This window comes from Lacticaseibacillus camelliae DSM 22697 = JCM 13995 (genome assembly GCF_001436615.1).
GTDB classification, from domain to species: Bacteria; Bacillota; Bacilli; order Lactobacillales; family Lactobacillaceae; genus Lacticaseibacillus; species Lacticaseibacillus camelliae.
Window position 1 is genome coordinate 1 of the sequence record NZ_AYZJ01000037.1, and the last position, 42,293, is coordinate 42,293.

Consider the following 42,293-nt stretch of genomic DNA (forward strand, 5'->3'; position numbering starts at 1 on the left):
TCAAAAAAAGCCCCACAATCATTAGACACTTTGTCTAACAATTGTAGGGCACTTCAGCCTCTGATCAGGCGCTTTTTTGATGCCGCAAAACGTGTTCCAAACCGGTGCCGACAACTAAGCCCAAAAGTGCCGGCACGACCCAGCCCAAACCGTAAGCAAACCCAGGCAGGTAATGACCCAGCGCTAAAAGCCGGGCGATCCAGCCGTGGTGCAGCCCGGCTGGCAGTGCGTTGAGCCCATCCAGCAGCGCCGGCACCAGGGTGAACAGGGTCACGGTGCCGAACAGGCCGTGCGCGTGCCCCAGCCACGGCGTCAGCAGGCTGAGCAGGATCAGCGTGATCGCCAGCGGGTACAGGAAGTACATGACCGGCGTGGCAACGGCGAGAATGGCGTCGAGCCCAAAGTTGGCAAACAGCAGTGAGGCCCCCGCGGCCAGGGTGATCAGCGCAAAGTACGACACTTTGGGAAACAGCTCGTGCAGCGCATCGCCGAACGCGGAGATCAGACCGATCGCCGTTTTCAGGCACGCCAGGATCACAATTGCTGCCAGCAGCATCGACCCGACCGGACCAAAGTACGCCCGCGCAACATTGGCCAGAATCGGGCCGCCGTTGCTGGCGCGGGCAAACACCCCTAGGGAATTGCGCCCAAGCAGCGCCAGCAGGGCGTACAAAACTCCCATCATCACCACAGCCAGCGCGCCAGCCTTGATCGTGTTGCCGGCGATTGCCGTCGGTTTGGTCACTCCAAGGTCCTTGAGGGCATCGACCACAATAATGCCAAACGCCAGGGCCGCCAGCGCGTCCATCGTGGAATACCCGGCGGTGAAGCCGGTCAACAGCGGCTGGCTGCCGTAAACGCCGGCCGGCGCGCCGCCTGACCCCAGCGGGTGCACGACCACGGCGACCAGCAGCACGCCCAGCACGATCAGAAACGCCGGCGTCAGGATTTTGCCGACGTAATCCATGATTTTACTGGGCCGGCGCGCAAACCACCAGGCAATGCCGAAAAACAGCACCGAGTAAACAAGCATCCCCAGCGTTGCGTGCTGGCTCCCCACCGCTTTCGCCAGCCCGATCTCGTACGAAATCGGGGCCAGACGCGGCAGCGCAAACGCCGGGCCGATGCAGACGTAAAGCACCAGGGTGAACCAAAATGCGTAGTGGCGGTTCACCTGCTTGGCGAGTTCAAACACGCCAGCCGTTTTGGTGATGCCGATGGCGGCGACGCCCAACAGCGGCAGGCCCACCCCGGACAGCAAAAACCCCAGCAGCGCCGGGCCCAGGCGGCTGCCGGCCTGCTGGCCCACAAACACCGGAAAAATCAGATTACCGGCACCAAAAAAAAGGCCGAACAGCATCGACCCGATGACCAGCTGTTCCCGTTTCGTCAGTTGATGTGAGGTCATGGCTCCTCCTTAAGCGGCAAGGTGCAAATACGCCTGCAAAAACCGTGCGACCCCGTCATGGGCGTTGTCCGCGGGGGTCACCGCATTCGCTGCGTTCAGAACGGCCGGTCGCGCATTTTGCATGGCCACGCCCACCCCGGCGTACTCGATCATGTCGAGGTCATTGAGGTCGTCCCCAAACGCGAGAATGTCCGGTTGCGCGATGCCGTACGCGCCGGCCACATAGGCCACGGCACGGGACTTGGACGCGTGCGCGGTCGTGATCTCAAGCGCGGTATGTTCACCGCTCCACGCGCCCCAAGTCTTGGCAACCAGCTGCGGAAAGCGGTCATGAACCGCGGTAGTCAGCGGCTGCAGCAGGTCACCGTCCACAAACAAGGTGACTGAGATCGGCGCCCGGGTCAGGCCGGCCTGGTCAAACAGGTGGGCCGGGTGCGGCAGGTCCGGTAGAAACGGGATGTTGCTGTACGCGTGGTCGGCGCGCAGCAGCTGTTTGCCTTCCGCCACCATCACGCGAATGTCGAAGTCCTGGCGCAGATCAAGCAGCTGCAGCGCCGTTTTGATCGGAATGGTCGCCTGCAGCTCGCGGTCCCACTGCTGGTGAGGTTTTTGAATCAAGCCGCCGTTAAAGTTAATCATGGGGCCGGTCAGGCCGATCTGATCGTAAAAATTCTCGGTGATCGAATCCGGCCGGCCGGTGGTGATCACCACCAGGTGTCCGGCATCCCGCGCTGCCCGCAGCGTCGCGATGGTTTTAGCGCTCAGCTGGCTGTCTTGGTTCAGGGTCGTCCCATCCAAATCTAAGGCAATCAATTTTCGGTTCATGTGGGTTACTCCTTCTTTCTTCGACAGGATCAGTACACGGCGCCGGGATACAAATTCGCACTCAGGCTGGTAAAGTCGTAAGTCGCCATCTCGCTCAGCCGCATCACCACGTCTGCGGCCCCCAGGCCATCAGGTTAATGGGCTCGCCAAATTGGCGATCGGGAATGACCAGCACGACCGGCTTGCCCAGCGCATGGGCGTAACCCATTTCCACGCCGCAGCCGACGTCTTCCTCCTTGGGCAGATAAATCACCGCCAGCAGGTCGGTCTGCTTGATGCCCAGCAGGTCCCCTCGATAAGTGGCCGTGGCCCACTCCGGGTCCTTCAGGTACTCGGGGTGCGCGCCCACGTCCAGCTTTTGATAAGGGTGATCCAGCGGAACGTAAGACAGGTCGCCGTTCAAAGTCGGGTTTTGGGTCAGCGCGGCCAAGGCCTGGTCGTAAGCTTGTTTTTGCGCTGGCGTGAACCAGCCGGCGGCAAAGTAAATACTTTTAGGATTTTTCAAAAGGTGCTCCTTCTTGCCTGTTGCTCACCAGCACGTATAATGATTGCTGGAGGTGGCAGACATCAACATTCAACTGTACACAGACGGGGGCAATCGCAACACCGGCAATGTCTTGGGCGGCTCGGTGCGGCCGACGGACAAAAGTGCATGGGCCGCGCTGCTGATTTACGGGGAGCACCACAAAATGCTTTCCGGCGCCGACTATGGCCGCACCAATAATTATATGGAAATCACCGCGGTCATTGAAGGCCTCAAGGCGATCACCAAGCCGAGCTACCAGGTCGATGTGTATTCCGACTCCGCCTACGTGATCAACACCATGAACGAGCGCTGGTGGGTTAAGTGGCAGCAAAACGGCTGGCAGAAAAAGGGCAAGCCCGTCATCAATGCTGAATTATGGCAGGCATTGCTGGCGCAAGTCAACCGGTTTGACCAGCCGCCGGTCTTTCACAAGGTCAAGGGCCACGCGACGAATCAGCACAACAACGAGGTCGACGCCGCACTGAACCTGGCCATGGACAAGTTACCGGCCCGCCGGCATTAAGTTATCCGGATAGGTTTTTTGAACGAACTGCGCGATCACCGTCAGCATGTGCTCCACTGACGGTGATTTTTGCGTGGTCGGATTCGTCACCAGGCACAGTGTCCGGGCAAACGGCTCGGAAAACGGCCAGACGTTGATGTCCCCGGTCAGCTTTTGCAGCGCCAGGCGTGGCAGCACCCCAAAGCCCAGCCCCGCCTCGACCATCGACAGTATTGACTGGTCATCGATCGAGTAGTTCAGCGAGTTCGTGGACACCTGGTAGCGGTCCAGGGCCGCCTTGGTGTCGCGGTCGTAGTCCCCCTGTTGCAGGATGAAGGTCTGCTTGTTCATGTCGGCGTCGGTCATCGTCTTCCCGTTTTTCGGCGTGAAGTCGCGCGGCGTGATGCAGTAAATAGGGTCCTTGAGCAGCGGCACGACCACCAGCGACGACTCCACCGGCAGCAGCGAAAACCCGATGTCCAAGGCCCCGGTGCGCACCTGCTCGCCGATTTCATTGAAGCCGCCCTGCATCACCGACACGTCGACCTTCGGCGTTTCGGCCTTGAACTGGCGAATCACCGGCGGCAGCCAGTTGGTCGACACCGAGGAAAAGGCCCCCAGCCGCACGCGGCCGGTGTTTTGGCCATTGATGTTGTCGGCGATCTGGGTCAGCTGGTCCTCGAGGTTCAAAATGGCCTGCACCGTGGGCAGCACCTGCTGGCCGTCGGGTGTCAGCTCAACGCCGGTGCGGTTGCGAATGAACAGCGGAAAGCCCAGGGCAGTTTCGAGCTGAGAGACGCTGTGGCTGATCGCACTGGGTGTGACGTTGAGTGCGGCGGCGGCGCGGATGAAGGTTTTCTCCGTGACCACGGCGCGAAAGACTTGGTAACTGAAGTTGGACATGGCGGCTCCTTACGTGACAGATTTTCACAGTCAAAGATGTTATGTGAATAATCATACGCTTGTCTGGGCCGCGGTCAAGTTTGGCGCGCACGCAAAAACGCCTCGCATGACGGCGAGGCGTTAAGGCTTATCCCAGATACCCGATGATCATGGCGCCAATCAGGATGACAAGGACGGCGGTCGTGATCCAGGTGTACAAGCGGTCTTTTTCCTTGATGAAGGCGTAAATCGAGACCACGACCCGGAGCACCGGGGTCAGGATTAAGAGAAACAGGCCAAGCATCAGCACCGCGTACGGCTTTAGCGCCACGACGCCTTGCAAAATTGCGGCCGGCCGACTCGGATGCGCGCCGGCCGGATAACCGCCGGTGCCTTCGATCAAAAACATCGCTAGGCCAATGACAATGACCGTCGCGGCCACGATCACGCCAATGCGCAAGATCTTGCCAATGATCAGCTCAATGTCCTTCGTTTCGGTTTCGATCTTCTGGTTCATCCGATGTTCACCCCGAATCCTTTAAGCAGCATCTGCAGGCCCATGTAGCCAATCACCGGAATGAAGATCCAGCGCAGCACCTTGGTCGGCATGATCTGCATCAGCCGCGTACCCAGCGTGGCCCCGATCAGGATTCCAATCGCGAGCGGCGCGGCAATTTGCGGCTGCAGCGAGCCGTTGAAAAAGTACACCGTTGCACTGGCGGCGGCGGTGACCCCCATCATCAGGTTTGACGTGGCGGTCGACGGCTTCAGCGGCATTTTCATGATGGTGTCCATCGCCAGGACCTTGAAGGCCCCCGAACCGATACCGAGCAGCCCCGACGCCAGCCCGGCGCCGAACATCATGGCAAAGCCACCCGGCACGTTGGTGACTTGGTAGTCGATCCGCTGGCCGGTGCTTTTGTCGAAGTACTGACCGTTCAGGTTGAGCTTTTCGGCCGCCTGGTCCGGCACCGGCGCCTTGATGTTTTCCGGCTTCATCAGCATCTTGCGGATCATGTTGTAAACCGAGAACAGCAGCAGCGCCCCGAACAGGAAGTACAGGATGTTCGCGTTGAACAGGCCCGTCAGGATCGCGCCGAGCACGGCGCCGATGGTCGTGGCGATTTCCAGAAACATCGCCACGCGCAGGTTGAGCATGTCGTCCTTGAGGTACGCGATGGTGGCGCCGCTGGAAGTGGCAATGACCGCCACAATGCTGGCGGCGATCGCGTACTGGATCGGCAGCCCGAGCATTAAGGTCAGCACCGGCGTGATAATGATGCCGCCGCCCAGCCCCAGCAAGGCGCCCAGGATCCCGGCCATCAGGCCCACGCCGGCCAAAAGAAGCGCTTGAACCACCATGGGCTAGTCCTCCTTCTTGCGGCTAGTCGTGCTGCGCTTTTTGGCCGCGGGTTTGCGCGTGGTGCGCTTGCGCGTCGTCGCCTTTTTCGCCGTCGTGCGCCGCGTGCTGGTTTTGCGCGTCGGTTTGGCCCGGCTGGCCGGGGCTTCCTTCACGATTGGCTTCGGCGTTTCGCGCGCGGTCTTGATGGCCGCCAGCTTTTCGTGCACTTCGGCGGCAACGGCAGCCATGTTGGCGGACTTATTCGCAAGGTAGGCGTCTGCCGTGGCGATTTCGTCGATGCGCAGGCCCGAGGCGTTGACGTACGGCGAAACCACGATCAAGTTAAGGGTGATGGGTGTGTCCTTATCCGCATCCAGAAAATTAGTGACCTTTTTGCTGTCCTCAAATGGCAGGTTGATGACACCAGTCTCAATGCGCACGTAGGTGGGCTCATCGCCTTCGATGGTCAGCTGCGCCGAAATGAGCTTCCCGGCGGCCAGGGCCTGATCCACATCACTAAAAACCGGGGCCAGCGCCTTTTCGACGCCTGCAGTGGCCGCCACCTCGGTGATTGGATAATTGGTCTGTTCGTAGTTCCCCGCTTCAATGGCTTCCTGAAAAGCCTTCACGTTGATTTCCATGTTTATCCCTCTTTACTTATTCTTTGGCCATCATATCCTATGTAAGCGGCTCGGTTCAAGCCGGCCTCCCTTTTCAAGCCCGAACATCCGTTTTATACTGGAGGGAAACGCCGGCGTGTGGACCCTCAAGCCCGCCGGTAAGATTTTGCCAAGAAAGGAGCCGCCACCATGGCAGACAACCGCATTGGCGTGCGCGAGCTCGTCGAACTCACCGTGCGCACCGGCGACCTAGATCCGGTCACCACCAATTCCAACAACACCGCCATGCTGGGCGCTTCGATCCACCGCCGGCTGCAGGCCGCTCATGGCGAGGACTACGAAAAAGAGGTCTACCTGGCCCAGACGGTCAAAGTCAACGACGTGGCCTACACCATTGACGGGCGCGCGGACGGCGTGGATACCAGCAAGAAGCGCACCGTGGTCGAGGAGATCAAAACCTCGGCGCGCGACTGGACGGATGTCACCCAAAACACCAAGGATCGCTACTGGGCCCAGGCACGCGTGTACGGCCATTTTCTCTGCGACGAGCGGGACTTGCCCGAGGTCGAGCTGGATCTGATTTACTACCAAACGACAAATGATCACATCACGCGCTTCACCGAGGTCAAAACCGCAGAAGAACTGGCCGACGACTTTCAGGACCTGCTGACCGATTTTGGCGACTGGCTGAAAATGCGCAGCGACATTGTCTTGCGCCGCGACGTCAGCATCAAGACTATGCAGTTTCCGTTTCCCAAATACCGCAAGGGCCAGCGCGAACTGGCCGCGGCCGTGTACCGCACCGTTGCCAACTCGACCCGCCTGTTTGTCGAGGCTCCAACCGGCACCGGCAAAACCATTTCCACACTGTTTCCGGTGCTCAAGGCCATGGGCGAAGGCCTGATCCAGCGCAGCTTTTACCTGACCGCCAAGCAGAGCACCCGCCACGTGGCCGAAAAAGCGATGGCGCTGATGACCCAGCACGGCTTGCGCGCCAAAAGCATCACGCTGACCGCCAAGGACACCATCACCTTTGACGACGAACCCGACGACCCCAGCGTGAACCCCTACATGCTCGGCTACTACGACCGCCTCAAGCCAGCGCTGAAGGACCTGCTGGGCCACGAGGACGCCATCACGCGGCCGGTGATCGAGCAGTACGCCAAAAAGCACACGCTGGATCCCTTCGAGTTCTCGCTGGACGTCAGCCTGTTTTGCGACGTCATCATCTGCGACTACAACTACCTCTTCGACCCAGCGGTGTTTCTCCAGCGCTTCTTTGCCGAGCCGGACACCGGCAACTTTTTCCTGATCGATGAGGCCCACAACCTGGTCGCCCGGGCGCGCGAAATGTACAGCGCGGAACTGTTGGACACTGACTTTGCGACGCTGCGGACCGCCATCGACAAAAAGAAGGGCAAGGGCCTGCCGCCGGTCAAGGGTGCCTTGTCGAAGGTGCTGACGGCCTTTGACGCGGTGCGCTTAACGGTGGACGACCAGCCGCTGACGTTTCAAAAACCCCAGCTCGATGACTTCATCGCCCAGCTAACCGGATTCACCAGCGCCGTGCACGACTGGCTCGGCCAGGACCCCGACACGCGCAGTCAAGACGTTGTCGACTTGGTGCTTCCGGTATTTTTCAGCGCCACCAGCTACCTGCGCATCGCCGATTACTACAACGACGCCTACGAAACCGAAATCGAAAACGCGGCCGGGGCCATCCACCTCAAGGAACTGTGCCTGGATCCCAGTCAGTTCATCTCGGACTGCTTGGCCAAGGGCCGCGGCGCCGTGCTGTTTTCGGCGACCCTTTCGCCGCTGCCGTACTACCAGGACATTCTCGGCGGTCGCGACCAGTCGCTGGCCTACCGCCTGCCGTCACCGTTTCCCCAGGAGAATCTCAAGGTGCTGGTCACCCAGTTTATCACGCCGACATACCGCAACCGTGAGTCCAGTCTACCGGCGCTGATCGCCAGCCTGACCATGATGGTGAGCACCAAGGCCGGCCATTACCTAGTCTTTCTGCCCTCACACAGCTACCTCACCACCGTCGCTGAGGCCTTCAAGGCCGCCAACCCCGACCTCGCCACGGTGGTGCAGGCCGGCTCCATGACCGGCGCCGAGCGCACGGCCTTTTTGGCGCGCTTTCGCGATGACCCCCGGCCGGTGGTCGGGTTCGCCGTGCTCGGCGGCATTTTTAGCGAAGGCATCGACCTGGGCGGGGCAAAGCTCATTGGCGTTGCCATTGTCACGGTCGGCCTGCCCGGGCTGAACGCGGAAACCGACCGCCTGCGCGCCTACTTCGACGCCCAAGGCCAGGACGGGTTCGCCTACGCCTACCAGCTGCCCGGCTTCAACAACGTACTGCAGGCCGGCGGGCGCGTCATCCGCGGTGCCAAGGACGTCGGCGTTGTGCTACTGGCCGACAGCCGCTTTGCCGGACCGCGGTACGCGCCCCTGTTCCCGCCACACTGGACCCACGCCACCGTCGCCACCGACCTCGACGACATGGCCGCGCAACTGACCGATTTTTGGGAGGCTCATCGTGAAAACACCCCTGACGCTTGATTTGGAAAAAACGCTGTACGCCTACTGGGAGGACCAAGGCGCGGTGGCGGTCGAGGAAGTCACCATGCCAGACGACCGCGGCATTGTCGACACGCTGGTCATGCAGCCTGGCGCTCCCTTGACCTGGCGCTGCTTTGAGCTGAAGGTGACCAAAAGCGACTTTCACAGCAGCGCCAAGCTGAGTTTCATCGGCGACTACAACTACTTTGTGCTGCCACTCCCCTTGTACCAACAGGTGGCTGGCGAGATTCCTGCCGGCATCGGCGTGATGACCTACCAGCCCTTTGCCCCGGCCGCCATCCAAGCGGCCACGGTGCCCATCACCGTCCCCGGCCAGCTGACCATCAGTCGCCCGCCGCGGCGCCAGGCTTTGCAGGTGCCGGAATCTCAGCTGCTGGAACGCTTCATCGCCAGTCTCAACCGCGAGGTGCAAAAGGCCAAGCAAGTCGAAAAAGGCCTGGCCCACTTTTCCGATGAGCAGCTGCTGGCCGAGGTGAAGCGCCGCTCGGATCAGTACCGCGTGTACGACCCGGAGGCCAACTTGTACGACCGCGTCATGGGCGAGGTTGAAGACACCGCCGTTGCCACCCTGCAAGCCGAAGTGGACGCCTTGACGGCCGAGCTTGCAGAATTGAGGCTGCAGTCATGAATTACTACCCGTTGATTCGCGGCCGCCAGTACGACCTGCTAGCCCTGCGCGAAGCCGTCACCAAGGATTTCCTTTCGCCTCACATCCTACCGGTCATCGAACCGGTCAAGGACTTACCCGCCCTAGCCGCCGTGGCCCGAGCTTTCACCGACCGAAAGCACCCGCTGTTCATCGTGCAAAACCCGCAGGTGGGCCGCTACGGCCTGCTGGCAAGGCCCAGTCACGTCGCCGTGTTGTCCGCTTGGGTCCACCCAGCGCGCTACTTTGACGGTCAGCCAAGCGCGCTGATCATTGCCGAAACGCTGGCGCAAGCCGTGGCCTTGCGGGCGGATCAGCCCTGCCTACTGCCCGGCGGGGCCCGGTTTCGCCGGCTGCAGCGGCCAAGCGCCGCCTATCTGGAGGACCACACCCCGACGCGCGAACGCACTGAGGACTACCGGCTCGTCCAGCGCGAGTTTTACCAGTACCCCAAAACGACTTTGCCAGGGGCCGGCTTTGCCGACTACCCGCTATCAACGCGGCATTACGACGAGCGCGGGTATCCCCAGCGCGCGCTGTCGCTGCACCTGTTATTTAAATCCGGTCAGCAGCTATGGATGCAGCACTTCACCTCGGTCAACAATGCGGACTTTCACGATCCCCAAGGCAAGTTTTTTGAGGCGGCCGCGCCGCTTCCCGCCTGGCTGAAGGACCACCCCGATGCGGCCACGCCTGCGTTAACCGAGATGATCCAGTACGCGACCGATCAGCACTTTCCCGGTGCCGGCGTGTTGCGCAAGCTGCAGCTGCGGCATTTTCTCAGCATCATGGGCCAGTACTTAGATGACTGACAGGCTAAAAAAGGCGTCCGTCTCGCAGTGAGATGGACGTCTTTTGCTTGTCGATGTTGAATTAGAAGGCGACGTGAACGCCAAACGATGGGGCAAAGTAGCCCGAAATCGTCCCCACCTGAACGGTTTGGCCGGGTTGTGGCGCGTGGATGTACTGGTTATTGCCAATATAGAGCGCCACGTGATACGGCACCCCAGCAGTGGCCCAGAAGACCAAGTCGCCAGGCTGCAGCTGGGAAACGGAGAGCCGCGTCCCGTTGTACTGCTGACTGCCGGTGTAACCGCCAAGGGTGATGCCCAGCGCGTTCTTGAAGGTGTAGTAGACCAACCCGGAGCAGTCAAAGCTGTTAGGGCCTTTAGCGCCCCATTGGTAAGGCTTGCCAATTTGCAGGCGCGCCGTCGCGATCAGCTTCTGGGCCTTCTGAGCGCGGCTGAGCGTCGAGGTCGTGGTTGCTGGCTTGCTGGTGGTTGCGGCCTTGGCCGGTGCTGTCGCCTTGACCGTGGTCGTGGCGGCTGGCTTAGTGGCGGTCGTCGTTGCTGCACTGGCCGCTTGCGTGGTCGAAGGCGCAGCCACGGTGCCAGTTGTTGCAACGTTAGAAGGAATATAGCCACCTGAGGTCAATTGATACCAGGTCGCGCCGTCAGCATTCACTTTGCCGTTGGCGGTGACCTTCTGACCGTTGCTCAGGTACTTGCCGGAAGCAGTCGTGAAGCTAGGTGCACTCCAAACTGTGACGACACTTGGGTAGTTAACGGTCAGGGTAAAGGTGCCAGCTGTGACAGCCGGCTTTGCAGCGCTAGACACAGGCGCGGCAGAAGTGACTGCAGGGGCAGCACTCGACGCGGCTGGTGCGGCACTAGAAACTGCTGGTGCGGCACTGGATGCGGCCGGCTGAGCTGCAGATACCGCCGGTGCAGCGGAACTGGCTGCCGGAGTCGAAAAACTTGCGGCCGGGGCGGCAGCACTCGCAGCAGGTGCAGCAGCGCTAGATGCAGGGGCAGCACTTGCGGCAGGCGCAACCACACTGCCTGATTCAGAAGCAAAGCGAGCCGGCACATAACCGCCGGTGCTCAAGCGGTACCAAGTCTCCCCATTGCTGGTAGTCTTGGCAACCGCCGTGACCTGCTGACCAGTGGCCAAGTAACGGCCGGTCGGCGTCTGGTAGTGGGTCGAAGCCCATACCGTGGTGGCGCCGCCAACGTAGGTCACCGTCAGCTTATACTGGCCAACCTGCGTGTCACTTGCAGAGTTGGAACTGGTGGCCTGGTCTGCCGCCGCATTGGCGTTGGCAGTCTGGCCATCTTCGGCTTGCAAGTAAACGGCCGGGATCCATTCGTTAGCGCCGATTTGATACCAAATCGCCCCGTTAACGACCTTGGAACCCTGAATTGCAATGCGCTGGTTGAACAAGACGTAACGCTTGACCTGGTTAAACGCCGGCGTCTTCCAAACAGTCGTTGCACCCTGTTGGTAAGTCACCGTGCCGGTAGTTGACGCGCTAACCTGGCTCGGCGCAGAGACCAGTGCTGCCAGTCCTGCAACCCCCGCGAGACCAGCGGTCAGTGCAATTGCCTTAGTCGATTTTCCCATACGTAAGTGCCTCCAATTTCAACATCACATTTAAAAGTCCGAAAGCTATTTTAAGATTTCTTAACGATTAGTTTTAGCTTAGCACCATGCCCCAGGGTTTTCACCGAATAGGCGTTCGTTTTTGTCCAAATCGGCGTGGCCACCAGCGCCCAGCCCCGTCATCAAGCGGCCCAGGCTGTCCACCAACGTTATTTTTCATTTATGTTACAAACGGATAACGGTCTTTAAAGCCAGCCGAATCATGTCGTCAAAGCTGGTCTGACGCTCTTGGGCCGTCGTTTCTTCCCCGGTGACCAAGTGGTTGGACACCGTCAAAATGGCCAGCGCACGCCGGTGGTACTTGGCCGCCAGCAGGTACAAAGCCGGCGTCTCCATTTCGGTGGCGAGCACCCCGTAATCGATCAGTTTCTGGCGGTCCATCTCATCGTTGTAAAAGCGGTCCTCCCCGAGCACATTGCCCACGTGGCAGCGCAGGTCATCCTCACGCGCCAGCTGAGCAGCCGTTTCCAGCAGTCCAAAATCGGCCAGCGGGGCGAAGTACAGCCCGGCGCCGAACGTGTTCAAAATGATCGATGAGTCCGTGGTCGCGCCTTGCGCCAGCACGATGTCGCGCACTTTGACCTGAGGGGCCAAACCGCCGGTCGTGCCGACCCGGATCAGCGTCTTGACCCCGTAATCCTTCATCAACTCAGTGGCGTAAATCGAAATCGACGGAATGCCCATGCCAGTCGCCTGCACGGACACGCGGCGGCCCTGGTAAGTGCCGGTGTAGCCGAACGCGTTGCGAACAGTGTTGTACAGCACCGGGTCATCCAGGTAAGTTTCGGCAATGTACTTTGCCCGCAGCGGGTCCCCAGGCAGCAGAACCACGTCCGCGATCGCATCTTGTGGCGCATCAATATGTGTGCTCATGATCTTCCTCCATTTAACCCTACTTCAACGCTGCCAAAAACGAGTGCCCAACGCCAGTGCCTTCGACCCCGAAATTCTCCAGGATCGTCGCGCCCATGTCGGCAAACGGCGAGCGAATGCCCAAGTCACCGCCGCCTGGCAGCGACTTGCTGTAAACCACCAGCGGCACGTATTCGCGCGTGTGATCGGTGCCGCGGAAAGTTGGGTCGTTGCCGTGGTCGGACGTGATCATCAGCAGGTCATCCTCTTGCATCGCCGCCATCAGCTCCCCGAGCTGCTTGTCGAAGGCCATCAGCGCATCGCCGTCGCCTTGCGCGTTGCGGCGGTGACCGTACATCGCGTCAAAATCGACCAGGTTCGTGAAAATAAAGCCCTCCCGAGCCGACTCGACCTGCTTGATGGTCTGATTCATCCCATCCTCGTTAGAGACGGTGTGGATGCCGTCATCCAGTCCTTGGCCGGAGAAAATATCGTTGATCTTGCCGACACCATACGTCGGGACACGAGCAGCCTGCAGGCGGTCGAGGTCCGTCGGAGCGTTAGGCATCAGCGCGTAGTCATGGCGATCCGACGTGCGCGTGAAGTTATCCGCCTTGTCGCCGACATACGGGCGCGCAATGACCCGACCGATTTTGTATGGCTGGTCGGTGGTGATGCTGCGGGCGTACTCGCAGATCTTGTACAGTTCCTTAAGCGGGATCACCGCCGTGTTTGCCGCAATCTGCAGCACCGAATCCCCTGACGTGTAAACGATCAGGTCGCCGGTTTTGAGCTGCTGCTCGCCGTATTTTTTGATGACCTCGGTGCCAGAGTACGGCAGGTTCACGATCACCTTGCGGCCGGAAAAGTCCTCGATCTGCTTAATCAGCTTTTCGGGGAACCCCTGCGGGAAAAAGCCGAGCGGCTCGGTGACCGGCAGGCCCATCATTTCCCAGTGTCCGTCCATGCTATCCTTACCGGCAGATATTTCGAACATCTTGCCATAATAGCCGATGGGCTTTTGGATGGGTTCTACGCCGCGGATCGGTGCGTCTTCGCGAATGTTACCCAGGCCGAGCTTCTGCCAGTTCGGCAGCGCCCAGTCGCCATGAAAGAACTCGCCGATGTGGCCCAGCGTGTCCGCGCCCTCATCGTTAAACTTCTGGGCGTCCGGCGCGGCACCGATCCCGATGGAATCCGTGACGATGCCAATGACCCGTTTAAACTTTGCCATCAGTCGATCACCCCGGCTTCCTTGAGAATGGTGACGCCGGCGCTGGCGCCCAACCGGTCCGCCCCGGCCTCGATCAGCGCCTTGGCTTCTTCGTATGAGTGGATCCCGCCGGCGGCTTTGACGCCAAGCCGCGTGCCGACCGTCTTGCGCATCAGCGCCACATCGTGCACAGTGGCCCCACCGCTGGCAAAACCGGTCGACGTCTTGACAAAGTCGGCCCCGGCAGCCTCAGCGGCCTGGCAGGCCCGCACTTTTTCGTCGTCGGAAAGCAGCACGGCCTCAATGATCACCTTGAGCACCGCGCCCTTGGCGTGCGCAGCGTCAGCTACTGCCTGAATGTCCGCCTTGACCTGGTCGTCATGGCCGCCCTTGAGCTCGCCAATGTTCATGACCATGTCGACTTCCTTGGCGCCGTCGTCAATGGCGTGGTTGGCCTCGTCGACCTTGATGAAGGTCGTGTTGGCGCCCAGCGGAAACCCGATGACGGTGCAAACGTTGACGTTCGTGCCGCGCAGCGTTGCCGCTGCCCGCGGGACCCAGTAGGGATTGATGCAGACGCTGGCAAAATCGTACTGCTTGGCTTGCGCCAGGACGGTGTCGATCTGTTCCTGCGTGGCGTCCGGCTTGAGCAACGTGTGATCAATGTATTTCGCTAAAGGCTTTTCCATGTTTTGCTCCCTCTTCTCAAATGTTCCAAACTAGTTAAATAGTACCATAGAACCGCTTTCTAAAATTGCCAAGAGGGGGATTGCCTCGCATAATGTAGGCGCAATGGAAAAGGAGGCGCGCCATGGCCTTGGTTGAAAGAATTGAATCCACTCGCGTCTTGCGCAGCCTGCGCGAGGCCTTGAAGACCCTGCGGCCGGTCCTATTGATCGCCGCCCTGACGCAGGCGGTCAACCTCAGTGTCGTCGCGCGAGAAGGCTTTTTTGCGCAGATCTATCATCTGAGCTGGCCGCGCTGGCTGCCGGTGCTACTGGCTAATCTCACCACCGTGTTGTGGGGCAGTCTGGCCATGACGGTCGCCGGCTTAATGGCGGCCGAGCTCGGCCACCGCTACCACGCGCTCGCGGTGATCGCCGTCATCGCGTTCATGGCACTTGTCGTCGCCGATCCGACCCGCGCGCTCAGCTGGCCGCATCTCGGGCCCAGCGCGCTGCTGCTGGCCGTGATTGTGGCGCCGCCGATCGCGTGGCTGTTTGACCGGGCCAAAAATGACCACTGGGCCGCGGCCTGGCTGATTGGCCTGGTCCTGCTCGGGCTGGCGCTGGGCGCCGGCGTGCGGGTAGCCGCCAACCACTTATCCTGGTCGTGGCTCACGCTGCCCGACCTGCTGGTCATCCCTGCCAATTTGGCGCTGGCCTGGCTGGGCCTGCCGCAGCTGCTGCCGCCGCTGACTGATTTTGCGATGAGCCCTGAGGCCGCTGCCAACTTGAATGCGGCGCTGACCCACCCCAGCTTGCACACCATTCCTTACCGCTTCACGACCTACACCGTGTTTGCCCCGTTTGCCAACATGGGTGGCACTGGGTCGCTGCTGGCGCTGGTGATCGCACTGGCGCTGGTCAACCGGCGCGTCCGGGTGCCAGAACTCTTAACTGCAGGCGTCAACCTGCCGCTGTTGACCCTGCTTTCCACGCCGGCCCTGCTGGATCTGCGCATGCTGATCCCGTTCTTCTTAGCGCCGCTGGCCAGCTGCGGGATTGCCCTCCTGGCCTTGCTGCTGCACCTGATGCCGCCGGTCGTTTACCCGGTCCCGCCGACGACGCCAGGGCCGCTCTTCGCCTTTTTGGCGACCAATGGCAGCTGGTCGGCGCTTGCGGTCAGCCTACTGTGTCTGGTGGTCAGTGTCGCGATTTACTATCCGTTTGCCAAGGCGCTGAATAAGGAGGCAAAAGCCGATGCGAAAATGGTGCGCTAGCCTCATCGTCTTTTTTGCCGTCCTGCTGGGCATTGGCTTTCCGGCCTACCGGTGGATGCACACCAGCGTCGAAAACGCGCGGGTCGTGCACCGCTCCCGCATGCGGCCCATTTTCCTGGTGCCAGGCAGCTCCGCGAGCCAGAACCGCTTCAACGCCCTGGTCGCCGCGCTCAACCGCCAAACCACGGGTCACAGCTACGTGAAGATCACCGTGACCGAGTCAGGCAAGTTCAAGCAGTCCGGCCGCATCGCCGCCCGCGACCGGCAGCCGTACATCGTCGTCGCGTTCGCCAACAACCAGGACGGCTACCCCAATATTCAACGGCAGGCGCGCTGGTTCAACATTGCCTTCACCGCCATGGCCAAAAAGTACCACTTCGACCGTTTCTCTGCGATCGGCCACAGCAACGGCGGGCTGGTACTGACGCTTTTTTTGGAGCGGTACATGAATCAAGCCGACTACACCATGCAGCGCATGATCACCCTGGGGTCGCCTTACAACCTCGAGGAAAGCAAGCAGGCCAACCGCACCCAGATGCTGACGGACATGATCCGGATGAAAAAGCGTCTGCCAGTCAATCTGACCGTGTACTCAGTCGCCGGCTCTGAAAGTTACACCTCGGACGGCATTGTGCCGCTCGCCTCCGTGGACGCCGGCAAGTACATTTTCCAAAATCAGGTCAAGCATTACACCATGATCACCTTGTCGGGAAACAACGCTGAGCACAGCGACCTGCCGCAAAACCAGGAAACCATTGACCTGATCAAGCAGGACCTGCTGATCAAAAACCAGCGGCCTGCCCTGCGGCCATAACCCCTCACCATCGCCTCACGCCAGTTGGCAAACCCACCGGCGCGCGGCGATTTTTCGTTTAGGCAGTAAAAAAGCCTGCTCCACAAGGAAACAGACTTTGCACTGGCACCCAAACAACACCATCAGCCGCCAAGATATGCTGCACGGACATCGTCGTTGGCCAACAACGCCTGACCAGTGCCGCTCATTTTGACTTGGCCACTGGCGAGCACGTAGCCGCGGTCGGCGACTTGCAGCGCCTGCGCCGCGTTCTGCTCGATCAACAGCACCGTGACGCCTTGAGCGTGAATGCGCTTGATGATGTCGAAAATCTTGTTAATGTAAATCGGCGCCAGCCCCATGGAGGGCTCGTCAAGCAGCAGCAGCTTGGGCTTGGCCATCATGGCCCGGCCCATTGCCAGCATCTGCTGCTCGCCGCCGGACAGCGTCGCCGCGTCCTGACTCCGGCGTTCTTTCAGCACCGGAAACTGCTCGTACACCGACTTCAGCTGCTCATCGCGTGTCTTGGGCGAAAGGTACGCGCCCATGCGCAGGTTCTCGGCGACGGTCAGGCCCTCAAACACGTGCCGGCCTTCCGGCACCTGCGCAATGCCGGCCGCCACGATTTTGGACGGCGACAGCTTGGCGAGGTTCTGATCATTGTACGTGATCGTGCCAGCACTGGGCCGCAGCAGCCCGCTGATGGTTTTCAGGATCGTGCTTTTACCCGCGCCGTTAGCCCCGATCAGCGTGACGATCTCCCCGTCATTGACGGTGAAGTCGACACCTTGAACGGCCTGAATGGCGCCGTAGTTGACCTTGAGTCCGGCCACTTTAAGCATGGACGCCACCCCCCAAGTACGAGTCGATCACGGCCGGATTCTTCTGAATCGCAGCCGGCGTTCCTTCGGCAATCAGTTTACCCTGGTTCAGCACGTAAATGCGCTCGGCGATGTTCATGACCAGACTCATGTCGTGCTCAATCAGGACGACCGTCAACTGAAAGTCAGACCGCAGCTTGCCAATCAGCTTCATCAGCGCGGCGGTTTCCTCGGGGTTCATCCCCGCCGCCGGTTCGTCGAGAAAAATGATTCGCGGCGAGGTGGCAGTCGCACGCGCAATCTCCACGCGCCGCTGGGTCCCGTACGGCAGGTTGCCGGCATCCACATCGGCCACGTCGGTCAGGTCAAACTCGCGCAGCAGGGCATCGGTCCAGGCCCCGACCTTGGCCTCTTTTTTGTAGTAGGCCGGCAGGCGCAGGATCTCCGCGAAGAAGTTCTCCGTGTAGCGATGAGTCATCGCCGCCAGCAGGTTATCGCGAACGGACAGGTTCGCAAACAGCCGAATGTTTTGAAAGGTGCGCGCCAGGCCGAGCTTGGCCACCTGGTACGGCTTGTGGCCGAGCAGCGAAATGGTGCCGGTGGCGGTGGTCAGTGAGATCTTGCCGGACGTGGGCGGGATCACCCCAGTCAGCATGTTGAACAACGTGGTCTTGCCCGCGCCATTGGGGCCAATCAAGGCGACCAGCTCGCCTTCGTCCACGTGCATGTCAACGTTGGAAACGGCGTCCAGACCGCCGAACTTTTTACTCAGATTCGTGACTGTCAGCAGTGCCATGGCGGGCTCCTTTCTTCTCAAACAGTTTGCGAATGGACACTTCGTAGCGGCCGAGCAGCCCGCTTGGCTTGAAGACCATGATTAAGATCAAGGCCAGCGCGTAGATTACCATCCGCAGTGTGCCAAAGCTTTGCAGGACAGTGTCCAGCACGCCAAGCACAGTCGCGGCCACGAAGGTCCCGGTGATTGAGCCAACGCCACCCAGCACCACGATGATCAGGATCGAAATCGAGTTCATGATGCCAAAATCGCTTGGCGCAATGGTCTGAATGTAAACTGCGTGCAACGAGCCCGCAATGGCTGCGGTGGCTGCGCCCATGACGAACGCCGCCAGCTTCCACTTGGTCGGGTTGATGCCCACGGCCTCGGCGGCAATGTCGTCTTCGCGGATCGCCTGAATCGCACGACCGGCCCGGCTGCGGGCAAAGTTGACGATCATCAACGTCGTCAGGCACACCAGCACGTACACGGTCGGCCAGTTGGCCAGCGCCGGAATGTTGTACATGCCGGCCGCGCCGTTGGTGATCTTCAGGTTGTTCAGCACCACCCGGATGATCTCCGCCGCCCCCATGGTCGCGATGGCAAGGTAATCGCCGCGCAGCCGCAGCGTGGGAATGCCGATAATGACGGCGACGATCATGGCAACCACCACGCCCACGGCCATGGACAGGTAAAAGCCGAGCGCGTTGCCCAGGTACTGGGTGATGATGGCTGTCGCGTAAGCCCCAAGGGCCATGAAGCCAGCATGACCCAGCGAGAACTGGCCGGAAAAACCAATGATCAGGTTCAGTCCGGTGGCCAGAATGATGTTGATGCCGATGGTGACGAGCATGTTTTCGATGAAGCTGTTGATCACACCGATCACGATCAGCTCATTGATCAGGTAGAAGCCGGCAACTGCGATCGCCAGCCAGACCAGTGCTGCTTTCCATCTTGCTGCCATGCTCACACCTTCTCCTTCACGTTTTTACCAAAGATCCCAGCCGGCAGAACGACCAGAATGACGATCAGAACGACATAAACGGCTGCATCCTTGTACGCTGACAGCCCAATCGCCTGCACAAAGGTCTCCAGCATGCCAATGAGAAAGCCGCCCAGCGCCGCGCCGGGGATCGAGCCGATGCCGCCGACGACCGCCGCCACGAAGGCTTTGATCCCAGGCACCATGCCCATCAGCGGGTCGATCGAGTTGTAATACAGCCCGATGAGGACCCCGGCCGCGCCGGCCAAGGCGGAGCCCAGGCCGAAGGTGAACGAAATGACGTGATTCGGATTGATGCCGACCAGCTCGGCCGCCTCTTGATCAACGGCCACGGCGCGCATCGCCGTACCCATCCGGGTGTGCTGCACGATCAGCTGCAGCGCCACCATCAGGACCAGGGAGACGGTGACGATGAGCAGCTGAATGTTGGTCACCGTCACACCGAACACGGTAAAGCGGTGCGAGGCCACGACCTGCGGGAAGTTGCGCGTATTGGCGCCGTAGAGAAACGACATGCCGTTTTCAAGGAAGTACGACACGCCGATCGCCGTAATCAGCGCGGTGATCCGCGGTGAATTGCGCAACGGCTTGTAGGCGAGATACTCGATCAGCATCCCCAGCGCGGCACAGACGACCATTGCAGACACCAAAGCCACGCCGAAATCGACGTGGTAATGGTTGATCACATAGTAGCCCCAAAAGGCACCGATCATATAAATGTCCCCATGCGCAAAGTTGATCAGCTTGATGATCCCGTAGACCATGGTGTAGCCCAGCGCCAGCAGCGCGTAAATGCTGCCAAGGCTCAGGCCGTTGATCAATTGCTGGAAAAAGGTTTGCACGAGAGCGCCTCCTCAGGTAAGTGTGCATCAGCCGACTTGGCCGGCCGATGCAGCGGTTAACGATTACTTCTGTTCAATAGCGGAAACGACCTTGCCGTTGGTCAGCTTTTCGATCATGATCGGCTTTTCCGGGTCGTGCGTCTTGTTGACGGTCATTTCACCGGTCACGGCAGGCATGTGCTTGATCTTGGCCAGGGACTGAGCAATCTTGACAGAGTCGGTAGACTTCGCGTCTTCGATCGCCTGCTTGATCATCAGCACGGAATCGTAGGCCAGCGCGGAGAACGTCGGCGCATCGGTATGGTACTGCTTCTTGAAGGCGGTCATGAAGCTTTCGGCCATCTTGTTTGTGGAACCGGACTTGGTGGAAAATGGCGTGGTGTAGTAAACATCGGAGGCGTTCTTATCGCCGGCGATCTCGGCCAGCTTGGGGTCCGCCATGCCGTCAGAGCCGATGATCGGCACGTTGATGCCCATGGACCGGGCCTGCTTGATGATCAGGCCGACTTCGGAGTAGTAACCCGGCACATAAATCGCATTGATGTTCTTGTTCTTGATGCCGGTCAGCAGGGCGTTGAAGTCCTTGTCGCCTTCTGAGAATGACTGCGTCGATACGACGTTGCCCTTGAAGGCGCCTTTGAAGGCCTTCGCCAGACCAGTGCCGTAATCGCTTGAGTTGTCCTCAAGAATCGCCACGTTCTTCGCCTTCAGGGTGTTGTCGACAAAGTGCGCAGCTGTTTCGCCCTGGAAGTTATTTTCAAAGCAGGCCCGGAACACGTATGGCTGGACCTTCCCATTTTTCTGCAGGGTGTAATCCGGATCCGTCGCACTTGGCGAAACGGATGGCACCTTGGCCTTGGTGATGTTCGGGATTGCCGCGGTGCCATCGTTGGTCGTTGCCGGGCCGACGATGGCGGAAACGCTGTCGGAGCCGGCGAGCTGAGCGGCAACGGAGCTGGAGCCGGAGGTCGTGGACTTGTTGTCGCGGATCACGGTCTTGATTTTGACCTTCTTGCCGTTGACCTTAATGCCGCCATCAGCGTTGATCTGCTTGACGGCCAGATCGAAGCCCTGCTTCATCTGATTGCCATAGCCGGCTGCTGAACCAGACAACTCCATGTTCATGCCGATCTTAACGGTGTTGCCAGTGCTTGAGTTGCCTTTGTCCCCTGCGGTCGTGGTCGCGCAGCCTGCCAGTGTAATGGCACTCACAGCAGTAATGGCGCCGAGTATGATTTTTCTCATTGAAATCTTCATGACTGATCTCCCTTTTCTCCAACTTGTCAGGTGCTTTCATAAAAAATGGCCCCATCATTGATGAGGCCGCATCCGACAGGCCCCATCAGCACGCGAATGAGGACCTGTTCACATCAGCTTGCGCTAACGGAGCGGGTCCTACTCGAGCAACAACAAGGCCAAACTGCGGAAGAAGCGAGTCGCACAGAACTGATTAATTGATAGTTTCATGAAACTCACCCTTTCCTAAATTAGTTAATGATTAGAATTTACACCAACTACTCATTCTGGTCAACCGCTATTTGAAAATTTGCTAAAAAAATCCGTACCGACGCTCGCCGATACGGATCGATCCTGTTACTCACGCGTGCTGCCACGCGTGATCAATTCCGGTGTTACCAGCAACTCCCCTTGCTGCGCGCCACTTTGGGCCAGCTTCTGCAGCAGCATCCGCGCCAGCAGCTCCCCGAGCTGCTGAACTGGCTGCTTCACGGTGGTCAGCTGAGGGTTCGCCACCTGATCGAGAAAGACCCCATCAAACCCAATGATGCCAAAGTCGCGCGGGACATCGCCGCCATTTTCGATGATCCCGCGCTCCACGCCCACTGCGATGCGATCCGAGGCACAGATGAAGCAGGTATCCGGGGCGAATTTGCGCCAGTTTTCGTTAATGAAGGCCTGAGACACGCGTGAATGGTTGGCCAACCGGTAAATCTGCGGGATTTTTTTATGCTGCTGCAGGGTGTTGATGTACCCCGCCTCGCGGGAGTACTCAAAGGACTCCTTCACGTCCAACCCGATAAAGACGATGGATTGATAATTCTTGGCGAGGGCATAATTGGTCGCCAGCGCGGTACCGGCCTTGTTGTCGCTGTCGATATAGTCAAACCCGTAGCGATTCTCACCGAAAATGACAAACGGCTGATTCAGCTGTTCGAGCAGGGGAATATCCCTGGCCCGCTCACCGGTCACAATGTACCCATCGGCACGATTGCCACCAGTGAGGTGTGCCCGGTCAGTCACCAGCTGCAGGGCATAGCCTTCCTTGTCCAGCCCCTTGGCGATCCCGAAGATAAGGCTCATGTAGTACGGCTCCGTCGTGTCAATGTCTTCGAGGATCACCACCTTGATCACGTTGGTCCGGTTATTTGCCAGGGCCTTCGCCGCCGCGTTGGGGTGATAGTTCAGCGCGGTCATGGCCTCTTCGACCAGGCAGCGCAGCTCAGGCGTGACCTGCTCAGGATGATTAATGACCCGCGAAACCGTCATTTTTGACACATTGGCCTGTTTGGCGACATCTGACAAAGTAACCATGATACCCTCCCGATAATTGCGCGTTTCGCTGACAACCTTATTTTACACCAACCGGCCGCATTGCTTCTCTGGGACAGCTGGACAGTCAAAGGGACCTGACCGTTGCCAGTCAGATCCCTCAAGGTTGGAGGCCTTGGCTGAATGCAGATCAACTCACCCAGCGTGGTTCAAGTACTGGTTGACTTAACCCTTGTCCGCTCCGGCGGTGATCCCGTTGACGTAGAACTTCTGCATGATCACGAACAGGATGGTGATTGGGACCGCGACCATGACACACCCGGCAATGAACTGGGTGAAGAACGTGGTCGAGGTACCCTTGGCGCTGTGCAGCATGTTATACAACCCGTATGCAATCGTGTAATTCTTCGGGTTCCCCGATGAAGACAGGATGATCCCGGAGAAAATGAAGTCGACCCACGGGGCAATAAAGGTGGTCAGCGCCGTATAAACAATCATCGGCTTGGACAGCGGCAACCCAATGTGCAGGAAGACCTGCCACCTAGTTGCCCCATCCATCTCCGCCGCCTCATCGATCGACCGCGGAATGGTATCAAAGAACCCTTTGGCGATGTAGAACGACAGCCCCGCACCACCGACATAAACCATGGTCAGGCCGGCCAGATTCAGCATGTTGAAGCTCTTCAGAATGTAATACAGCGCGATCATGGACATGAACCCGGGGAACATCCCCAAAATCAAGGCAATCTGCAAGAACTTCTTCCGAAAGGCGAAGCGAAGCCGGGACAGGGTGTAAGCAACGGAAATGGTGATGAAGGTCGACAGGATCATCGACACTGTGGACACTAGCAGTGTGTTACGCATCCAGTCAAGGAACGGATACTGCTTATTGAGTAGCATTCCCGTGTAATTACTCAGCGTGAATTTCTCCGGCCAAATCGTCGACACAAAGCCAGTATTGTTATACGAGAGACTCGCCAAAATGATCCAAACGATTGGAAACAGCCAAACGACCACCAGTACGGCCAGCAGAATGTAGCGGAGGCTCAGCGAAAGGTGACGCTGTGCTTTGTATGATTTCATAATCTCAGCCCTCCTTGAAAGCATTCGTCCGCCGGTAAGCAAACAGTGAGAAGACCGCACTGATGATGAAGATCAGGATCCCTAAGACCGCTGACGCGTTGTACCGCTGCGTCTGGCCAAAGGTCAAGTTGTACAACCAGGTCACCAGCAAGTCGGTGTCACCAGCCCCACTGTAGTTGTTGTTCATCGGATAGCCGCCGGTCAACAGGTAAATCACGTTGAAGTTGTTGATATTCCCAATAAACTGTTGGATCAGCGAAGGGGCCATGACAAACAGGATCTGCGGGAAAGTGATCGACTTGAAGACCTGGAACGGATTGGCACCGTCCATCCGGGCAGCCTCAATCTGATCCTCCGGCAGATTTTGAATGATCGCCGTGGACACCAGCATTGAAACCGGGATCCCGACCCACATGTTGACCACGATGACCGTAATGCGGGCCACCAGCGGCTTCGCAGAGGCGCCGATGAAGTTGATCGGCTTGGCGATCCAGTGCCAGGATAGCAGCAGGTTATTCAGCGGCCCTTGCAGGTCGAGGAACTGCGCCATCATCAGCAAGGAAACAAACTGCGGCACCGCGTAGACAATGATGAACATCGTCCGCCAGAACGCCTTGTGCTTGATGCCCTTGGATTCGATCAGCATCGCCAGCAGGACGCCGAAGAAGAACGTCGTCGCCGTGGCACAAACCGCCCAGATCAACGTCCAACCCAACACCGGGAAGAACGTTCCCGCAAGGTCACCGGAAAGCACGTTGTGAAAAGCCTGAAAGCCTGTCCAGGAGAATCCGATCGAATGGTGGGAATCATAGTTGGTGAACGCCATTGAAATCATGTACACCGTGGGCAAGATGGTGAACGCCACAATCCCAACAATTGGGATCGCCAGCAGGACACTGTGCAGTCGTTCATCAAGCAGTGACGCTAACTCCTCGCCATTAGTTTCAATGTGACCATGGTCCCGGTTCAACACGTACAGTTTTCTTGTTGAACGCAGGTTGACCCAGTACAAGCCCACCATTGCGATCAGCAGGATCACTGCCAGCACTCCGAACAACAGAATGACCACAGAATTATCCGGCAGTTTGGTCAAATAGACCCCTTGTGACTGATCGTAAACGACCTTCTTGGTTTTGAGCGTCCCCAAATTGCTCAGCATGCTGAGCGAGGAGATCCCGCTAAACACCAGCCAAATCAGAAAGGCCACCTCAGTGATCAGAAACGCTGCGCCCTTGACCCACTGGCGATTTTTTAAGGCGGAGGCCCCCATCACAAAGAATGAGAGTTTCGTCGTCCAATCGCCTTTACGCCAGACTTCTCGATAGGTCGCTGCCGGTGGGAGCTTATTTTTTCTCCTGAACATACGATACCTTCTCCTTTACGTGCAAAGATTGGTCAAGCTCAACCATCAACTTCAGCGACTAGTTAGCCTTGGAAACCGCATTGTGGAATGCTGTCAGTTTGGTCATGTAATCTGCAGGCTTGATCGAACCGCTGTATGCACCGTTGATCAGTGGTGCGGCCTGATCCCAAAGAGTGGCAATTTCAGGCATCTTTGGCATCAAAGTGGAGTGGCTAGTCTGTGACATGGTCTTAACTGCGACCGCGACTGGATTCTTCTTGAACGTTGCCGTCTGCTGGGCCGACTTGTCAACCGGGATCTGACCCTGGTCTTTGTAGATGACCAGCTGCGAGGCCTTGTTGGTAATGTACTGAGCCAGCGTTGCTGCGGCTTTTTGATTCTTGGTTGAAGTGTGCGAGTTGACCGCAAAGGTTTCAATCCCAAGGAAGGCCTGCATTTGGACTTTCTTACCCCCGATGGTGATGGTTGGGTATGGCGCAACGCCAAAGTTCTTGCCCAACAGCTTCTTAATGTTTACCGCGTCCCAAGGACCGTCGAGAATAGCGCCGGCCTTACCGGACTTGAGCTGGTTCAGCACGTTAGAAGTCTGCATGACCCCTTTGTTGTTCTTTTGGGCGGCGTACCACTTCATCGCGTTGACCCCTTCTTGGGTGTTGACGTTGGTGCCCTTGAGGTCTTCGCCGTTTTTACCGTACATGTAGGTGCCGGCTGACAGGAAGATCGGGTAAACGTTATACGGCACCGTAAAGTCCGTGGCCACAACGCTCTTGGCGGTCATCGTGTCCCAATCCTTCACGTCCTCAGCGCTCAGCTTAGACTTGTTGTAGTAAAGCGTCTGGGCCTGCATCGCGAATGGGAAAGCGTAAAGCTTGTTCTTCCAGGTCACGCCCTTGACGGCGCTTTCGACGTTGTCCTTCTTGATGACCTTAGTCGCATCCGGCGAAATTGGGTTGATGTACCCCGCAGACGCCATTTGTCCGAGCTGATCATTCGGCACTTCGAACACGTCAGCCGCCTTCGATGGGTCCTTGGCGACATCGGTCTTCGCGTTTGAGGACCCGTTTGGACTTTGGGTGACCTTGACCTTCACATCCGGATACTTCTTGTTGAAGTCCTTCACAATGGATTTATAGGAGCTGACCTGCGTGTTGTCGACCCACAGTTTAACCGAACCGGAGACGCCATTTTTACCTGAGCTACTGCTTGAGGAGCTGGAACCGGAATTGCCGCAAGCAGCCAGAACCGTGGCTGAAAGAAGTGCAGTACTGCCTAAAGCAAACTTCTGCCATAACTTCATGATGATATTCCTCCCAAAAATGTTTTATAAAGCCTGAACCCTAGTGAAGAAAGAACGCTGTTTTGCAGACGGCTACCGTCTGCGGTAACCCTCTGACTGCCGCAACCCAATCGGTGTCTTTGACACCCAGTCCGCCAGTGCGGCATGGCGGACAAACTACCCTTCAAGCGGCACTGGCTCCTTGGTGATCGCCATCTCGGTGTCCTTGTCGAAGAAGTGCGCCTTGTTGACGTCAAACCCCATTTTGACGGCATCCCCAGGACTGTGGAAATCGCGGGCGTTGACGTTGGCGATGTATTCCGTGTCGTCAACCTTCAAGTAAAGCTGTTCCGTGGCCCCGAGCAGTTCAGAAACTGTGACTGTCGAATCAATCACCGCATCCGGCCAGGTGTCCAGAAATGCCTGCTCGGAGTGAATATCCTCGGGCCGAATGCCAAAGATCAGCTCCTTGCCGTTGTAGCCTTGATCATCCAAGATCTTCGCCCGGCCTTCCGGCACTTTGAGGGTGACGCTCTTGCCATCGGACACCACGCCGTTTTGGTATGTCATGTTGAAGAAGTTCATCGACGGTGACCCCATGAACCCCGCAACGAATTTATTGCGCGGATTCTCATAGACTTGCGAGGGCGTCCCGATTTGCTGAACGTGGCCGACAGACATGACGACCACGCGGTCCGCCATTGTCATCGCCTCAGTTTGATCATGCGTGACATAGATCGTGGTGGTGTTCAGGCGCCGGTGCAGCTTGGCAATTTCCGCCCGCATCGAGACCCGCAGCTTGGCGTCCAAGTTGGAAAGCGGTTCGTCCATGAGAAAGATGGGCGCATCCCGCACAATTGCACGGCCTAGTGCGACCCGCTGGCGTTGACCCCCTGAAAGGGCGGCCGGTTTCCGGTCCAAGAACGGCTTGAGGCCTAAAATATTTGCCGCATTTTGCACGCGGGCATCAATATCCGCCTTCTTGTAGTGGCGGAGTTTGAGTCCAAAAGCCATATTGTCGTAGACCGTCATGTGCGGATACAGCGCGTAGTTCTGAAAGACCATGGCGATGTTGCGGTCCTTGGGCGCCACGTCATTCATGACCTTGCCCGCGATCTTCAACTCGCCCTTGGTAATGTCCTCCAGACCGGCGATCATGCGCAAGGTCGTGGATTTGCCACACCCGGAAGGGCCGACAAAAACGATGAACTCCTTATCCTTGATGTGAAGGTCAAAATCCTCAACCGAGTAATCTTCGCCATCGTCGTATTTTTTATAAAGGTGGTCCAGATCGATCTCAACCATTTGTCCTCATGCTTCCTTTCTTTCCAGCCACGCAGTATAAGCACGCTGAATCTCCTCGAGCTTCAGGTCCGCTGTGCTTGGCACAATGTAATCCGCCTGATGCAGGACTGCCGGGTCGCCGATGCCAACGGCAAACTGGCCGGCGGCTTTAATCGCCGCCACCCCCACCGCAGCATCTTCGAACGCTGCGACTTCAGTAGTAGCAAGCCCCGCCAGGGTCTGCGCCCGCTCGTAGATTTCCGGATCGGGTTTGCCGTGATGCAGAGTGGCCGGATCCACGATGCCGTCAAACTGCTGGGCCAACCCGAGCCGGTTCAAGATCACAGGGGCATTGCGGGACGCAGAAGCAATCACCATCCTGAGCCTTGCGGCCTTGGCCGCCGCGAGCAAGGCGGTGATGCCGGGCAAAATGTCTGCCGGCGTCATGGCCTGGATCAGGTGCAGATACATCTGATTTTTGGTCTTGGCAAATGCCGCCTTCTGCTCGTTCGTGTAACGATTCTCTTGCTGACCATAGCTGAGCACCAAATTCAGGGAATCCAGCCGCGAGCGGCCGCGCAGTTGCTGGTTGGCTTCAGGCGGCAGCGTAATGTCGAGGTCCGCTGCCAGCTGGTTCCACGCCTGCAGGTGATACTTGGCGGAGTCGGTCAACACCCCATCTAAATCAAACAACAATCCCTTAAGCATGCTGACCCTCCTTTACCAGATGAACCGGTTGGCCAGCCACGTCAATGTCGAGGGGTTCGCCTTCAAGCAGCGTGATCAAGGTCTTCTGCCCCACGTCGACGGCTAATAGCCGCCCGCGGTAGGTCAGCTTGAAGTTGTAATGCGTCCACTGCTTCGGCAAAAACGGCTTAAAGCGTAGCCGGTCGTGATCGTACCGCATGCCGGCAAAGCCTTGCACGATGGCCAGCCATGATCCAGTCATCGACGTGATGTGCAGCCCATCGGCGGTGTCGTTATTGTAGTTGTCCAGGTCTAGACGCGCCGTACGCCGGTACAGTTCGACCGCCTTTTCCTGCTTACCCAACTCCGCTGCCAAAATGGCGTGAATCGAGGCCGACAGCGAACTTTCGTGCACAGTGAGCGGCTCGTAGAAATCGTAGTTGCGCTCTTTTTGCTCGCGCGTAAAGCGGTCGTTCAAGAAGTAAATGCCTTGAAGAACATCGGCCTGCTTGATGTACGGACTGCGCAAAATGTGATCCCAGGACCAGTGCTGATTGATGGGACGCTGATCCTGAGGAATCGCACTGGCGGGCTGCAAGTCTTTATCCAGGAAGGTGTCGTTTTGGACGAAGATCCCTAGCTTCTTGTCGACCGGGTAATACATCCGATCAATGATGTCCTGCCAGTGCGCCTTTTCTGCTTCGGTCACCGAAAGCGCCGCCAGCACGGCCGGATCGGCCTTGGGCAAGCGCGCCAGCGTGTACTCTAGCACCCATGACGCCATGGTGTTGGTGTACCAGTTATTGTTGACGTTGTTTTCGTACTCGTTCGGCCCGGTCACGCCGTGGATCATGTAGCACCCCTTGCGCTTGGAAAAGTGGACCCGATCAGCCCAGAAACGGCTGATGCCAATCAGCACTTCCATGCCGTCGTGATTGACGTAGCTTTCATCGCCGGTGTATGCCGTGTACTGATAGATGGCAAACGCCACCGCCGCATTGCGATGAATCTCCTCGAAGGTGATCTCCCACTCGTTATGACACTCGATACCGTTAAAGGTCACCATCGGAAACAGCGCCCCTTTAAGGCCTTGCTGCTGCGCGTTGTGGTAAGCGCCGGGCAACTGATCATGCCGGTATTCCAGCAGCGCGCGAGTCACACTTGGCGGCGTCACCGCCAAATACATTGGCACGACATAGGCTTCAGTGTCCCAGTAGGTCGCGCCACCGTACTTCTCACCGGTAAAGCCCTTGGGCCCCACATTGAGCCGCTTGTCCTCGCCGTAATAGGTCATGAACAGCTGCGCAATGTTGAACCGGATTCCCTGCTGGGCTGCATCATCACCGTCAATCACCACATCGCTTTGCGCCCAGCGGCTGGCCCAAATGGCCGTGTGCCTGGCCAACCGCTGATCGAAGGACTCGGTTTGCAGCTGCGTCATCAACGCCGTTGCGGTTTGCGGCTGCTTGTCCGGCGCCACGTCCCGGCTGGTCAGCACAATGACATCTTTTTCCAATGTGACGCTTTGACCGGCGTTCAAGGTGGTAGAAACGCGGGCGGTCGCGAGGCCGCTTGCCGTTTCATTTGTGGTTTGGACCGGCTTGCCATTCAGCCGCAGCGCTTGTTTGAGCAGGACCGTGAACCGTGGCACCTGGTACGGGTTCGCCTTGGTGATCAGCTGAATGTTTTGCGCCTGGGCGTCTTCCTCGACCGGCTGCCAGAAGCGTTCATCGTAGTTGCTGTCTTCATTGCTGACATTGCCGTCAAGCGTGGCGGCAAAATCGATGCTTGCCTGGCCGCTGAGCACCTGCGCAACGACTTCGATCAACCCGGCCTCTTTGATCTCGTTGGATAAGAAGCGGCGGAAGGTCAGGCGAACGGTCGTCGACTCGACTTCATAAATGAACGTGCGGGTCAGCAAGCCTTGGTGCATATCCAGCGCGATCCGGAAATCGCGGAACTTGCCGGTTGCCAAATCAACTTTCTCGCCGTTGATCCGAATGCCGATGCCGATGAAGCTTGGGGCGTTGATCGCTTTACCAAAGTATTGGGGGTAGCCGTTTTTCCACCAGCCGACGCGGGTTTTATCAGGAAACCACACGCCGCCTAAATAGGTCCCCTGCAAGTGATCGCCGGAATACCCTTCTTCAAAATTCCCTCGCATCCCCATGTAGCCGTTGCCGATCGCCGTTAGGCTCTCCTGCAGCCGCATCTCTTGCGGATGGAGTTCGTGGCTTTGGACCAGCCACGGGTCGATTTCAAAAATCCGTTTCATCATTCATATCCCCAATTGCACCGCCGTGGCGGTTCACTGATTTACAACTTGATTATCTCGTGGTGAAAGCGCTTTTTGTAGGGCGAATATTCTGTTACCGCTATCAAGATCTCACAATGCGGCCAAAACGAAGCCTTTTGGTGCTAGCTGGCCGGCCTGATAGCCTTGGGCCAGCGCCGGCGTTGCGGCCAGCGCAACGGGCTTGGCGGTCGTGTTGAAGTACGCCACGATCTGGGCGTCGCCTGCGCGGACAACTTTGATCAGGCCGCTTGGCGTGACCGTGAGCCGGGTAGTGCCCTGCCCCAGCGTCTTGGCGTACTTACGACGAAAGGCGATCAGCGCATGGACGCGTTGCCAGACGGGCCCGTTGAGCTTAGACCAGTCCATTGGCCGGCGGCAGTCGGGGTCATTTTCGCCGGCCATGCCCATTTCCGTGCCGTAGTAGATGCACGGCATACCGGTTTGGGTGAACGTAAAGGCCAGTGCCTGCAACGCCAAATCTTCATCCCCGTGTGCCACCGTCAGCAGCCGGGCGGTATCGTGAGAATCCAGCATATTCAGCATCACCTGATCATTTTGCGGGCGGTACATCATCAGCTGATCCGTCAGCAGCTCGACCAGGCTCTTGGCACTCAGCTTGTGGGTGAGAAAATGGTCCTCGATCTGCTCAGTGTAGGCATAGTTCATGACCCCGGAAAACTGGTCGCCGTTCAGCCACGGCTGACTCGAGTGCCAAACCTCGCCGATGATCAGGAAATCCTTTTTGGCCCGCTGAGTGGCCTGATAGAACCGCTTCCAGAAGTGGTGATCGACCTCGTTGGCCACGTCGAGCCGCCAAGCATCAATGTCAAACGTCTTGATCCAGTATGTGGCCACGTTGAGCAGGTAATCCTGAACCTCGGGATTGGCCGTGTTGAGCTTGGGCATGTGAGGTTCGAACGCAAAAGTCTCGTACTGAGGCTTGCCCTCACCGCGGTTGGGATCGTGAAACGGCGTGAGTGGGTAGTTACTGATGTGGAACCATGAAGCAAACCTTGAGTCCGCCCCATTTTTCAGGACGTCCTGCCACTGCAAACTGTGCTCGCCGATGTGGTTAAAGACGGCATCCAGCATGACTTTCATGCCGCGCTGATGCGCCTCTGAAACCAGCTTGGCAAACAGCGCCTTGTCGCCAAAATCCGGATCAATATCAAAGTAATCAATGGTGTCGTACTTGTGATTGGACGCCGCCGTGAACAAGGGGCAGAAGTACAACCCATTGACCCCAAGCGCCTGCAGATCATCCAGGTGATCGAGCACCCCTTGCAGATCGCCCCCGTAGTAATCCTCTCTGCCTGGATGATCAGCTGGCCGCCACGGTTTAGTGCCCTCCGGGTCGTTGTGCTTATCACCGTTGGCAAAGCGCTCAGGAAAGATCTGATACCACACCGTTTCCTTTGCCCAGTCAGGCGTTTTCACCCGGTCAAGCTCGTGGAAGTACGGCATTCTGAAGACATTTTCAGTGCGATTTGCCGGTGTATCCTCGCGCAGCCCCCGGTCGGAGTAAAGAAGCGTGGTACCATCTTTGCCCTCCACCAAGAACTGATATTGTAGCCGCGAATAAGGCATCCGCAGGTCAACCGACCAGTAGTCCTCAGTTTGGCCAGTGCCAATTTTGCGCATCGCCAATGTTTGGTAACGCCAAACCGTTTTCTTGGTCGCCGGATCCAAGACGGTCAGGTAAGGATCACCGTAAATCAGCGAGACCTTGGCGACGTCGTCTTTGGCGGTGTGGAAGTGCAACGTCAGTAAGCCTTCTGTGTACAAATAGCAATCTTCGCTTTCCGGGCGGTGCCGCAGTGCTGCAGTATTCATTTTGATTGATCTCCTTCGTTAGTTGTCAAAACCACCCCAGCGTATGGGGCCAGCGTTAATTGATTGCCGTCGAGGTGCGTCTCGCCCGCGGCTAACAGCGGCTGATAATCCCCTGCCGGCAGCGTCAGCGCTCCGGCCTGGCCGGTGAGTGCCACCGCCACCAGTGCGCGCGTCGACCCTAATTGGCGCTGATACACGTACAAATGGTCAGGCGTCGTCAGCATGAGGTAATCGCCGTCTTGGAACACCGGGCGCTTCTTGAGTGCAATCAGCTGCCGATAAAACTGCAGCATGCTCCCGGCGGCCCCTGCTTGCTGGGCAACACTTGTGCTGTCGGCTTCTCGTCCTGTCAGCCATGGCGTGGCGGTTGAAAAGCCGTGATGTGGCGTGTTATCCCATGGCATTGGCCCGCGCGCCGGTAATTTATGCGTTTGAGATACCAGCTTTAGCGCCGCCGCCTCTGTCAGGCCCGCCGCTTTGGCCTGCGCGATAAACGGCGCCACAGTTTGGTCATGGAAGGCGGCCACGGAGTCAAATTCAAGATTCTGCAGTCCCAGCTCATCGCCGTAATAAATCACCGGGATGCCGCGCTGCAGGTACATGAGCAGCGCCAGTGACCGGGCCTGGGTCTCATTTTTCGCAATCCGTGTCCGCAGCCGCGGCAGGTCGTGGTTGCTCCACCACAACGTCGGCGCCGCCACCCCACTCAAGACCTGCTGCCAAATCAGCTGATCGTGCTTGAAGGCGGCAAAATCCAGCGGTTTGGGCTGAAACGCCGCCGACAGTCGCGGATCCAGGTGTGACTCGTCATCAGTGAAGTAGCGAAACGTGATCACTGAATCCATCAACCCGTTATGCGGTGCGGTGTAGTCTACTGCCAAGTGCGGATCCGCAGACGACGCCTCCCCCAGCAAAAAGACGTCAGGGTAATCACTGCGAAGCCGCTGGCAAAACGGCCTGAGCCACTGCTGGACCTGCGGTAAGTTCGCAAAAAACGGCTCGGCGACGACCGGCTCGGCATTGTCCGCCGGAAAATCCTGGTGCAAGTTTGCCTTGGCGATATGAATAAACGCATCCAGCCGCAACCCGTCGATGCCTTTTGCTAGCCAGAATTCCGCGACATCTCCCATCGCCTGCCGCACCTCGGGATTGGCCCAGTTCAAGTCTGGCATCCGCTTATCAAACAAGTGAAAATACGACTGCCCGGTCCCTGCAGGATCCGGCTCCCAGACTGACCCGCCAAAGAAGCTGCCCCAGTTGTTGGGCCGCTGCCCCTTTTCCCCCTCAAAAATGTAATAGTCGCGGTAAATACTGTGAGGGTCGCGAATTGCGTCCTGAAACCACGGGTGCTGGTCCGAGGTGTGATTGAGGACAAAATCCAGCAGCACGTGAATGCCCGCGCGGTGAAAGGCGGCGATCAGTGACTCCATGTCCGCCATGGTCCCCATGCTTTCGTCGATCGCATAGTAATTGGCCACGTCGTACCCGTTATCCACCTGGGGGGAAACAAAGAGCGGATTCAGCCACACCGTATTGATCCCCAGCGCTTGAAGATAGGGGATCCGCTTTTCAATGCCTTTCAAGTCCCCGATGCCATCGCCATTGCTGTCTTGAAACGACTTGGGGTAGATCTGATAAATAATTGCGTGCTCATACCAAGCGCCCATACTCACCCTTCCTTTCGCTTATCAGCTTAGGGGATGGCGGCCACTGCCGACAAGCATCAAGGCCATGTTACCGCTATCAAAAACCGGCCCTGACCCGTTTTTGCCCACACAAAAAGCGCGTGAGCCAAGTTTGATCCTGGTTCACGCGCATATGTCAGAACTGTTTCCAGTCAGGTCCGCTGGCTCCACAACCTAAGACCACTGATCCCCGGAATCCGCTGGGTGTCGGGATGTGCCCGACTGATCAGCTGACCTTTCACCATTACTGGTTACTCGACTCATCGCATGCAATCATTATATCACGCTTTAGAAGGTTTTGCAGGCTTGCGGTAGGTCATTTCCGCCACCAGCTGGGCCAGCAGGAACCCGACCGCGATCGCGCCGGCGACCATGGCGACGCGAAACGTCAGCGAAAGCGCCTGATTCAGGTCGCCAAGCACCAGCGCGCGCACCGCCTGATAGGCCGTCGCACCGGGCACGAGCGGCACCAAGCCGGGAATGTTAAAAATGATCACCGGCATTTTTTTGACGCGGGAAAACACGATCCCGCATAGCCCGATGGTCAGCGCCCCAAGCAGATTGGCCAGCATGCGGCCGGTGCTCAGCTGCATCAGGACCCAGTAAACCAGCCAGCCGGCCGCGCCAGCCCACCCGGCGAGGTTCAGCGCCTTGTGTGGCACGTTGATGATAATGGCAAAGGCCACGGTGGACAGGTACGAGAAGCTGACCTGAACCACCACCTGCAGTGCTAACGGCATAGCGCCCCTCCTTGCTTAGAAAAACCGAAAAATGATCGCGATCCCGACGCCGATGGCACAGGCCGACAGGATGGCCTCCATCCCGCGCGCCATGCCGGACAGCAAGTGCCCCGCCAGCATGTCACGGATCGAGTTGGTGATCGCCACGCCCGGCACCAGCGGCATGACCGCGCCGATGATGATGTTGTTAATGTCACGGCCGACACCCAGCCGCACGCCAAGCCAGGCGGTCAGCCCAACCACAAACGCGCCCACCAGTTCGGAAATGAACTGCAGCTTGGTCAGGCTGGAGACCTTGTAGTAGGCGGCAAACCCCAGCGCGCCGACAATTGCCGCCAGCGGCATGTCGAACCAGTCGTAAGTCTGGGCAAAAATCACCATCAGGGTCGTCGAGCACAACCCGGCGGCAATGATCTGAAGCCACACCGGAAAAAACGGGGTGTGCGCGTCAAGCGTCTCCAGCGCCTGGTGCAGCTGGCTGAGCGTCAACTGGCCGGCCGCAAACTGCCGCGACAGGTTGTTCACGCCGGCCACTTTTTCCATATCGATGCCGCGCTGCGACACCGGGGCAATCTGCACCGTCGCCGGCCCGTCGATGCCGATGAATAGCCCGGTGGGCGTGGTGAACACGCGCGCCGAGTGGGCGCCGGCGTTTTGCGCGATGCGGGTCATGGTGTCATCGACGCGGTACATCTCACTGCCGCCTTCGATCATGATGCGTCCGGCTAGCAGGCACGTGCTCAGCAGCTCATTTTCCATCATGGGCCTCCAAAAACTGTGTGAAGTGTGCGCGCAGCTTGGCCTTGGGGTACGCGCCAGTGACTTTTTCCACCGGCTTGCCCTGCCAGTACAGCAGCATTGTGGGAATGCTTTGCACGTGAAACTGGTCGGCCACGGCGGTGTCACCTTCGACGTTCAACGTCAGCACGCGCATCGGCAGCTCCTGCTCCAGCTCGGCAAGCAAGGGGCTCAGGATCTTGCACGGACCGCACCACTCGGCCCACAGATCCACCACGGTCAGGCCCTTGCCCAGGTGTTTGGTCATTGTCGTACTGGTCACTGCTGTCGGCATCCTCATCCCGTCCTTTCGCTTGTTGATTGTAGCATTGCCTTCGGTGCTTTGAATAGCCGCGGCAACGCCGAGACCAGTCCGTCTAGCCTTTGGTGAAACGGTCGTAGGCGGCCTGATCGAGGACATCGTCGATCTCACCCAGGTACTCGGACACCGCCTGGTTCGGGGCGAAGCGGTGCTTGAAGTTGTACAAGCCATCGCTGTCGTCCAGCCCCCAGACGCCGCCCATGTCGTACTTGGCCTTGCCCAGTTGGCAGGCCCAGTCGATCATTTCGTACTGCAGCCGGTAAGGCACCAGCAGCCGGTTTTCGATCCGCTTGGAGCCGCCGTACATGTGCCAGACCTTATCGCCATACGCAAACGCAATGGCGCTGGCGTGCAGCTCGCCCTCGTGCCAGGCGTTTAAGACCTTCAGGTGGCCGGTGCCGGCAAACGCGGTCGCCATCCGCTCAAAGTAAGCGGCCGGCCGGTACGTGATGCCGTGGTACTCACTCATCGCCTGATAAGTCTCAAAGAAGTCGTCCATCAGCTGCTGGCTTTCCCCGGTTTTGACTTCGACGGCGGTTTTCAGCGAGTGGCGCATCTTGGTGCGCTCGTTGCTTTTCATCCCGGCGATCACGTCCTGGACTGTTTTACCCTGAATGTCGATGACAAAATTGTACCGCGGCTGGATGGTGTCGTGGTTGCCGTGGAACTGCCGGTTGCGCGTGACGTACCCGCGCTGCTGAAAGGCAGCGTTCAGTGCATCACTGTAAGGCACCTCCGGATCCATCCGCAGCAGAAACGCCCCGCGCGCCCGCAGCGCCGGTAGCGCCTCTTGTACCAGCGCGTCGATGGTATCAAGGTCGGTCGGGTCGCAAACTGGGCCCTTGCTGCAGTATGCAAAAACATCCCCGCTGGGGTCGGTGGTCGTCAGGATGGACATGGCAGTGGTGATCTTCCCCGCCGTTTCCAAGGTCACGTAAAGCGGGGACCAGTTGTTCTTCACTTCACCCCAGTGGATCGACTGGGTCACGCTGGTGTAAGGCGCGGCCTCAACAAAAGCTTCATAAGCGGCCAGGGCCGCCGGTTGGTGCTGATCAATAATGGGCATAGTTTCCTCCAAAGAATGACGCCCAGGTCGATCCTGGGCGTTGACATCCAAACTAGTTTATCATTTTCCAACCGCAAGTTGGCGGCAAACCCGACAAAAAAGGCCGTGTCGTCACGGCCCCTCGGGTTTATTCCTTCGTGAATTCGTTGTACGCGGCTTGATCCATCACATAGTCAAGCTCGCCGATGTACTCATGCACCGGCGTGTCTGGGGCAAACGGGTGCTTGAAGCGGTATAGCCCGTCGTCGTTGTCCAGACCCCAAACGCCGCCCATGTCGTACTTGGCCTTGCCTTCTTGGCAGGCCCAGTTGATCATCTCGTACTGCAGCAGGTAGGGGATCATCAGTGAATTCTTGATCCGCATGGAGCCGCCGTACATGTGCCAGACCTTGTCGCCGAACGCAAACGCGATCGCCGACGCCTGCAGCTGGCCATCGACTCGGGCGATGAAGACCTTCATCTGGTCCTTGCCGGCAAAGGCCTCGGACATCCGGTCAAAGTATGCCAGCGGCCGGTAGGTGATGCCGTGGATCTCGCTCATGGTCTTGTAGGCCTCGAAAAATTCCGGCATCAGCTTTTCGCCGTCGCCCACTTCGACCTCAACGCCGCTGCGCATCGCGTGGCGGATCTTGGTGCGGGTCTTGCCGGTCATCGTGGCCATTACGCCATCGATGTCCTTGTCTTTAATGTCCAGCACAATGTTGAACCGCGGCTGAATTGTGTCATGATTGCCGTGAAACTTGCGGTTGCGGGTCACGTAGCCGTGCGCCTGAAAAGCGGCGTTCAGCTCATCGGTGTAATCCAGCTCCGGGTCCATCCGCAGCAGGAAGGCGTTGCGCTTCTTCAGCTCAGGCAGCGCCTCTTGGACCAACGCATCGATGGTGTCGATGTCAGTCGGGTCGCACACCGGGCCCTTGCTGCAGTAGGCAAACGTGTTCCCGGCCTTGTCGGTGACGGTCAGGATCGACATGCCGGCGGTGATTTCGCCGTCCTTTTCCAGGTAAGCGTACAGCGGGGACCAGTTGTTTTTGACCTTTGACCAGGCGACAGACTGGGTCACCGAGGTGTACGGGGCGTCTTCAACGAATTTCTCGTAGCGGGCAACGTCTTCAGCATTGTTCAAATCAACGATTGGCATTGTTTACTTCCCTTCATTTTTGGCAGCAAAGCGGGCCTTGTAGCTCGCGTAGTACTTCTTGATCCGGTGATTGCGCAGAAAGCTCTTGTCCGCCGGGTACTCCAGGGTGTTGCCCCACTTGCCAGCATCGATTAGCGTCTGCATGTGCTTTTTAATCTCGGGGTCGGTGACATTGGCCACGGCGTCGTCCGGATTGACCCCCAGCCAGAGGTAATCGTTCTTGGCCAGCTCAGGCGCCGTGAACGGCTGGTGGAACACGCGGTCCTCGACCATCGGCTTGATGAGGTTGTGCCCAGACGCGGTGGTGTAAAAGCCGCTGCGGCCCTGGCGCGGGTTCAGCTCGATCAGCTTGAACTCCTGGTCGCGCACGTCATACTTCAGATCGAAGTTGCCAAAACCGGTGTAGCCCATGTTCTTAATGAACTTGGCCAGACGCGCCTCGATGTCCTGATGATACTCGATGAAGGTGGCGACATAATTGCCGACCAGAAAATCGGACGGATCCTGCAACAACTGACGGCCCATCGTCATCTGCCGAACGTTGGAATCCAGATCCGCGTAGAAATTGATCGTGTACATCGCGGTGTCGCCGCCGGGAATGAAGTCCTGCAGCAGGAAGTTGCCGCGGTAACCGGCGTCATACGTCCGCTTCAGCATGGTCAGGATCTGCTCCTTGGCCGTGAACTTGTACGCCTTGCGCTGCCCGGGGAAATCCATGGCGATCTGCTGCGCCGCATCGGCGGGCTTCATCGCGACCGGGAATGCCAGCTTCAGGTCAGCCACTTTTTGCTCGTAGTTCTCCTGGTTGACTACCACTGTCTTGGGATACGGCAGGTGATTTTCCTCACACTGCTGGTAGAAGTGGTCCTTGTAGTAGACGCTGTCCAGGACCTTCACGCTTGGGTACGGGATGATGTATGTCTCTTCAAGCGCGGCCCGGTTGCGAATGGCCAGCTCCGTGTACTCGTCGCCCGCCGTGATCAGGATCGGCTTGACGCCAGGCTTGCCGTACTTTTTCGCCATGTCGAGCAGCGCGGCAACAAATTCCTTGTTTTCCTTGAAGTGGTCGACGACCGTCACGTCGCAGATCTGCGAATCCTTGGTCATCGCCAAGGCAGCCACGCCGATGCAGTGACTTTTGACGCCGTAAGCTTCGTGGAATGAGCGCGCCATGCCGTAAATGTTGACATCGGTGCCGACAAGAACTGGAATGATTTGACTGGTATCTACCATAGTAAACTCCTTTTGATATGCAGGCTTAGTTACAGTGTTCATTATCGCACAACTCCCCGTGCGGGCAAGGTTGCGCGTCCGGCTTTAACAATAAAAAAACCGCCTCAGGAAATTTCCCAAGGCGGTCGACTGAAGGAGAGCGAAGGAGTCGAACCTCCCTACGCATTTCTGCGCTCACAGGCTGCAAGCAGCCCGCAGCATTACCGCTCTGCCAACTCTCCATCTCACTAACAGTATTAAGTATATGACCCACGCCGAGCAATGTAAACGGCCTTCATGAAAACATCATGAAATTCTCACGGAATAAATATTTTTTCTCATTTATTTCAGTGACCGTGATTCCTGTCATGCCAACAATTGCGCCGGTAAGAAAAGTTTCATCCTGACTTTTTTGCGGTGAAAACACTTGACCCCGCCCCGCCGAATGACTAAACTCTGCCTTAACTAAAAACAACCGAATCAAACCGTGGAAGTGGAGATCAAAACGATTGTGCACGCACAGAGAGGGGCCGCAGCTGAGAGTGCTCCCGAACGCAGATCGTCAAATGGACCACTGAGGGCCGTCCCAAAAGCATTGCAAGTCAGGATGGACGTTGAGGCACACGTCAGCTGCCGGCAGGGTGTTTGCCCTGCGCTAAGTGCGACTGGGTGTTCCCTGGTCGAATCAAGGTGGTACCGCGGCCTCTTTGCCGTCCTTGACAGAAGTTAGACTTCTGTCTTGGGCGGCTTTTTTGTTGCTCCGACAAGCGATTCGGCGAACGGGAGGAAAAAATGAAACTTCAAGAATTGATCACCCCAGCTTTGATTCAGCTTCAAGTCTCGCTGTACAGCCGCGAGGCCGCCATCCAGGCCGGCGCCGATCTGCTGCACGCGGCCGGGCGCACCACTGCCGGGTACGCCGAGGCCATTGAGGCCAATCTGGCGCGCTTTGGGCCCTACTTTGTGATCGCCCCTGGGGTGGCGATGCCACACGCGGCCAGCCCCAGTGAAGTGCTGACTGCTGGCGTCAGCGTCATCACGCTGGCCGCTCCGGTGCACTTTGGCCACGAACGCAACGATCCGGTCAGGCTGGTGCTGACCCTGGCAGCACCGGATCAGGCTAGTCACTTGGCCGCGCTCGGCCAACTGGCCCAGCGGCTGAGTAGGTCAGGCGTTGTCGATCAGGTAATCGCAGCGACCACCAAGGAAACGGTATTGAATATACTTACGGAGGAGAACTAATATGCTAAAACTAGTGACAGTTTGCGGCGCCGGCGTTGGGTCCAGCGTCATGGAAAAAATGTTTGCCGAGGAAATTTTAGCCGATCATCACATTGACGGCACCGTGGAGGCCGCGGACATCAGCTCCGTCGCCCCTGACTTGTACGACGGCGTGATCACGACCAGCGACTTTGCCTCACTGCTGCACACAACGACGCCGATCATCCGCCTGGATAATTTGCTGGACAAAGACGCCATGGAAAAGCAGATCATGGCCTTGGTAAAGGGGGCACAGGCATGAGCTTTCTCCTTTACTTCATCAACAACGTGCTGAGCCAGCCAATGATCATCATTGGACTGGTCGTGATCCTCGGGATGGCGCTGATGCGTCAGCCGGTATCCAAGATCCTGCCGAGCACCATCAAGGCCGTCATCGGCTTCACCATGATCAACGTCGGCGGCCAGACGCTGGGTACCGCACTCATGCCGCTGACGGGCCTGATCTCCCACATTTTTGGGATGAAAGCCCCGGAGAACACCAGCAACATCGGCGCGGTGCAAGGCCAAAGCCTAGCTGCCATTGGCACGGAAATGGCGCTGATTTTCGCCTTGGGCTTCGTCGTCAACCTGTTGATGGCGCGCTTTACCCCGCTGAAGTACGTTCACCTTTCCCCGCACGTCTCCTTCTTCTTTGCCGGCCTGATCGCCAGTCTGCTTAAGTACAACACGAGCCTTTCCATGGCGGCGCAGGTGGGTGTTGGCGCCATCATTTTGGGACTATACATGACCATCACCTGCTGGTATGTCGCCATTTGCATCAAACCAGTGCGCGGCGCCAAGGGGTTCACGCTGGCGCACTCCAGCTCAAGCGGTGACCTGATCGCCTCGATTGAAGGCGAATTGTTCGGCAATAAGAGTAAAAGTATTGAGGATTTGAAAATCCCCGCCAAGTACGGCTTCCTGCGGGAAATGACGATCGCATTGACGTTGGTCATGACGCTGCTGTTCTTCTTCCTCGGTCTGTTCGCCGGCCCGACCTGGACCATGACTCATGTTGCTGGCGGCAAAGACATTGTGCTTTACGCCATCACGCAAGGAGTTCAGTTCGGGATGTGGATCACCATCATTATCACCGGCGTGCGCATGATGCTGAGTGAACTGATTCCGGCCTTCCACGGGATCGCCAAGAAACTGATCCCGAACGCAACGCCGGGCCTCGATGTCCCACTGCTGTTTCCTCAGTACCCGATGGCGGTCATTGTCGGTTTCCTATGCAGTCTGGCGAGTGGGCTGATCGGGATGGTGCTGCTGGCAGCGTTTCATTTTCCAACCGTTGTCTTCCCGGCCCTCATTCCGACGTTCTTTACCGGCGCGGCCACTGCGATTTTCGGCGACGCCCACGGTGGTCGCCGCGGTGCCATCATCGGCAGCCTCACGAACGGCTTCCTGCTCATTTTCGGTCAGGCCTTTCTGCTTGGCATGGTCGGCACCTACGCGCCGATCATGCGGATCCTGAGTGAAACCGACTACTGCGTTTACGGACCAGCGTTGGGCTTCCTGCTTCATCTTTTCCACTAGTCCCTCATGATGATCAACAGACACAAAAATGGCCGCAGCGATGCGACCATTTTTGTGTCTGGCGACTGACTCAAGTCTTTGGGGCCAACCCGGGCCAGAGATTATCAGGACATCAAAAAAGGACCGATTACTCGGTCCTTACTGTAAGCGCGGCAGCTTCCTACCCTCGCAGGCAGTCACCCACCAACTACTCTCGGCGTT

At 58.1% G+C, this 42,293-nt stretch carries 39 protein-coding genes, 1 tRNA gene and 1 pseudogene; 9 read left to right on the plus strand and 32 right to left on the minus strand.

From position 1 onward, the window contains the following. Positions 1 to 64 precede the first annotated feature (64 nt). From brnQ to FC75_RS07750, 3 genes and pseudogenes are all read right to left on the minus strand, one after another. Positions 65 to 1,408, minus strand: a complete 1,344-nt coding sequence (brnQ, locus tag FC75_RS07740) for a branched-chain amino acid transport system II carrier protein (protein ID WP_056989563.1) — start codon at positions 1,406 to 1,408, stop codon at positions 65 to 67. Positions 1,409 to 1,417: 9 nt separating this feature from the next. Continuing rightward, complete coding sequence (locus FC75_RS07745; protein ID WP_054665940.1) at positions 1,418 to 2,233, minus strand: Cof-type HAD-IIB family hydrolase; 816 nt, start codon at positions 2,231 to 2,233, stop codon at positions 1,418 to 1,420. 29 nt (positions 2,234 to 2,262) lie between these two features. Next, positions 2,263 to 2,738, minus strand: a pseudogene (locus FC75_RS07750) (nucleoside 2-deoxyribosyltransferase). A gap of 61 nt (positions 2,739 to 2,799) precedes the next feature. Between FC75_RS07750 and FC75_RS07755 the strand changes: the two are divergent. Next, a complete protein-coding gene (locus tag FC75_RS07755; RefSeq protein ID WP_420843316.1) occupies positions 2,800 to 3,282 on the plus strand; it encodes a ribonuclease H family protein in 483 nt (160 codons plus the stop codon). Here the strand turns inward: FC75_RS07755 and FC75_RS07760 are convergent. The 4 genes from FC75_RS07760 to FC75_RS07775 form a co-directional block, all read right to left on the minus strand. After that, positions 3,262 to 4,164: a LysR family transcriptional regulator gene (locus FC75_RS07760; protein ID WP_056989564.1), complete on the minus strand. Its 903-nt coding sequence runs from the start codon at positions 4,162 to 4,164 to the stop codon at positions 3,262 to 3,264. The genes FC75_RS07755 and FC75_RS07760 overlap by 21 nt on opposite strands. A 127-nt stretch (positions 4,165 to 4,291) precedes the next feature. Then, positions 4,292 to 4,660 carry a DUF1634 domain-containing protein gene (locus FC75_RS07765; protein WP_056989565.1) on the minus strand — a complete coding sequence of 123 codons (369 nt, stop codon included), beginning with the start codon at positions 4,658 to 4,660 and terminating at the stop codon, positions 4,292 to 4,294. Beyond that, positions 4,657 to 5,502 carry a sulfite exporter TauE/SafE family protein gene (locus tag FC75_RS07770; RefSeq protein WP_082397856.1) on the minus strand — a complete coding sequence of 282 codons (846 nt, stop codon included), beginning with the start codon at positions 5,500 to 5,502 and terminating at the stop codon, positions 4,657 to 4,659. The genes FC75_RS07765 and FC75_RS07770 overlap by 4 nt, the downstream gene beginning before the upstream one ends. A 6-nt stretch (positions 5,503 to 5,508) precedes the next feature. Then, entirely contained in the window at positions 5,509 to 6,126 is a 618-nt protein-coding gene (locus tag FC75_RS07775) for a hypothetical protein (protein WP_054665950.1), read from the minus strand. Positions 6,127 to 6,294: 168 nt separating this feature from the next. Here FC75_RS07775 and FC75_RS07780 point away from each other — a divergent pair, with 168 nt between their 5' ends. From FC75_RS07780 to FC75_RS07790, 3 genes are read left to right on the plus strand one after another with little or no spacing between them, the layout of a single operon-like run. Then, positions 6,295 to 8,673 (plus strand): ATP-dependent DNA helicase, encoded by a 2,379-nt coding sequence (locus FC75_RS07780; RefSeq protein WP_056989566.1) that lies wholly within the window; start codon positions 6,295 to 6,297, stop codon positions 8,671 to 8,673. Continuing rightward, entirely contained in the window at positions 8,651 to 9,322 is a 672-nt protein-coding gene (locus FC75_RS07785; protein ID WP_056989567.1) for a hypothetical protein, read from the plus strand. The genes FC75_RS07780 and FC75_RS07785 overlap by 23 nt, the downstream gene beginning before the upstream one ends. After that, on the plus strand, positions 9,319 to 10,152 hold the full coding sequence (locus FC75_RS07790; protein WP_056989568.1) for a sce7725 family protein: 834 nt from the start codon (positions 9,319 to 9,321) through the stop codon (positions 10,150 to 10,152). The genes FC75_RS07785 and FC75_RS07790 overlap by 4 nt, the downstream gene beginning before the upstream one ends. A 61-nt stretch (positions 10,153 to 10,213) precedes the next feature. On the opposite strand, the gene FC75_RS13275 is transcribed toward FC75_RS07790, so the two are convergent. The 4 genes from FC75_RS13275 to deoC form a co-directional block, all read right to left on the minus strand. Further along, on the minus strand, positions 10,214 to 11,743 hold the full coding sequence (locus tag FC75_RS13275; protein ID WP_056989569.1) for a C40 family peptidase: 1,530 nt from the start codon (positions 11,741 to 11,743) through the stop codon (positions 10,214 to 10,216). A gap of 204 nt (positions 11,744 to 11,947) precedes the next feature. Beyond that, a complete protein-coding gene (deoD, locus tag FC75_RS07800; RefSeq protein ID WP_054666148.1) occupies positions 11,948 to 12,655 on the minus strand; it encodes a purine-nucleoside phosphorylase in 708 nt (235 codons plus the stop codon). A gap of 19 nt (positions 12,656 to 12,674) precedes the next feature. Beyond that, the gene (locus FC75_RS07805; RefSeq protein WP_056989570.1) at positions 12,675 to 13,868 is read right to left on the minus strand and encodes a phosphopentomutase; all 1,194 of its coding nucleotides are present in this window, start codon (positions 13,866 to 13,868) and stop codon (positions 12,675 to 12,677) included. Continuing rightward, entirely contained in the window at positions 13,868 to 14,536 is a 669-nt protein-coding gene (gene deoC / locus FC75_RS07810; RefSeq protein ID WP_056989571.1) for a deoxyribose-phosphate aldolase, read from the minus strand. The genes FC75_RS07805 and deoC overlap by 1 nt, the downstream gene beginning before the upstream one ends. A gap of 122 nt (positions 14,537 to 14,658) precedes the next feature. On the opposite strand from deoC, the gene FC75_RS07815 reads away from it, so the two are divergent. Together FC75_RS07815 and FC75_RS07820 are read left to right on the plus strand one after the other, a co-directional pair. After that, positions 14,659 to 15,789 (plus strand): hypothetical protein, encoded by a 1,131-nt coding sequence (locus FC75_RS07815; protein WP_056989572.1) that lies wholly within the window; start codon positions 14,659 to 14,661, stop codon positions 15,787 to 15,789. Continuing rightward, positions 15,770 to 16,603 carry an alpha/beta hydrolase gene (locus FC75_RS07820; protein WP_056989573.1) on the plus strand — a complete coding sequence of 278 codons (834 nt, stop codon included), beginning with the start codon at positions 15,770 to 15,772 and terminating at the stop codon, positions 16,601 to 16,603. The genes FC75_RS07815 and FC75_RS07820 overlap by 20 nt, the downstream gene beginning before the upstream one ends. A 122-nt stretch (positions 16,604 to 16,725) precedes the next feature. Here FC75_RS07820 and FC75_RS07825 read toward each other — a convergent pair whose 3' ends face one another. From FC75_RS07825 to FC75_RS12675, 21 genes are all read right to left on the minus strand, one after another. Continuing rightward, positions 16,726 to 17,424, minus strand: coding sequence for an ABC transporter ATP-binding protein (locus FC75_RS07825; RefSeq protein WP_054663908.1), 699 nt, complete (start codon positions 17,422 to 17,424; stop codon positions 16,726 to 16,728). Continuing rightward, positions 17,417 to 18,199 carry an ABC transporter ATP-binding protein gene (locus FC75_RS07830; protein ID WP_056989574.1) on the minus strand — a complete coding sequence of 261 codons (783 nt, stop codon included), beginning with the start codon at positions 18,197 to 18,199 and terminating at the stop codon, positions 17,417 to 17,419. Before FC75_RS07830 ends, FC75_RS07825 begins: the two co-directional genes overlap by 8 nt. Then, complete coding sequence (locus FC75_RS07835) at positions 18,168 to 19,142, minus strand: branched-chain amino acid ABC transporter permease (protein ID WP_054663912.1); 975 nt, start codon at positions 19,140 to 19,142, stop codon at positions 18,168 to 18,170. The genes FC75_RS07830 and FC75_RS07835 overlap by 32 nt, the downstream gene beginning before the upstream one ends. 2 nt (positions 19,143 to 19,144) lie before the next feature. Beyond that, on the minus strand, positions 19,145 to 20,023 hold the full coding sequence (locus FC75_RS07840; protein WP_054663916.1) for a branched-chain amino acid ABC transporter permease: 879 nt from the start codon (positions 20,021 to 20,023) through the stop codon (positions 19,145 to 19,147). 63 nt (positions 20,024 to 20,086) lie between these two features. Further along, a complete protein-coding gene (locus tag FC75_RS07845; RefSeq protein WP_054663919.1) occupies positions 20,087 to 21,280 on the minus strand; it encodes an ABC transporter substrate-binding protein in 1,194 nt (397 codons plus the stop codon). A 336-nt stretch (positions 21,281 to 21,616) separates the two neighbouring features. After that, complete coding sequence (locus FC75_RS07850; RefSeq protein ID WP_056989575.1) at positions 21,617 to 22,573, minus strand: LacI family DNA-binding transcriptional regulator; 957 nt, start codon at positions 22,571 to 22,573, stop codon at positions 21,617 to 21,619. A gap of 183 nt (positions 22,574 to 22,756) precedes the next feature. Next, positions 22,757 to 23,614, minus strand: a complete 858-nt coding sequence (locus tag FC75_RS07855) for a sugar ABC transporter permease (RefSeq protein ID WP_054663922.1) — start codon at positions 23,612 to 23,614, stop codon at positions 22,757 to 22,759. 4 nt (positions 23,615 to 23,618) lie between these two features. Next, positions 23,619 to 24,977 (minus strand): carbohydrate ABC transporter permease, encoded by a 1,359-nt coding sequence (locus FC75_RS07860; protein ID WP_056989576.1) that lies wholly within the window; start codon positions 24,975 to 24,977, stop codon positions 23,619 to 23,621. 58 nt (positions 24,978 to 25,035) lie between these two features. Beyond that, positions 25,036 to 26,274 (minus strand): extracellular solute-binding protein, encoded by a 1,239-nt coding sequence (locus FC75_RS07865; protein WP_054663925.1) that lies wholly within the window; start codon positions 26,272 to 26,274, stop codon positions 25,036 to 25,038. A gap of 156 nt (positions 26,275 to 26,430) precedes the next feature. Then, on the minus strand, positions 26,431 to 27,558 hold the full coding sequence (locus tag FC75_RS07870) for an ABC transporter ATP-binding protein (protein ID WP_054663928.1): 1,128 nt from the start codon (positions 27,556 to 27,558) through the stop codon (positions 26,431 to 26,433). Between the two features lie 6 nt (positions 27,559 to 27,564). Then, positions 27,565 to 28,245, minus strand: a complete 681-nt coding sequence (gene pgmB / locus FC75_RS07875) for a beta-phosphoglucomutase (RefSeq protein WP_056989577.1) — start codon at positions 28,243 to 28,245, stop codon at positions 27,565 to 27,567. Then, positions 28,238 to 30,499, minus strand: coding sequence for a glycoside hydrolase family 65 protein (locus FC75_RS07880; protein WP_056989578.1), 2,262 nt, complete (start codon positions 30,497 to 30,499; stop codon positions 28,238 to 28,240). The genes pgmB and FC75_RS07880 overlap by 8 nt, the downstream gene beginning before the upstream one ends. A 111-nt stretch (positions 30,500 to 30,610) precedes the next feature. After that, positions 30,611 to 32,353, minus strand: coding sequence for a glycoside hydrolase family 13 protein (locus tag FC75_RS07885; protein ID WP_056989579.1), 1,743 nt, complete (start codon positions 32,351 to 32,353; stop codon positions 30,611 to 30,613). After that, a complete protein-coding gene (locus tag FC75_RS07890; protein ID WP_056989580.1) occupies positions 32,350 to 34,020 on the minus strand; it encodes an alpha-glucosidase in 1,671 nt (556 codons plus the stop codon). Before FC75_RS07890 ends, FC75_RS07885 begins: the two co-directional genes overlap by 4 nt. Before the next feature lie 299 nt (positions 34,021 to 34,319). Beyond that, positions 34,320 to 34,778: a threonine/serine exporter family protein gene (locus tag FC75_RS07895; protein WP_056989581.1), complete on the minus strand. Its 459-nt coding sequence runs from the start codon at positions 34,776 to 34,778 to the stop codon at positions 34,320 to 34,322. 15 nt (positions 34,779 to 34,793) lie between these two features. After that, complete coding sequence (locus tag FC75_RS07900) at positions 34,794 to 35,537, minus strand: threonine/serine exporter family protein (RefSeq protein ID WP_082397755.1); 744 nt, start codon at positions 35,535 to 35,537, stop codon at positions 34,794 to 34,796. Next, positions 35,527 to 35,850 carry a thioredoxin family protein gene (locus FC75_RS07905; protein WP_054663938.1) on the minus strand — a complete coding sequence of 108 codons (324 nt, stop codon included), beginning with the start codon at positions 35,848 to 35,850 and terminating at the stop codon, positions 35,527 to 35,529. The genes FC75_RS07900 and FC75_RS07905 overlap by 11 nt, the downstream gene beginning before the upstream one ends. An 82-nt stretch (positions 35,851 to 35,932) precedes the next feature. After that, complete coding sequence (locus FC75_RS07910) at positions 35,933 to 36,943, minus strand: lipid II:glycine glycyltransferase FemX (RefSeq protein WP_054663941.1); 1,011 nt, start codon at positions 36,941 to 36,943, stop codon at positions 35,933 to 35,935. Between the two features lie 127 nt (positions 36,944 to 37,070). Next, positions 37,071 to 38,081: a lipid II:glycine glycyltransferase FemX gene (locus tag FC75_RS07915; RefSeq protein ID WP_054663944.1), complete on the minus strand. Its 1,011-nt coding sequence runs from the start codon at positions 38,079 to 38,081 to the stop codon at positions 37,071 to 37,073. Positions 38,082 to 38,084: 3 nt separating this feature from the next. Continuing rightward, on the minus strand, positions 38,085 to 39,314 hold the full coding sequence (locus FC75_RS07920; RefSeq protein WP_056989582.1) for a carboxylate--amine ligase: 1,230 nt from the start codon (positions 39,312 to 39,314) through the stop codon (positions 38,085 to 38,087). A gap of 133 nt (positions 39,315 to 39,447) precedes the next feature. Next, a tRNA-OTHER gene (locus FC75_RS12675) sits at positions 39,448 to 39,535 on the minus strand. 550 nt (positions 39,536 to 40,085) lie between these two features. On the opposite strand from FC75_RS12675, the gene FC75_RS07925 reads away from it, so the two are divergent. From FC75_RS07925 to FC75_RS07935, 3 genes are read left to right on the plus strand one after another with little or no spacing between them, the layout of a single operon-like run. After that, on the plus strand, positions 40,086 to 40,535 hold the full coding sequence (locus tag FC75_RS07925) for a PTS sugar transporter subunit IIA (RefSeq protein ID WP_056989583.1): 450 nt from the start codon (positions 40,086 to 40,088) through the stop codon (positions 40,533 to 40,535). A gap of 1 nt (position 40,536) precedes the next feature. Then, on the plus strand, positions 40,537 to 40,815 hold the full coding sequence (locus tag FC75_RS07930) for a PTS sugar transporter subunit IIB (protein WP_056989584.1): 279 nt from the start codon (positions 40,537 to 40,539) through the stop codon (positions 40,813 to 40,815). Continuing rightward, complete coding sequence (locus FC75_RS07935) at positions 40,812 to 42,092, plus strand: PTS ascorbate transporter subunit IIC (RefSeq protein WP_056989585.1); 1,281 nt, start codon at positions 40,812 to 40,814, stop codon at positions 42,090 to 42,092. Before FC75_RS07930 ends, FC75_RS07935 begins: the two co-directional genes overlap by 4 nt. The last annotated feature ends 201 nt before the right edge of the window (positions 42,093 to 42,293 follow it).

Excerpts from the sequence above, each read along its gene's own strand:
- brnQ (WP_056989563.1), bottom strand. The coding sequence starts at position 1,408 with ATGACCTCACATCAACTGACGAAACGGGAACAGCTGGTCATCGGGTCG.
- FC75_RS07745 (WP_054665940.1), bottom strand. The coding sequence starts at position 2,233 with ATGAACCGAAAATTGATTGCCTTAGATTTGGATGGGACGACCCTGAAC.
- FC75_RS07760 (WP_056989564.1), bottom strand. The coding sequence starts at position 4,164 with ATGTCCAACTTCAGTTACCAAGTCTTTCGCGCCGTGGTCACGGAGAAA.
- FC75_RS07765 (WP_056989565.1), bottom strand. The coding sequence starts at position 4,660 with ATGAACCAGAAGATCGAAACCGAAACGAAGGACATTGAGCTGATCATT.
- FC75_RS07775 (WP_054665950.1), bottom strand. The coding sequence starts at position 6,126 with ATGGAAATCAACGTGAAGGCTTTTCAGGAAGCCATTGAAGCGGGGAAC.
- FC75_RS07780 (WP_056989566.1), top strand. The coding sequence starts at position 6,295 with ATGGCAGACAACCGCATTGGCGTGCGCGAGCTCGTCGAACTCACCGTG.
- FC75_RS07790 (WP_056989568.1), top strand. The coding sequence starts at position 9,319 with ATGAATTACTACCCGTTGATTCGCGGCCGCCAGTACGACCTGCTAGCC.
- FC75_RS13275 (WP_056989569.1), bottom strand. The coding sequence starts at position 11,743 with ATGGGAAAATCGACTAAGGCAATTGCACTGACCGCTGGTCTCGCGGGG.
- deoD (WP_054666148.1), bottom strand. The coding sequence starts at position 12,655 with ATGAGCACACATATTGATGCGCCACAAGATGCGATCGCGGACGTGGTT.
- FC75_RS07805 (WP_056989570.1), bottom strand. The coding sequence starts at position 13,868 with ATGGCAAAGTTTAAACGGGTCATTGGCATCGTCACGGATTCCATCGGG.
- deoC (WP_056989571.1), bottom strand. The coding sequence starts at position 14,536 with ATGGAAAAGCCTTTAGCGAAATACATTGATCACACGTTGCTCAAGCCG.
- FC75_RS07815 (WP_056989572.1), top strand. The coding sequence starts at position 14,659 with ATGGCCTTGGTTGAAAGAATTGAATCCACTCGCGTCTTGCGCAGCCTG.
- FC75_RS07820 (WP_056989573.1), top strand. The coding sequence starts at position 15,770 with ATGCGAAAATGGTGCGCTAGCCTCATCGTCTTTTTTGCCGTCCTGCTG.
- FC75_RS07825 (WP_054663908.1), bottom strand. The coding sequence starts at position 17,424 with ATGCTTAAAGTGGCCGGACTCAAGGTCAACTACGGCGCCATTCAGGCC.
- FC75_RS07830 (WP_056989574.1), bottom strand. The coding sequence starts at position 18,199 with ATGGCACTGCTGACAGTCACGAATCTGAGTAAAAAGTTCGGCGGTCTG.
- FC75_RS07835 (WP_054663912.1), bottom strand. The coding sequence starts at position 19,142 with ATGGCAGCAAGATGGAAAGCAGCACTGGTCTGGCTGGCGATCGCAGTT.
- FC75_RS07845 (WP_054663919.1), bottom strand. The coding sequence starts at position 21,280 with ATGAAGATTTCAATGAGAAAAATCATACTCGGCGCCATTACTGCTGTG.
- FC75_RS07850 (WP_056989575.1), bottom strand. The coding sequence starts at position 22,573 with ATGGTTACTTTGTCAGATGTCGCCAAACAGGCCAATGTGTCAAAAATG.
- FC75_RS07855 (WP_054663922.1), bottom strand. The coding sequence starts at position 23,614 with ATGAAATCATACAAAGCACAGCGTCACCTTTCGCTGAGCCTCCGCTAC.
- FC75_RS07860 (WP_056989576.1), bottom strand. The coding sequence starts at position 24,977 with ATGTTCAGGAGAAAAAATAAGCTCCCACCGGCAGCGACCTATCGAGAA.
- FC75_RS07865 (WP_054663925.1), bottom strand. The coding sequence starts at position 26,274 with ATGAAGTTATGGCAGAAGTTTGCTTTAGGCAGTACTGCACTTCTTTCA.
- FC75_RS07870 (WP_054663928.1), bottom strand. The coding sequence starts at position 27,558 with ATGGTTGAGATCGATCTGGACCACCTTTATAAAAAATACGACGATGGC.
- pgmB (WP_056989577.1), bottom strand. The coding sequence starts at position 28,245 with ATGCTTAAGGGATTGTTGTTTGATTTAGATGGGGTGTTGACCGACTCC.
- FC75_RS07880 (WP_056989578.1), bottom strand. The coding sequence starts at position 30,499 with ATGAAACGGATTTTTGAAATCGACCCGTGGCTGGTCCAAAGCCACGAA.
- FC75_RS07885 (WP_056989579.1), bottom strand. The coding sequence starts at position 32,353 with ATGAATACTGCAGCACTGCGGCACCGCCCGGAAAGCGAAGATTGCTAT.
- FC75_RS07890 (WP_056989580.1), bottom strand. The coding sequence starts at position 34,020 with ATGGGCGCTTGGTATGAGCACGCAATTATTTATCAGATCTACCCCAAG.
- FC75_RS07895 (WP_056989581.1), bottom strand. The coding sequence starts at position 34,778 with ATGCCGTTAGCACTGCAGGTGGTGGTTCAGGTCAGCTTCTCGTACCTG.
- FC75_RS07900 (WP_082397755.1), bottom strand. The coding sequence starts at position 35,537 with ATGGAAAATGAGCTGCTGAGCACGTGCCTGCTAGCCGGACGCATCATG.
- FC75_RS07905 (WP_054663938.1), bottom strand. The coding sequence starts at position 35,850 with ATGCCGACAGCAGTGACCAGTACGACAATGACCAAACACCTGGGCAAG.
- FC75_RS07910 (WP_054663941.1), bottom strand. The coding sequence starts at position 36,943 with ATGCCCATTATTGATCAGCACCAACCGGCGGCCCTGGCCGCTTATGAA.
- FC75_RS07915 (WP_054663944.1), bottom strand. The coding sequence starts at position 38,081 with ATGCCAATCGTTGATTTGAACAATGCTGAAGACGTTGCCCGCTACGAG.
- FC75_RS07920 (WP_056989582.1), bottom strand. The coding sequence starts at position 39,314 with ATGGTAGATACCAGTCAAATCATTCCAGTTCTTGTCGGCACCGATGTC.
- FC75_RS07925 (WP_056989583.1), top strand. The coding sequence starts at position 40,086 with ATGAAACTTCAAGAATTGATCACCCCAGCTTTGATTCAGCTTCAAGTC.
- FC75_RS07930 (WP_056989584.1), top strand. The coding sequence starts at position 40,537 with ATGCTAAAACTAGTGACAGTTTGCGGCGCCGGCGTTGGGTCCAGCGTC.
- FC75_RS07935 (WP_056989585.1), top strand. The coding sequence starts at position 40,812 with ATGAGCTTTCTCCTTTACTTCATCAACAACGTGCTGAGCCAGCCAATG.